The 42,804-nt window shown below is 63.6% G+C and carries 37 protein-coding genes; 17 read left to right on the plus strand and 20 right to left on the minus strand.

Features of this window, described 5'->3' with window-relative positions; genetic code table 11:
* Window positions 1-110 precede the first annotated feature (110 nt).
* The 3 genes from ACP5E6_RS04755 to ACP5E6_RS04765 all read left to right on the plus strand — a co-directional run bounded on the left by ACP5E6_RS04755 (window position 111) and on the right by ACP5E6_RS04765 (window position 1,374).
* A complete protein-coding gene (locus ACP5E6_RS04755) occupies window positions 111-341 on the plus strand; it encodes an antitoxin MazE family protein (RefSeq protein WP_427952334.1) in 231 nt (76 codons plus the stop codon).
* Window positions 334-681 carry a type II toxin-antitoxin system PemK/MazF family toxin gene (locus tag ACP5E6_RS04760; protein WP_427952336.1) on the plus strand — a complete coding sequence of 116 codons (348 nt, stop codon included), beginning with the start codon at window positions 334-336 and terminating at the stop codon, window positions 679-681. The genes ACP5E6_RS04755 and ACP5E6_RS04760 overlap by 8 nt, the downstream gene beginning before the upstream one ends.
* A gap of 81 nt (window positions 682-762) precedes the next feature.
* Window positions 763-1,374, plus strand: coding sequence for a hypothetical protein (locus tag ACP5E6_RS04765; protein ID WP_427952338.1), 612 nt, complete (start codon window positions 763-765; stop codon window positions 1,372-1,374).
* A 21-nt stretch (window positions 1,375-1,395) separates the two neighbouring features.
* On the opposite strand, the gene ACP5E6_RS04770 is transcribed toward ACP5E6_RS04765, so the two are convergent.
* Genes ACP5E6_RS04770 through ACP5E6_RS04785 form a run of 4 tightly spaced genes read right to left on the minus strand, consistent with a single transcriptional unit; the run spans window position 1,396 to window position 4,212 of the window.
* Window positions 1,396-1,848: a 23S rRNA (pseudouridine(1915)-N(3))-methyltransferase RlmH gene (locus ACP5E6_RS04770; protein ID WP_427952340.1), complete on the minus strand. Its 453-nt coding sequence runs from the start codon at window positions 1,846-1,848 to the stop codon at window positions 1,396-1,398.
* The gene (rsfS, locus tag ACP5E6_RS04775) at window positions 1,848-2,306 is read right to left on the minus strand and encodes a ribosome silencing factor (protein ID WP_427952342.1); all 459 of its coding nucleotides are present in this window, start codon (window positions 2,304-2,306) and stop codon (window positions 1,848-1,850) included. Before rsfS ends, ACP5E6_RS04770 begins: the two co-directional genes overlap by 1 nt.
* A gap of 59 nt (window positions 2,307-2,365) precedes the next feature.
* Window positions 2,366-2,965, minus strand: a complete 600-nt coding sequence (locus ACP5E6_RS04780; protein ID WP_427952401.1) for a nicotinate-nucleotide adenylyltransferase — start codon at window positions 2,963-2,965, stop codon at window positions 2,366-2,368.
* Window positions 2,962-4,212 carry a glutamate-5-semialdehyde dehydrogenase gene (locus tag ACP5E6_RS04785; protein WP_427952344.1) on the minus strand — a complete coding sequence of 417 codons (1,251 nt, stop codon included), beginning with the start codon at window positions 4,210-4,212 and terminating at the stop codon, window positions 2,962-2,964. The genes ACP5E6_RS04780 and ACP5E6_RS04785 overlap by 4 nt, the downstream gene beginning before the upstream one ends.
* A 98-nt stretch (window positions 4,213-4,310) precedes the next feature.
* On the opposite strand from ACP5E6_RS04785, the gene ACP5E6_RS04790 reads away from it, so the two are divergent.
* Both ACP5E6_RS04790 and ACP5E6_RS04795 read left to right on the plus strand, forming a co-directional pair.
* Window positions 4,311-5,288 carry a bifunctional GNAT family N-acetyltransferase/(deoxy)nucleoside triphosphate pyrophosphohydrolase gene (locus ACP5E6_RS04790; RefSeq protein ID WP_427952346.1) on the plus strand — a complete coding sequence of 326 codons (978 nt, stop codon included), beginning with the start codon at window positions 4,311-4,313 and terminating at the stop codon, window positions 5,286-5,288.
* A gap of 7 nt (window positions 5,289-5,295) precedes the next feature.
* Window positions 5,296-6,063, plus strand: coding sequence for a competence/damage-inducible protein A (locus tag ACP5E6_RS04795; protein WP_427952348.1), 768 nt, complete (start codon window positions 5,296-5,298; stop codon window positions 6,061-6,063).
* Window positions 6,064-6,165: 102 nt separating this feature from the next.
* Here the strand turns inward: ACP5E6_RS04795 and ACP5E6_RS04800 are convergent, their stop codons facing one another.
* Together ACP5E6_RS04800 and ACP5E6_RS04805 are read right to left on the minus strand one after the other, a co-directional pair.
* Window positions 6,166-7,353 (minus strand): pyridoxal phosphate-dependent aminotransferase, encoded by a 1,188-nt coding sequence (locus ACP5E6_RS04800; RefSeq protein WP_427952350.1) that lies wholly within the window; start codon window positions 7,351-7,353, stop codon window positions 6,166-6,168.
* Window positions 7,354-7,360: 7 nt separating this feature from the next.
* On the minus strand, window positions 7,361-8,731 hold the full coding sequence (locus ACP5E6_RS04805; RefSeq protein ID WP_427952352.1) for a gamma-glutamyltransferase: 1,371 nt from the start codon (window positions 8,729-8,731) through the stop codon (window positions 7,361-7,363).
* 355 nt (window positions 8,732-9,086) lie between these two features.
* Between ACP5E6_RS04805 and zapE the strand changes: the two genes are divergently transcribed.
* The 6 genes from zapE (at window position 9,087) to lpdA (ending at window position 18,359) form a co-directional block, all read left to right on the plus strand.
* Window positions 9,087-10,241, plus strand: a complete 1,155-nt coding sequence (gene zapE, locus ACP5E6_RS04810) for a cell division protein ZapE (RefSeq protein ID WP_427952354.1) — start codon at window positions 9,087-9,089, stop codon at window positions 10,239-10,241.
* Between the two features lie 127 nt (window positions 10,242-10,368).
* Window positions 10,369-11,565 carry an ADP-forming succinate--CoA ligase subunit beta gene (gene sucC, locus ACP5E6_RS04815; RefSeq protein ID WP_427952356.1) on the plus strand — a complete coding sequence of 399 codons (1,197 nt, stop codon included), beginning with the start codon at window positions 10,369-10,371 and terminating at the stop codon, window positions 11,563-11,565.
* Window positions 11,565-12,440: a succinate--CoA ligase subunit alpha gene (gene sucD, locus ACP5E6_RS04820; protein WP_427952358.1), complete on the plus strand. Its 876-nt coding sequence runs from the start codon at window positions 11,565-11,567 to the stop codon at window positions 12,438-12,440. The genes sucC and sucD overlap by 1 nt, the downstream gene beginning before the upstream one ends.
* 167 nt (window positions 12,441-12,607) lie before the next feature.
* Complete coding sequence (locus ACP5E6_RS04825; RefSeq protein ID WP_427952360.1) at window positions 12,608-15,469, plus strand: 2-oxoglutarate dehydrogenase E1 component; 2,862 nt, start codon at window positions 12,608-12,610, stop codon at window positions 15,467-15,469.
* Between the two features lie 25 nt (window positions 15,470-15,494).
* On the plus strand, window positions 15,495-16,703 hold the full coding sequence (gene odhB, locus ACP5E6_RS04830; RefSeq protein ID WP_427952362.1) for a 2-oxoglutarate dehydrogenase complex dihydrolipoyllysine-residue succinyltransferase: 1,209 nt from the start codon (window positions 15,495-15,497) through the stop codon (window positions 16,701-16,703).
* A gap of 264 nt (window positions 16,704-16,967) precedes the next feature.
* Window positions 16,968-18,359, plus strand: a complete 1,392-nt coding sequence (gene lpdA, locus ACP5E6_RS04835) for a dihydrolipoyl dehydrogenase (protein ID WP_427952364.1) — start codon at window positions 16,968-16,970, stop codon at window positions 18,357-18,359.
* Window positions 18,360-18,482: 123 nt separating this feature from the next.
* Here the strand turns inward: lpdA and ACP5E6_RS04840 are convergent, their stop codons facing one another.
* From ACP5E6_RS04840 to ACP5E6_RS04855, 4 genes are read right to left on the minus strand one after another with little or no spacing between them, the layout of a single operon-like run.
* A complete protein-coding gene (locus ACP5E6_RS04840; protein WP_427952366.1) occupies window positions 18,483-19,514 on the minus strand; it encodes a glycosyltransferase family 4 protein in 1,032 nt (343 codons plus the stop codon).
* Between the two features lie 57 nt (window positions 19,515-19,571).
* Complete coding sequence (locus ACP5E6_RS04845; protein WP_427952368.1) at window positions 19,572-19,982, minus strand: hypothetical protein; 411 nt, start codon at window positions 19,980-19,982, stop codon at window positions 19,572-19,574.
* A complete protein-coding gene (locus ACP5E6_RS04850) occupies window positions 19,979-20,335 on the minus strand; it encodes a rod-binding protein (protein ID WP_427952370.1) in 357 nt (118 codons plus the stop codon). Before ACP5E6_RS04850 ends, ACP5E6_RS04845 begins: the two co-directional genes overlap by 4 nt.
* Window positions 20,332-21,465: a flagellar basal body P-ring protein FlgI gene (locus tag ACP5E6_RS04855; RefSeq protein WP_427952403.1), complete on the minus strand. Its 1,134-nt coding sequence runs from the start codon at window positions 21,463-21,465 to the stop codon at window positions 20,332-20,334. Before ACP5E6_RS04855 ends, ACP5E6_RS04850 begins: the two co-directional genes overlap by 4 nt.
* 160 nt (window positions 21,466-21,625) lie before the next feature.
* Between ACP5E6_RS04855 and ACP5E6_RS04860 the strand changes: the two genes are divergently transcribed.
* Entirely contained in the window at window positions 21,626-22,018 is a 393-nt protein-coding gene (locus ACP5E6_RS04860; protein WP_427952372.1) for a flagellar assembly protein FliX, read from the plus strand.
* 123 nt (window positions 22,019-22,141) lie between these two features.
* Window positions 22,142-22,555, plus strand: coding sequence for an RNA polymerase-binding protein DksA (dksA, locus tag ACP5E6_RS04865; RefSeq protein ID WP_427952405.1), 414 nt, complete (start codon window positions 22,142-22,144; stop codon window positions 22,553-22,555).
* Between the two features lie 66 nt (window positions 22,556-22,621).
* Here the strand turns inward: dksA and ACP5E6_RS04870 are convergent, their stop codons facing one another.
* The gene (locus ACP5E6_RS04870; RefSeq protein ID WP_427952374.1) at window positions 22,622-24,256 is read right to left on the minus strand and encodes an electron transfer flavoprotein-ubiquinone oxidoreductase; all 1,635 of its coding nucleotides are present in this window, start codon (window positions 24,254-24,256) and stop codon (window positions 22,622-22,624) included.
* A gap of 114 nt (window positions 24,257-24,370) precedes the next feature.
* Here ACP5E6_RS04870 and ACP5E6_RS04875 point away from each other — a divergent pair, with 114 nt between their 5' ends.
* From ACP5E6_RS04875 to ACP5E6_RS04885, 3 genes are all read left to right on the plus strand, one after another.
* On the plus strand, window positions 24,371-25,189 hold the full coding sequence (locus tag ACP5E6_RS04875; protein WP_427952376.1) for a uracil-DNA glycosylase: 819 nt from the start codon (window positions 24,371-24,373) through the stop codon (window positions 25,187-25,189).
* Window positions 25,190-25,302: 113 nt separating this feature from the next.
* Window positions 25,303-27,126, plus strand: a complete 1,824-nt coding sequence (locus ACP5E6_RS04880; protein WP_427952378.1) for a lytic transglycosylase domain-containing protein — start codon at window positions 25,303-25,305, stop codon at window positions 27,124-27,126.
* Between the two features lie 66 nt (window positions 27,127-27,192).
* Window positions 27,193-28,896 (plus strand): tetratricopeptide repeat protein, encoded by a 1,704-nt coding sequence (locus ACP5E6_RS04885; RefSeq protein WP_427952380.1) that lies wholly within the window; start codon window positions 27,193-27,195, stop codon window positions 28,894-28,896.
* 107 nt (window positions 28,897-29,003) lie between these two features.
* Here ACP5E6_RS04885 and ACP5E6_RS04890 read toward each other — a convergent pair whose 3' ends face one another.
* The 3 genes from ACP5E6_RS04890 to fumC form a co-directional block, all read right to left on the minus strand.
* The gene (locus ACP5E6_RS04890; protein WP_427952381.1) at window positions 29,004-30,197 is read right to left on the minus strand and encodes a hypothetical protein; all 1,194 of its coding nucleotides are present in this window, start codon (window positions 30,195-30,197) and stop codon (window positions 29,004-29,006) included.
* A 63-nt stretch (window positions 30,198-30,260) separates the two neighbouring features.
* Window positions 30,261-31,064: a DODA-type extradiol aromatic ring-opening family dioxygenase gene (locus tag ACP5E6_RS04895; protein WP_427952383.1), complete on the minus strand. Its 804-nt coding sequence runs from the start codon at window positions 31,062-31,064 to the stop codon at window positions 30,261-30,263.
* 57 nt (window positions 31,065-31,121) lie between these two features.
* Window positions 31,122-32,564 carry a class II fumarate hydratase gene (gene fumC, locus ACP5E6_RS04900; protein ID WP_427952385.1) on the minus strand — a complete coding sequence of 481 codons (1,443 nt, stop codon included), beginning with the start codon at window positions 32,562-32,564 and terminating at the stop codon, window positions 31,122-31,124.
* Between the two features lie 98 nt (window positions 32,565-32,662).
* Here fumC and ACP5E6_RS04905 point away from each other — a divergent pair, with 98 nt between their 5' ends.
* Window positions 32,663-32,944 carry a DUF427 domain-containing protein gene (locus ACP5E6_RS04905; RefSeq protein ID WP_427952387.1) on the plus strand — a complete coding sequence of 94 codons (282 nt, stop codon included), beginning with the start codon at window positions 32,663-32,665 and terminating at the stop codon, window positions 32,942-32,944.
* 239 nt (window positions 32,945-33,183) lie between these two features.
* On the opposite strand, the gene ACP5E6_RS04910 is transcribed toward ACP5E6_RS04905, so the two are convergent.
* The 6 genes from ACP5E6_RS04910 to ACP5E6_RS04935 all read right to left on the minus strand — a co-directional run bounded on the left by ACP5E6_RS04910 (window position 33,184) and on the right by ACP5E6_RS04935 (window position 42,736).
* A complete protein-coding gene (locus ACP5E6_RS04910; protein ID WP_427952389.1) occupies window positions 33,184-35,022 on the minus strand; it encodes a methyl-accepting chemotaxis protein in 1,839 nt (612 codons plus the stop codon).
* A 73-nt stretch (window positions 35,023-35,095) separates the two neighbouring features.
* On the minus strand, window positions 35,096-36,415 hold the full coding sequence (locus tag ACP5E6_RS04915; RefSeq protein ID WP_427952391.1) for an AAA-associated domain-containing protein: 1,320 nt from the start codon (window positions 36,413-36,415) through the stop codon (window positions 35,096-35,098).
* A 9-nt stretch (window positions 36,416-36,424) separates the two neighbouring features.
* On the minus strand, window positions 36,425-38,158 hold the full coding sequence (locus ACP5E6_RS04920) for an ABC transporter permease (RefSeq protein ID WP_427952393.1): 1,734 nt from the start codon (window positions 38,156-38,158) through the stop codon (window positions 36,425-36,427).
* Window positions 38,159-38,338: 180 nt separating this feature from the next.
* Window positions 38,339-40,075, minus strand: a complete 1,737-nt coding sequence (locus tag ACP5E6_RS04925) for an ABC transporter ATP-binding protein (protein ID WP_427952395.1) — start codon at window positions 40,073-40,075, stop codon at window positions 38,339-38,341.
* Between the two features lie 8 nt (window positions 40,076-40,083).
* Complete coding sequence (locus tag ACP5E6_RS04930) at window positions 40,084-41,568, minus strand: MFS transporter (protein WP_427952397.1); 1,485 nt, start codon at window positions 41,566-41,568, stop codon at window positions 40,084-40,086.
* 22 nt (window positions 41,569-41,590) lie between these two features.
* Window positions 41,591-42,736 (minus strand): DUF2125 domain-containing protein, encoded by a 1,146-nt coding sequence (locus ACP5E6_RS04935; RefSeq protein ID WP_427952399.1) that lies wholly within the window; start codon window positions 42,734-42,736, stop codon window positions 41,591-41,593.
* Window positions 42,737-42,804 lie beyond the last annotated feature (68 nt).

Consider the following 42,804-nt stretch of genomic DNA (forward strand, 5'->3'; position numbering starts at 1 on the left):
CCCGCAATCCCCCGCCCATATCGCCTCACCGCCATCCCCACCCCTCGCCAACGAACTGGACAAATCCCGCCTTTCCAGGCAAAGTTACATGTAACCATACGGATGTCCCCATGAGCGCACCCCCCCCCGGCAAGAGATCAGCGTCGTCGCGTGACAAAGTCCGCGCCCACCGTGAAAATCTGCGCGCCCAGGGCCTCCGCCCGGTGCAGATCTGGGTGCCGGACATGCGAACCCCATCCTTCCGCGCCGCCGCCCATCGCCAGACCCTCGCAATTGCCCAAAGCGCCGCCGCCGCCGAGGATCAGGCGTTTATCGACGCCGTCACCACCCCCCTTGAGTAATCCCGGCATCGCCCCCCTGCGCGGCGAAATCTGGACCGTCTCAGGCGGCGGCGATTATACCGGCAAACCCCGCCCCGCCGTCATCGTTCAGGCGTCAGCCTTCGACGCCACAACCTCGATCACCATCTGCGCCTTCACCACCGACCCCACCGAAGCCCCCTTGTTCCGCCTCGCCATCGAACCCGATTCCACCAACCACCTCCGCACCACCAGCCGCCTGATGGTCGATAAAATCACCACCATCCCCAAAACCAAACTCGGCACCCGCCAGGGCACGCTCGCCCCCGCCGACCTCACCCGCCTCAACCGCGCCATCACGGTCTTCCTCGGCCTCGCTTGAATAAAGCAAAACAAACGAATAAAACAAAAATACTAACAATTTCGCTTGCCCACCCGCCGCCCGCCATGCTCATATCCCCCCATGTACCAAGGACCCCGGCCCCCCATCATCCTGAGCGACCGTATCGCCTTCCTGATCATGATGTTCCGCAAGCAATTCTGCGAGCAGGGTGTCGCCGCGCGTGTCTCCGACCCCCTCCTTCACTTCATGGTCAACTACCTCAGCCGCACCTGCGCCCGGCTCCTGAAAATCATCGCCTCCCCACCCAAAATCCGCCCGCCGCGCCCACGCCCCAACCGGCCGGACCGCGTGCGCAAACCAAACCCCATCCCAGGCGGCTTCAACTGGCTCCGCCGCCTCATCCCCAACAACCACATCCTGAACGGCCACGCCGTCGCCTTCCAGCAATTGCTGAACGAGGCGGACATGCGCGAACTCATCGAAGCCAACCCCACCACCGGCCGCCTCCTGCGCCCGCTCTGCCGCATGTTCGGCATCAAACCCCCCGCCGGACTCCAGCGCCCGCCACGCCCGAAGCGCCCCAAACGCCCAACCAGGCCGCGCCGGCCCAAACCGGCAAAACCCCCCGAAACCCCGCCCGATTTCCCCGCCCTGCACCGCCCCGCCCCGGTTCTGGGCGCGGGCAACCACTACCTCGTCTTCCCGCGCGATTTCTGGCGCTCCTCGGGCTGACCCACGCCAAACCCCCCAAGCTTACCCAGGTCGGCCCGCCCTATGATAGGGGTGACCGGCAATAATGCTCTGCGCCCGGTACAATTGCTCCGCCAACACCACCCGCGCCAGCATATGCGGCAAGGTCAGTTTTCCGAGCGAAACCACCACCCCCGCCCGCGCCAGCACCGAACCATCCAACCCCTCCGCCCCGCCGATCACGAACACCAGCCCCCGCCCGTGCGCGCGCCATCCCTCGAACAGCCGGGCCAGCCCCACACTATCCGGCATCACCCCGCCCTGATCGAGTGCGACGACAAAATCCGACCCCGCAATTTTCCCTAATATCGCAACCGCTTCCCGCCGCTTGATCTCAACCGCCGACCCCACCCCATCGGCCAGCGCCACCAGCTCAAGCCCGGTCCGCTGCGCATAGCGCAAAAACAACGCCTGCTCAGGCCCGGCGCTCGCCCGCCCGACCGCAATCAGCCGCATTAAACCTCAGGCGTATCCAGCACCGGCTCATCCAGATCAGGCCCCCACATCTTCTCGAGCGCATACATCGCCCGCGCCTCGGCCTTGAATAAATGCACCACAATATCCCCGGCATCCACCAACACCCAGTCCGACCCGGAAGCCCCCTCGGTCTGCACCCGCTTGATCCCCAGCTCCCCGAGCTTCTCGATCAAATGAGTCGCCATCGCCGCGATCTGCCGATCCGCCAACCCCGTCGCAATCACCATCCGATCGGCAAAACTCGCCCGCCCGGCCAAATCCAGCGCCACCACATCCTCGGCCTTGTCATCCTCCAGACTGGTGACAATCGCGCGCTGCATCCGCTCCAGCAAATCCAGCGACCCCTCGGCCGATTTGCGCACACGCCCCTTCGGCCCCGCCACCACCGCCTTCTTGCGCGGCGAGCCAGGCACCTTCGGCACAATCTCGACCGGCACCGGCGCCTTCCGCTTGCGCGGCACAGCAGGGGGGGTCGTACTACGGCTCGGCGGACGGGTTATGATCTCTCTCCTGATGACAATGCGCGCAACGCAGTGGCTGATAGCGGATTTTCACGCACTGGCAACCATGCCCATCCCAACCCCCCCACCAAACCCCGCGGCCGCACCCGCCCATGCCGCATCACACAAGCCGCCCGCCCCGCCAGCGCCGCCCGCGTCTCCCCCGGTCGCGGCAACACCGCCACCGGCACCGCGCGAACAATCTCCCGCCACCGATCCCACAACGGCAACTGCGCCAGATTATCCGCCCCCATCAACCAGACAAACCGCACCCGCGGAAACCGCCGCCGCAACCCGGCCACCGTATCCGCCGTAAACCGCGTCCCCAACGACCGCTCAATCGCCGTCGCCACAATCCGCCGCCCATCCGCAATCCCCTGCGCCGATGCCAGCCTCGCCTCCAACGGCGCCATCGCCATCCCCACCTTCAACGGATTCCCCGGCGACACCAGCAGCCACACCTGGTCCAACCCCAACCGCCGCATCGCCGATCGCGCCACATGCAAATGCCCCGCATGCGCCGGATTGAAACTCCCCCCCAGCAACCCGACCCGCAGCCGCCGCCGATCACCAAACCGCGGAACCGGATCGCTCAGGGCCGCACCTGCCCCGTTCCCACCACATGATACCGGAACACCGTCAGCTGCGCCGGCCCCACCGGACCCCGCGCATGAAACCGCCCGGTCGCAATCCCGATCTCCGCCCCGAACCCGAACTCCCCCCCGTCACAAAACTGCGTCGAGGCATTCCACATCCCCACCGCACTATCGATCCCCGCCAGAAACCGCGCGGCAACCTCAGCATTCTCCGTCACGATCGCATCGGTATGCGACGATCCATGACGCGCGATATGCGCCAAAGCCCCGTCCAGCCCATCGACCACCGCCACCGACAAGATCGCATCCAGCCATTCGGTATCGAACGCCGCCGCCGCCATCGGCACGATCGCGCCCGCCCGCGCATCCCCCCGGCATTCACACCCCAAAGCCGCCAGATCAGCCACCAGCACCGGCAACCACGCCGGCGCCACCGAGGCATCGATCAGCAACGTCTCGGTCGCCCCGCAAACCCCCGGCCGCCGCATCTTCGCGTTCGCCAGCACCGCCCGAGCCATCCCGAAATCGGCCTCTTCGTGGACATAGGTATGATTGAGCCCCTCGGCGTGAGCCAGCACCGGCACCCGCGCCTCGCGCTGCACCCGCTCAACGAGCGATTTGCCCCCGCGCGGAATGATCAGATCGATCAACCCTGATGCCGTGAGCATCGCCGCGACGAAAGCCCGATCGGAGGTCGGCGCAATCTGCACACAGGCCTCGGGCAGGCCGAGCTCGCGTAATCCCTCAATGATCGCCGTATGAATCGCCTGCGCCGAACGCTGACTTTCCGAACCACCCCGCAAAATCACCGCATTGCCCGATTTCAGACAAATTCCGGCAGCGTCGGCGCCGACATTGGGCCGGCTTTCGTAAATCATGCCGATCACGCCGATCGGCTGTGGTATCCGGCGGATGACAAGACCGTTCGGTCGGGTCCATTCCGCGAGGATGCCGGCCAGCGGGTCGGGCAGGGCGGCGATCATTTCCAATCCGCCAGCCATCGCCTCGATGCGGGCATCGTTGAGCAGCAATCGATCGCGGAAGGCGGCGGTGCCGGTGTACGCCTCAACATCCCGCGCATTGGCGGCGAGAATCGCCGCGGCATGGCGGCGAATCGCCGCGGCCGCGGCGCGGAGGGCTGCGTCGCGCTGGGTGGCCGAGGACTGGGCCAGGATGCGGCCGGCCGCGCGCGCGCCGACCGCAGCACTGCATAGCCAGGAGTCCATGATTTCTGCCGGTGCGTCCATGAACAAGATTTGCGCCGAGGCGGGGTGCAAATCAACCGCTCTTTCGGTGCGGCGATGGAGCGGCTATCCACAGAGCTGAATTGATCGTCAGGAGTCCCGTGCCCGATAGTGCCATCAGTGAACCGCGCGTTGTCACCGGGCTGCGGCCGATCGAGGTGGAGGATGCCGCGCGACTGCATCAATTGATCAATGATTGGGAAATCTGCCGTTTGTTGCCGGAGGCGCCGTTTCCCTATCCGGCGGCACTCGCGCGGGACTGGATCGCCGCGGCGATTGCGGACCGGAATGCGGGGATCGCCTACCAGTTCGCGATCACCGATGAGGCGGGATCAATGATCGGATGCGCGGGGCTGCGACTCGACAAGGCGGGCAGGACGGCGTCGCTTGGGTATTGGGTGGCGCGGCGGGTCTGGGGCCGGGGGCATGGGCGTCAGGCGGTAATGCTGATGCTGCGCTGGGGTTTCGCCGATCTCGCGATCGATCGGGTGGTCGCGACCGTGGCCGATGATAACGCGGCATCGCTCGCGGTGCTGCGGCGGGCGGGATTTGCCGAGACGGGAACGGGATTCGAGAAATTCATCAGCCGGCCGGGGCTGCGTCAGGCGGTACGGCATTTCACGATCACGCGGGAGGGGCTGGCATTGCGCGAACCGGGAACGACGGTGACCGAGGGGCCCAGGCCGCTGCTGCTCGTGGCGGCGTGTGCGCTGATCGATGCGCGGGGGCGAATTCTGCTGGCGCGGCGGCCGGCGGGCCGGAAACTGGCGGGGCTGTGGGAATTTCCAGGCGGCAAGCTAGCCCCCGGCGAGACGCCGGAGGCGGCGCTGGTGCGGGAATTGGACGAGGAACTGGGGATTGCGGTGAAAATAGCGGATGTTGCGCCCTTTGCATTCGCCTCGCACGGGTATGAGAGTTTTCATCTGATGATGCCGCTGTATTTGTGCCGGCGCTGGGTTGGCGTGCCGATGCCGCGCGAGGGGCAGGCCCTGGCGTGGGTCGATCCCGCCCGGCTGGAGGAATACCCGATGCCACCGGCCGATCGGCCATTGATTCCAATGCTGCGCGATTTTTTATGAGGGTGTCATGAGCGAGAAGGCCAATCCGACCGCGGCGATCCTGATCATCGGCAATGAAATTCTGTCGGGGCGGACGCAGGATATCAATGTGAAATTCCTCGCCGAGCGCCTCGCGCTGCTCGGGCACAAGCTCGAAGAGGTGCGGGTGGTACCGGATGTGGCCGAGCGGATTGTGCGGGCGGTGAACGAATTGCGGGCGTCCTACGATAATCTGTTCACCACTGGCGGTATCGGGCCGACACATGACGATATCACGTCGGAATGTGTCGCCGCCGCGTTCGGCGTGCCGTGGGAGAAACATCAGCCGACCTGGGATGCGATGGAACGGCATCTCGGTGCCGAGAATTTCAACGCGGCGCGCCAACGGATGGCGACGCTGCCGCGCGGTGCCGTGCCAATTCCGGCCAGCGTGACGATCGCACCGGGATTTTCGATCGGAAATGTTCATGTCATGGCGGGCGTACCGCGGATCATGCAGGCGATGTTCCTGGCGCTGGAGCCTCTTTTGGGGCGGGGGCGGCCGATTTCGATGCGGGCGGTGCATGGAATGGGCGTGAAGGAGGGCAGTATCGCGGCCGGATTGGCAGCGATTCAGCAGCGGTTTCCAATGCTGGACCTGGGCAGTTATCCGTTTTATCGCGAAACCGGCGGCGGGGTGGCGATCGTGGCGAAAGGGACCGACACGGCGGCGCTGGATGCGGCGATCGCCGAGGCGGATGCGCTGATCGCGGGGCAGGGGATCGTGGCGGTTCGGGGCGAGCCTGGAGCGGCGTGACGGAGACGCCCATATTCATAAAAATACTTTAAATTCAGATTTTTATTTGAATTTCTTATAATTCCATCGCAAGTGTTCGGTGGTGGCGGCATTGATTAAGTCTCAGTCATGGGCGCTGCGCGCAGGGGCATTTGCCCGGATCTGCAACCGTGCCACGGCCTCGCGAATGTCGGCTTCCGCGGCGCAATAGGAGAATCGCACGAAATTACCACCGCGGCTGGTATCGAAATCGTAGCCGGGGGTGGCGGCGATGTGGTGGTCGTTCAGCAGGGAGCGGCAGAGATCGGTGCTGTTCTGGTTGGTGGTGCTGATGTCGGCGTAGAGGTAGAACGCGCCGTCGGCGGGGGAGAGATGGGGAAAACCGGCGTTGGGCAGGGTTTCGAGTAGAAGGGCGCGGGAGCTGGCATAGCCGGCGCGGCGCGATTGAAGCTCGGCGTGGCAGTCGAAGGCGGCGAGTGCCGCGATTTGGGAGATGTGGGGCGCGCAGATGAAGAAATTCTGCGCGAGACATTCGACCGGGCGGATCAGGTCTTCGGGCAGCACCATCCAGCCGATTCGCCATCCGGTCATCGCGAAATATTTTGAAAACGAATTGATGACGATGGCGGACGGGCTGAAGGCGGCGGCGGTGACGGCCGGTTTTCCGTAAGTGAGGCCGTGGTAGATTTCATCGCTGATCAGGCGAATGCCGTTGGCGTGACAATAGCGGGCGAGGGCGGCCAGATCGTCGGGGGACAACATCGATCCGGTCGGGTTCGCGGGGGAGGCGATCAGAAGCCCGTCGGGTGGCGGGTCGAGGGCGGCGAGCATGGCGGTGGTGGGTTGGAAACCGGTCTCGGCGGTGGCGGGGAGCAAGAGGGGCTGGATGCCGAGCGCGGTCATGATGTTGAGGTAGGGCGGATAGCAGGGGGTGGCGAGGGCGATGCGGTCACCCGGCTCGAAGGCGGCAAGGAAGGCGAGTGGGAAACCAGCCGAGGCACCGGCGGTGACCGCGATTCGGGCGGCGGGCAGGGCGAGGCCGTACCACTCGCTGTAGTGCTGCGCGATGCGGGCGCGCAGATCGGCGCGTCCGAGGGATTCGGTGTAGCCGAGCGGGTTGGTCGTGGCCATGGCGGCGGCGACGGCATGGCGCACGCCTGCCGGGGCGCCTTCACCGGGTTGGCCGACCTCCATTCGGATCACGCGCCGGTGGGACGCGGCGGGGCTGGCGGCGATCGCGTTGGCGGCGGCGATGACATCCATCACCAGAAACGGCGGCACCAGGGCGCCGGAGCCGGTTTTCAGCACCATGGTGGCGTTATTTCGAGCCGACGGCCAAGCCGAAACCGCGCGGATCGGCGGCGGCGGCGCAGGTTTTTGGCGCGCCGGGCAACAGGCCGGCGCAGGCGATGACATTGGCGCGACCGGGAGCTGGCACCGGCCGGGGCATCGGCACCGGGCTGCGGATGGCGTTGGCGAGTCCGGCGGCAACTGCCATGGCGGCGCCTTGCTGGCCCGATCCGGTGGCGATGGCGCGGAATTTGCCGTTGCTGGTCGCGAGTCCGACCGCCAGGAGCGGCTTGGCGACCGAGGCGGGCGCCACGGCGAGCAGGATGCCGGTACCCGCGGCGATGCGACCGGTGCCGAACAGATTGTTCATGGTGGTGGCGCAGCCGACCGAGCCGCCTTGGGCATCGAGCGTGGCATAGCCGGCGGAGGCGGGCAGATCGGAGAGGGGGCCACCATGGTCGGCGGCGGCGGCGGCGGCGCGGGCGCGGGCGGCGGCGAGGCTTGGGTTCTGCGGGTCGGCGGCGAGGGACTCGATGCCGGCGGCGGCGCCGATCCCTCCGGCATTCGGGGTCAGGGCGATGAGGTCTCCCAGCCGATCGATGATCAGCGGGACGGCGTAGCGCGGTTTGACGGTGCGCAGGTCGGCCATGGTGAGGCCGGCGCCGGCCTGGTTGGCGGCGGCGATGAAGCGGGCCGCGAGTTGGCCCTGAACGAGACCGAGCACGCCGCTCGATTGCAATTGGGTCAGGGTGGCCGCGAGATCGGGTTGGCGCATGATCTGGCCCGACGTGAGGAGCTGGCCGGCGGGTGTCGCGAAGACGGCGCGGGCGGTGGGGTCGGCGAGCAGGGCGTTGCCGACCACGGCGAGATCGGCGGCGAAGCTGCGCGAGACCGCGACGCCGCCGCCCGCCATGGCTTCGGCGGGGGCAAGGTCGGTTGCCAGCGGGAGGCGGCCATAGCGCGCCTGGATGGCGATCAGGCCGCGCGCCATTTGTGGCACCGCGGCGGGGCGGGCGGCTCCGGCATTGCCTTCGGGGGCGGCGCCGGGCGGAAACAGCAGGGCGGTCGGGTGGCCGGTGCCGCCGTCGGATTTCGGCAGGTCGATCAGGCAGGCGCCGCCGCCGCCGAGACCGGCGCGGGAGGGCAGGGTGACGGCGAGGGCGAAGCCGGCGGCGACCGCGGCATCGGCGGCGTTGCCGCCTTCGTTGAGGATTTGCCGTGCGGCGATCGTTGCCTGGGGCACCGGCGTGACCGCGAAGCCGACCACCGGTTTCAGCGGTGTCGGTTCACCGAGTTTAGGTTGATCGCCGCCGAACAATCCGTTCGTGACGCCGCAGCCGGTGAGCAGAAGACCGAGTGCGAGCGGAGCCGCGCGACGCAAATTGGACAAAGGTGCCATCCCTCAATGATATCAGATCGAGATCGATGGCCATAACCGCCTTCGCGGGGGCGGGCAACCGAAGCGGCGGCGGGAGGGGGACGGCCGGTGACTCAAATGTTCGCCGCGCGCCCGAGGGGACGTTTTATTTCAAGAAAGTAAGCTAAAATTAAGGGTCGGCATCCATGATGGTGCAACCGGCTTGGCCCGGGGCAGATCAATTTGGTCTGAGACGGGCCGGTTTGGTCCGGGACAGGTGGGTGATTGTGACTGATGGGTTCAGGAGCGGCGATCCGTGGTTTGGCGTTCTGGTCGACCCTGCCACGCAGCTGGGTCATGTTGCACTGCGGCATGAAACGGCGTAGCCACCCCTCTCATGCTCGATGACGTAACTGTGCCGCGCGGGCGCGACGTAATGTCGGTCTATCGCGCCCGGATCGATGCCGGTTTGATCCTGCCGGACCCGGTGCAGCGCCGGGCGGCGGAGCGTCTTCATGAATTATGGGGGCGGTTGCGTGGCTATGATCCGCAACCCAAGGCGCCGCCGAACGGGTGGTTGAGCCGGTTGCTGAACAAAAAGCGGGTCGATGAGGTGCCGGAGGATTATCCTTCGGGGCTTTATCTGGTCGGTGATGTCGGGCGCGGCAAATCGATGCTGATGGACATGTTTTATGAGGCGGCGCAGGTGCCGCGCAAGCGGCGTGTGCATTTTCACGAATTCATGCAGGAGACCCATGCGCGGTTGCATCGCTTGCGCAGCGAGGCGGTCGATGGCGATGCGCTGACGCGCCTGGCCGATTTGATCGCGGCGGATTCGGCGCTGCTGTGTTTCGATGAATTCCAGGTGCATGACATCGGGGACGCGATGATTCTGGCGCGGCTGTTCGAAGCACTGTTCGCGCGCGCGGTGGTTGTGGTCGCGACGTCGAACACGCTGCCGGATGATTTGTACCGGAACAAGCCGGGTTATGAGAGTTTTCAGCCGTTCATCGCGTTGCTCAAGCGCCATCTCGATGTGCTCGTGCTCGATGGCGGGCAGGATTATCGGCGCGAGCGGGTGCGTGGCGCGCGGAACTGGTATGTGCCGGCGGACAGCAGGGCCGAGCGGGCGCTGGATGACGTGTTCGCGCGGTTGACCGATGGGGCGACGCCCAAGGCGGAGTCGTTGATGGTGTTTGGGCGGCGATTGCCGGTGCCTTACGCCTCGAACGGGGTGGCGCGGTTCGATTTCGCGGCGCTATGCGCGGAAGCGCTGGGGTCGGGCGATTATCTGGCGTTGGCGACGCATTATGACACGGTGTTGATCGATGCGATTCCGGCGTTGTCGGCGGATAATTTCGATCAGGCGCGGCGGTTCATCACGCTGGTGGACGCGCTTTATGAGCATCGGGTGAAGCTTTATGCCTCGGCGGCGGCGGAGCCGGCGGCGCTCTATACGGCGGGTGAGGGGGTCTCGATTTTCGAGCGGACGGTCTCCCGGCTCGAGGAGATGCGCAGCGAGGCGTATTTCGCGCTGTCGCATCTGCAATGACCGACGCCGGTTGCGCGCGGCGTGAGGTTGGTCTAGGCCGCATGCCGACGGGTCCAGGACATCAGCACGTATAGTAAAGCGCGAATGTTTAGTGATGACAGGCAATTGACCACCGTACAGGAATCCCATGAATATACATGAATATCAGGCCAAGGAATTGTTGAAATCCTATGGCGTTGCGGTGCTTGACGGGCATGTTGCCTGGAGCGGCGAGGAAGCGGCAGCGGCGGCGGCGAAGCTGCCGGGACCGGTTTATGTCGTGAAATCGCAAATCCATGCCGGCGGGCGCGGGGCGGGGCATTTCAAGGACGATCCTCAGGGTAAGGGCGGGGTCAGGCTGGCGCGATCGGCCGATGAGGTGGCGGCGGCGGCCGAAGCGATGCTGGGGCATACGCTGGTGACCAAGCAGACCGGCGCGGCCGGGCGGGTGGTGCGGCGGGTGTATGTCGAGGCCGGCTGCGATATCAGGCGCGAGCTGTATTTGTCGTTGCTGGTCGACCGTTCGGTGTCGGAGGTGGTGATCATGGCTTCGACCGAGGGGGGCATGGAGATCGAGGAGGTCGCGGCCCACCATCCGGAAAAAATCATGCGGGTTGCGATCGATCCGGCAAGCGGGATCTCGGCGTTTCATGCCCGGAAACTGGCGTTTGCGCTGGGGTTGGATGCGACGCAGCAGAAATCATTCGCGACATTCGTGGCCGCGATGTACCGGGCGTTCATCGCGCTCGATTGCGCGATCGTCGAGATCAATCCGCTCGTGGTGACGGGGGCGGGCGAGATTATCGCGCTCGATGCCAAGGTGAGTTTCGACGACAATGCGCTGTACCGGCATCCCGATGTCGAAAAATTGCGCGACGAGGCCGAGGAAGATCCCAAGGAGCTTGAGGCGGCCAAGCACAGTCTGAACTATGTCGCGCTCGATGGCTCGATCGGGTGCATGGTCAACGGCGCGGGCCTCGCGATGGCGACGATGGATATCATCAAGCTCTACGGCGCCGAGCCGGCCAATTTCCTCGATGTCGGCGGCGGGGCGACCAAGGAGCGCGTGACCGCGGCGTTCAAGATCATTCTGTCGGATCCGAACGTCGAGGGTATTCTGGTCAATATTTTCGGCGGCATCATGCGCTGCGACGTGATCGCGGAAGGGGTGGTGGCGGCGGCGCGGGAAGTCTCGCTCTCGGTGCCGCTGGTGGTGCGGCTGGAAGGCACCAATGTGCAATTGGGCAAGGATATTCTGAGTAAATCGGGGCTGCCGATCATCGCGGCGGATAATCTGGCGGATGCGGCACAGAAAATTGTTGCCGCCGTGAAGGAGGCCGCATAATGGCGATTCTGGTCAATGCCGAAACCAGGGTGATTACCCAGGGGTTCACCGGCGCGCAGGGCACGTTCCACTCCGAGCAGGCGATCGCCTATGGTACCAAGGTGATGGGCGGGGTCACGCCGGGCAAGGGGGGCACGCGGCATCTGGATCTGCCGGTGTTCGACACGGTGGCCGAGGCGAAAGCGGCGACAAATGCCGATGCCAGCGCGATCTATGTGCCGCCACCGTTTGCGGCGGATGCGATTCTCGAGGCGATCGACGCGGAAATCGGTCTGATCGTCTGCATCACCGAGGGGATTCCGGTGCTCGATATGGTGCGTGTCCATCGGGCTCTGACCGGATCGAAATCGCTTCTGGTCGGGCCGAATTGTCCGGGTGTGATCACGCCGGACGCCTGCAAGATCGGCATCATGCCGGGCCATATTCACCGGCGTGGCAAGATTGGCATCGTATCGCGGTCAGGGACGCTGACCTATGAGGCGGTGGCGCAGACCACGGCGGCGGGGCTGGGACAATCAACATGTGTGGGCATTGGCGGCGATCCGGTGAAGGGGCTGGATTTCATTGACGTTTTAGACATGTTTTTGGCCGATGATGAAACCGAGGCGGTGATCATGATCGGAGAAATCGGTGGCCAGAGTGAGATCGAAGCGGCGGAATTCCTGGCACGGCATCGTGTGAAGAAGCCGGTGGTCGGGTTCATCGCCGGGGTAACGGCACCGGCAGGGCGGCGGATGGGTCATGCCGGGGCGGTGATTTCGGGCGGGCGCGATACCGCGGGCGCCAAGATCGAGGCGATGAAACTGGCGGGAATTCACGTTGCCGATAGTCCCGCGTCGCTCGGTTCGACCATGGTCAAAGCATTGCGAGCCTGAGACGGGGAAGGTGGTGGGTCTTATGCGCGCGAAGCAATCCAGAAGAGAGCGTTTGCAGTGTAATTGGTGCGGCGGCCGCCCTATGTCTGGCGCGCTAACGATGCAATGTGCGCTCGCGATTTCGTGTGCCCCATCGATGAGCCGGTTTCGGCTGAAGGATTTCTGATATGGCTGGTGTGGATATTTTGGCGACGGCGATGAACGGCGGCAACGCGATGTTCATTGCTGATCTTTACGCCAAATGGGTGGTTTCTCCCGACAGCGTCGATCCCGATTTCGCGTCGCTGTTTGCCTCGCTCGGCGATGAGGCGAAGGCGGTGCTTGGGGATGCGGCCGGTGCGTCCTGGGCGCCGCGACCGAATCAGTTTTCGGCGCAGCCCGCCGCATTGGGCGCGCTCCCGCCGGTGGCGGCGCCGGTGCCGGTTTCACGCCAGGCGACGCTCGATTCGGTCAAGGCGCTGATGTTTATTCGCGCCTATCGGGTACGCGGGCATCTTGAAGCCGATCTTGATCCGCTCGGGTTGAAAAAATCCGGCCATCATCCCGAACTCGACCCCGCCAACTATGGCTTCACCGAGTCTGATATGGACCGGCCGATTTTCATCGATATGGTGCTGGGTCGTGAAACCGCGACGATGCGCGAGATCATCGCGATCCTGCGTGAGAGTTACTGCGGCAAGATCGCGATCGAGTTCATGCATATCCAGGATCCTGAGCAGAAATCCTGGTTGCAGCGGCGGATCGAAGGCGCGCCCTGGCGCCATGCGATGACGCGCGACGAAAAGCACAAGGTGCTCGAGCAACTGACCGAGGCCGAGGGGTTCGAAACCTTTTGTCAACGCCGTTATGTCGGGACCAAGCGGTTTGGTCTGGAAGGGGCGGAAAGCACGATTCCGGCGCTGCACAGGATTATCGAAACCGCCGCGCGCGATGGTGTGGCGGAAATCGTGATCGGGATGCCGCACCGCGGCCGGCTCAACACGCTGGTCAATATTGTCAAGAAGCCGTTCACCGCGTTGTTTTCCGAATTCGGCGGCGAGAGTTTCAAGCCGGATGCGGTGCAGGGCTCGGGCGATGTGAAATATCATCTGGGGACATCGACCGATGTTGTGATCGATGGCCGGCAGGTTCATCTGTCGTTGCAGCCTAACCCCTCGCATCTCGAGGCGGTTGATCCGGTTGTGGTGGGCAAGGTGCGGGCACGACAGGATATGTCGGGCGACAGCCGAAACCGCCGTTCAGTAATGGGCGTTCTCATGCACGGCGATGCCGCGTTCGCCGGACAGGGGCTGGTGTATGAAACCCTCGCGATGAGCCAGTTGATCGGTTATCGCACCGGGGGGACGATCCATATCGTCGTGAACAACCAGATCGGCTTCACCACGGTGCCGGCCCATGCCTATTCGGGGCTGTATTGCACGGACGTGGCGAAATCGGTGCAGTCGCCGATTTTGCACGTCAATGGCGATGACCCTGAGGCGGTGGTGTTCGTGGCGCAATTGGCGACCGAATTCCGTCAGAAATTCGCGGTCGATGTGGTGATCGACCTGGTGTGCTACCGTCGGCATGGCCATAACGAGACCGACGAACCGGCCTTCACCCAGCCGTTGATGTATCATGCGATCCGCGCGCTCAAGACCACGCGCACGCTTTATGCCGAACGTCTGGCGGCGGAGGGGGCCGTCTCGACCGCTGAATCCGATAAGATGCATCAGGATTTCGTGGCGACACTCGAGGAGGCGTACCGGGCGGCGAGTGGTTACAAGCCGAATAAGGCGGATTGGCTGGAAGGTTATTGGGCGGGGATGAATGCCTCGCGCGATGAAGAGGGCGAGACCGAGGAGCCGACCGCGATCTCACTGGAAAATCTGCGCAAGATCGGTAAAGCGCTCTCGACGGCGCCGGATAATTTCGATCTCAATCCGAAAATTGCCCGCCAGATGGACGCCAAGCGCGAAGCGATCGAGACCGGCGTCGGGATCGACTGGGCGACCGGCGAGGCGCTCGGTTTCGGATCGTTGCTGATGGAGGGGCATCGGGTGCGGCTGTCAGGCGAGGATTGCCAGCGCGGCACCTTCAGCCAGCGTCACGCGGTTCTGGTCGATCAGATCAATCAGAACGAATATGTGCCGCTGAACAATATCGGCGATGATCAGGCCCAGATCGAGATTTTCAACTCACTGCTCTCCGAGGCCGGGGTGCTGGGGTTCGAGTATGGCTATTCGCTCGCCGACCCGCACACGCTGGTGTTGTGGGAAGGCCAGTTCGGCGATTTCGTCAATGGCGCGCAAGTCATCATCGATCAGTTCATCGCGGCGGGCGAGAGCAAGTGGCTGCGCATGTCCGGGCTGACCCTGCTGTTGCCCCATGGTTATGAGGGACAGGGGCCGGAGCATTCATCGGCGCGGCCGGAGCGGTTCCTGCAGCTCTGCGCTGAAAACAACATGGCGGTGTGTAACATCACGACCCCGGCAAATTATTTCCATGCGCTGCGCCGGCAGATCAAGCGCAACTTCCGCAAGCCTCTCATCATCATGACGCCGAAATCGCTGCTGCGGCATAAGCTTGCGGTTTCAACACTCGACGAGATGAGCAATGGTTCGTCGTTCCGAACGGTGATCCCGGAAATCGACGCGCTGGGACCGGCCGAACAGGTCAAGCGCGTGGTTTTGTGCTCAGGCAAGGTCTATTACGATCTTCTCGCGGAACGGCGTGACCGGGGGATTTCCAATGTGGCGATCGTGCGGTTGGAGCAATTCTACCCATTTCCGAAGAAGGCGCTGAAATCAGCGATCGAGATCTACGGCAACGCCGAGGTGATCTGGTGTCAGGAGGAGCCCGAGAATATGGGGGGATGGCATTTTCTCGATCGGCGGATCGAGCAGGTGCTCGGCTGTCTGGGCAACGAGATGAAGGCGCGGCGGCCGGTTTATGTCGGTCGCAAGGCGGCGGCGAGTCCGGCGACCGGATTGGCCAAAACGCACGCTGCCGAACAGGCGACTTTGGTCAAGGCGGCACTCGGCGTTTGAGACGCCGATACGGGGGGCAACGACGATGACAATCGAAATCAAGGTACCGGCTCTGGGCGAGAGCGTGACGTCGGCGACGGTGGCGCGCTGGTTGCGCAAACCTGGCGCGTGGGTGGAGCGGGATGAGGCGGTCGTTGAACTCGAAACCGACAAGGTGACGGTGGAAGTCAATGCACCGGCGGCAGGGGTGATCGCCGCGATTGCGGCGGATGAAGGGGCCGAGGTCGAGGTTGGTGCGCTGCTCGGCACCATCGCGGCGGGCGATGCGCCGGTGAAACCCGCGGTTAACCCGGTTGCGGGCGTGCATCCGGCACCAGAGCCGTCGGGGCCGGTCGCGCGCGGGGATCATCCGCCACTGCCGGCGGCACAAAAGATGATGACCGAAACCGCGACGCAGGCGGCACAGATCGGTGCTGGTTCGGGTAAGGATGGGCGGATCACCAAAGGCGACGTGATCGCTTTTCTGGCAACGCCAGCGTCGGCACCCACCCCGGCCGCGACGCCGGCCGCGAAGGCGCCACGAAGTGACGATGCTCGCGAAGAGCGGGTGAAAATGACCCGTTTGCGCCGCACCATCGCGGCGCGGCTGAAGGAAGCGCAAAATAACGCAGCCATGCTGACCACGTTCAACGAGGTCGATATGAGTGCCGTCATGGCGCTGCGCGCTGAATACAAGGATGTGTTCGAGAAGAAGCACAAGGGTGTGCGGCTCGGCTTCATGAGTTTTTTCGTCAAGGCCTGCGTTGCGGCGCTGCGCGAGTATCCGACGGTTAATGCCGAGATCGATGGCGATGAGATCGTCTATAAGAATTTCGTGAACATGGGCATCGCGGTGAGCAGCCCGAACGGTTTGGTCGTGCCCGTGCTGCGCGATGCCGACCGGATGAGTTTTCCGGAAATCGAGGCGGCGATCAGCAATTTCGGCAAGCGTGCCCGCGATGGCGCGCTGAAGCTTGAAGACCTCACGGGTGGCTCGTTCTCGATCACCAACGGCGGCGTATTCGGCTCGCTGATGTCGACACCGATCCTGAATCCGCCGCAATCGGCGATCATGGGCATGCACAAGATCCAGGATCGGCCGATGGCGATCGCCGGCAAGGTCGAAATCCGGCCGATGATGTATCTTGCGGTGTCGTATGATCACCGGATCATTGATGGGCGCGAGGCTGTTTCGTTCCTTGTCCGCGTCAAGGAGAGTATCGAAGACCCACGCCGGCTTATGCTGGAGATCTAGAGCGTTATGCTTTCAGCTTAACGCTCTAGCTCTATATTTTTTCGAGCGATTTCATGCGATTATGTTGCCGCTGCCGCGTCAACTTAATCGCATATCGCTCTAGCAGACCCGCTGCCTCCTCACCGCAGGATGCAAGCGGAACGTATCTGACCTCGTGTGCCGTGCCTGGGTAACCGCTACTATTCAGGCACGGTCCGTCTTGCGACTGATTTTCTGGTTCTTTTTTCAGAGAAGAACCGCTTCCTTCTCAAAAGCGGAGTTCCCATGCCCAGCAATTTCGATCTCATCGTCATCGGCGCAGGTCCCGGCGGCTATGTCTGCGCCATTCGTGCCGCGCAACTCGGCATGACGGTCGCTTGTATCGAGAAACGCGCGACCCTGGGCGGCACATGCTTGAACGTTGGGTGCATTCCGTCCAAGGCGTTGCTGCAATCATCCGAAAATTACCATGCGCTGCTGCATGGTTTTGCGCAGCATGGCGTGATGGCCAAGGAGGTTGGGTTCGATCTGCCGAAAATGATGGGTCATAAGGACGAGGTGGTCGGCGCCAATACGAAGGGCGTCGAATTTCTGTTCAAAAAGAACAAGATCACTTGGCTGAAGGGGGCGGCGACGTTCAAGGCGGCGGACACCGTCTCGGTGGCGGGGCAGAATTACACCGCGCGTCATATCGTGATCGCAACCGGCAGCGAGAGTGTGCCGCTCCCCGGCGTCGAGATCGATGAAACCACCATCGTCACATCGACCGGCGCGATCGCTCTTGCCAGCGTGCCGAAGCATCTTGTGGTGATTGGCGGCGGCTATATCGGTCTCGAACTCGGCAGTGTCTGGCGGCGTCTGGGTTCCGAGGTGACGGTGGTGGAATTTCTTGATCGGCTGGTGCCGACGATGGATGGCGAGATCGCCGCCGCATTCCAGAAGACGCTTGCCAAAATCGGTATCAAATTCAAACTCGGTACCAAGGTGACCGGCGCGGCGCGCATCGATGCCGGAATTGCCTTGACGCTGGAACCGGCCAAGGGTGGCACGGCAGAACGGCTGGATGCCGATGTCGTGCTGGTTGCGATCGGCCGTCGCGCACATACCGAGGGCTTGGGGCTTGATGCCGTCGGGGTTGCCACCGATGAGCGTGGCCGTGTGGTGACCGATGGGCATTTTGCGACCAATGTTGCCGGGATTTATGCGATCGGAGACGTAATTGCCGGGCCGATGCTGGCGCACAAGGCTGAGGAGGAGGGAATCGCCCTGGCGGAGTTGCTGGCGGGCCAGGCTGGGCATGTCAACTACGGCGCGATTCCCGGGGTCGTCTATACGTGGCCGGAAGTCGCCGCGGTGGGCAAGACGGAGGAGGAGTTGAAGGCTGAGGGCGTCGCCTACAAAATCGGGAAATTTCCGTTCATGGCCAACGGCCGTGCGCGCGCGATGGGCGATACCGAGGGGTTCGTCAAAATCCTGTCAGACCGGACGACCGATAGGCTGCTTGGCGCCCATATTATCGGGCCGGATGCCGGAACCCTCATTGCCGAATTGGTGATGGCGATCGAATTCGGCGCCTCGGCCGAAGATGTCGCGCGCACCAGCCACGCGCACCCGACCCTGAACGAAGCGGTGAAAGAGGCCGCCCTTGCGGTCGATGGCAGGGCGATTCACATCTGATATCGTTAGAGCGATATGCGATTAAGTTGACGCGACAGCGGCAACATAATCGCATGAAATCGCTCGAAAAAATATAGATCTAGAGCGTTACGCTGAAAGCATCACGCTCTAGCGTCCGGCGAATCAGGCCGGCCCGTCTGAATGGCGGAGCAAAGTTTGCAATACGGCGGCTTGATCGGGCCATTGCGGCAGGATGCGTGCGTGAGTCCAGGCGATTTCCCCCATTTCGGCGCGAAGAGCCGGGCTGAAGATCAGGCGCCGCATGGCTTTGCCAAGTTGCGCGACGTCATCGACCGGGGCGACGACGCCGGCGCCGGATGGCACGAGGCTGCCGGCGGCGCCGCCGGCGGTGATCGCGACCGGCAGGCCACGCGCCAAGGCTTCGGCGATCGCCATGCCGAATCCTTCGAATCGCGTGGCAAGAGCGAACATGTCGGCGCGTGCCCAGAGCGTCTCAAGGGCTAAGCCTGCGACAGCTTCGTAGCGTTCGACATGGCTTTGCAGCCCGAGTTGGGCGATCAGCTCATCGAGCGTGGCGGCGTAGGCCGGGTCGCGCGATTCGCCGGCGAGGATCAAATGCCAGTCGAGATCGGTGAGGGTTGCCAACGCCTTGATCAGGATATCGTGACCCTTGCGATAGGTCAGAGTGCCAAGGCTCAGAATGGTGCAAGGGCCACCGCAGGGCGCGGTTGGATCGATCACGAGGCGTGGTTGATGGTCGGTGCCGGGGGTCAGCACATTCAATCGGTGACGGGGAACGCCGAATTCGGCACTCAGTCGCTCGGCGATCGGTTCGCTGGCCGCGATGACCCTAACGAACCCCGGCAGGACCATTGTCTCCAAGGTTTTGAGTGCGCGCCGGCGTGGTTCCGGTGTGCCGGGTTCCAGCGCGGTCGGATGGTGGATCAGAGCGACGGCACCGCGCGCCTGCAACGCCGCGATGGCGGGTGCTGCCGCTTCGAAAGCGGCCCCCTCGATAATGATCGATGAGGCGTCATTGAACCGATCGGCGAATTCCGGAGTGACTGTGCCAGTGAGTGCCACGACCTCCGCCGTGCCACCCAGATCACGCCAAGCGGCAAGCAGGCGACGGTGGTAGAACGAGGCACCGGAGACGCTTTCGAACGGGGCGGTCGTGATCAGGATGAGGCGCATGACCGGTGGCTTGCCACAGGGAGCCGGTAGTGACCAGAGATTGATGCGGTTTGGCTATTATGCGCGCAGTGTCAGCGCTATTGGCAACGGTGGCCGGTGCGCATTGTCGGTGCCGTATTGCGCAGGATAACAGGAATCGTCGTCTTCCGGTTCAAGGGCGCGGACGATCGTCGCGATGACACGCTGCTGGGTATCGATCGATCGCTGCAACAGGACGCGATTTTGACTGACCGCGTCGTCAAGACGACGCTGGATGGTGGGCAGCCCGGCGCGCGTGCGGGTGGCGGGGTCGCTGGCCGTGGCGACGAGGGATTCCATCCTCGTGATCGCCGCGCGTTTCGCATCCGCGAGTTTGCCGCTGGTGCTGAAATCAGCGTTGAGCAACGCCGCGTTTTCCTGTTCGAGCACGATTGTAAGGGTTTTGACCGCTTCGAGCAGGGCTGATGCGTCATGCGACGGGTTGTTCATTTTGTGGCTCCACTTGGGACGGTGAGATGCGGGGACGATCCGGCGGCGGGTTTTGCCGTTTCGGCATCCAGTGCGCTTTCGATCATGGGCGTGAGACCGAGGCCCCCGCGGGCTTCCATCGATTTGGCGATGGCATCGATCAGGAAGGGCTGGAACTGACGGGCGGCGGACCCGCCGCCGAACGGTGCGTCGGCCTTGCCCATTGTGGCGAAGATCGGTTTGAGAAGCTGGGAGATCGCCATGGCTTCGAATTTCTGGGCAGCGGCGGCGCGGGCGTTGGGTGACGCCAGGATGGTCTGTGGCGGCTGGGAAATGCTCGGCACGGTCGATGATGATCCAAACGGAGCGATCATTGCACGATCAACTGTGCTTGCAATGCCCCGGCCGCCTTGATCGCCTGGAGAATGCTGATCATATCATGCGGGGCGACGCCGAGCGAGTTCAGCCCGGTGACGAGTTGTTGCAGACTGACGCCGCCTCTCACGATGGCCATTTTTTTACCTTTGCCCTTGTTGACTGAAATGGTTGTTTGCGCGGTCGAGACCGTGGTGCCGTTCGAGAGCGGTCCCGGCTGACTGACGACTGGTGTGTTGGTGACCTGAACCGTCAGGTTACCCTGAGCAATGGCAACGGTGCTGATCCGCACATTGGCACCCATCACGATGGTTCCGGTCGCTTCGTCGACCACGACCGTGGCAGGCGAGGACGGTTCGACCCGCAATTCCTCGATATTGGCGAGGTCCTGCACGACGTTGCGCCCTTTCAGATCGAGGGTGATGGTGCGTGGATCGTCCATCGTGGCGATGCCGGGGCCGAGATCGTCGTTGATCGCGGTGGCAATCCGTTGTGCGGTGGTGAAATCGGGGTTGCGCAATTCGAGTTTTGGCGTGGTTTCGGAGGCGAGGTTGAAATTGACCGATCGCTCGACGATCGCACCGTTGGTGATGCGGCCCACTGTGGGCACACCCTGGGTGAAGGTTGAGTTGGCGCCACTGGCCTTGATCGCACCGGTGACGAGCGATCCCTGCGCCACGGCGTAAACCTGACCGTCGGCGCCGAGGAGGGGGGTGACCAGAAGGGTGCCGCCGGTGAGATCCTTGGCATCGCCCAAGGCCGAGACTGTTACGTCGATCTGTTCGCCGCTGTGGGAAAACGCCGGTAGATTGGCGGTGACCATGACGGCGGCGATGTCCTTGGTTTGTAGGCTGGCGGCCTGATCCTCGGTATTGACACCCAGACGTTCGAGCATGCCGATCAGGGATTGGCGCGTAAACAGGGCATTGTTGAGCGAGTCGCCGGTGCCATTGAGGCCGACGACCAGGCCATAGCCGATCAGTTGATTATCGCGAATGCCCTGGATGTCCGTGATGTCCTTGATTCGGACCTCCGCCGAAGCCGGTTGGGGCAGGGCACCGAGAAGGATAACCGCGGCCAGGGCGAGGCTGAACAGCCTGGGGATCAGGCCTGACCACGAACGCTGCAATGAAAGTTTTGTGCTCACGAAACCGGTTATCGCAGTAAAAAGTTAATACTTTACAGCTATTGGTGATTTTATCGGCGGGAGCGGACAGCATGTCCGTGATCAATCCCGGCATGGCGGGGCGGTTGCGCACAGAACCGAGCTATTGATGCGAGGAGTGGATATGACGCGTATTTCAGGTCTGGGGCAGGGTTTGCCGGTGCGATCCAGCGGGACGGCGGTCAAGGCAGGATCGGGCGGCTTCGTGATTCGATCGGCCGCAACGGTGTCAGCGCCATCGGTCGCCGCCGTGACGCCGGCGGGGTTGATTGCATTGCAGGAAGACGATTCGCCCTATGTCCGCGATCGTGCCGCGCGGCGCGGCGGGGAGGTGGTGCTCGGTGCGCTCGGTCGGCTGCAGGCGGCATCGCTCGATGACGACAGCGGCGATGCTCTCGCGGTTTTGAACGCGGCGGTCGGACAGATGACCGAACCGGCGGACCCGATTCTGCGCGGCATCATTGGAGCGATCAGATTGCGCGCGCGGGTCGAGCTGGCGCGGCGCGAGCGAATGTGACGGCGCGGTGAAATGGCGTCACACGGCACTTGGCGTTGATCGGGGGGGAAGCTATAAGCCGGCCTGCGCGCGGCCGCAGGCGATCCCCGGTGGTCCGACCCGTTGGAGACACTGACAATCATGCTGATCACACTCGCTCCCGATTACGTACCGAGTGACGATGAAGACTTCATGAATCCCATGCAGGTCGAGTATTTCCGCCAGCGTTTGCTGCGGTGGCGAAACGATCTGCTGATGGAAGCCAACGGCACGCTGGTGAGCCTGTCGCAGGGCGGGATACTGGAGCCGGACATCACCGATCGCGCCAGTGTTGAGACCGACCGTGCGCTGGAACTGCGTACGCGAGACCGGGCGCGTAAATTGATTGGTAAAATCGATCAAGCCTTGGCGCGGATCGAGGCCGGTACCTATGGTTTCTGTGAAGAGACCGGTGAGCCGATCGGGTTGAAACGTCTGATGGCCAGGCCGATCGCGACGCTGTCGATCGAGGCGCAGGAGCGCCATGAACGCCAGGAGCGAATCCAGCGCGACGATTGATATTCACCCTCGCACGGTTCCAATCGGCCCGGCCGTGCCGGGGAGGCAGGGTTTTAGGGTTTCGCCCTACATCCCGCCCGGGTAGTTGGGGCCGCCGCCACCTTCGGGCGTGACCCAGTTGATATTCTGGGTCGGGTCCTTGATATCGCATGTTTTGCAATGGACGCAGTTTTGCGCATTGATCTGTAATTTTGGCGCGCCTTGTTCGGCGCCGATGATCTCGTAAACGCCGGCCGGGCAGTATCGGGTTTCCGGGCTGCGATAAATATCCCAGTTCACGGTGATGGCCACCGCCGGATCGTGCAGGGTCAGGTGAACGGGCTGGTTCTCAACATGATTTGTGTTCGAAACGAATACAGAGCTGAGCCGGTCGAAGGTGAGGGTGCCATCCGGTTTGGGGTAGGCGATCGCCGTCGCTTGGGCGGCGGGTTTCAGCGTCGTGTTATCCGCGCGGTTATGCAGGGTCCAGGGTGATTTGCCGCGTGCGAGATAGGTTTCGAAGGCCGCGTTCATCAGCCCGCCCCACATGCCGAATTTCGCGAAGCCGGGGCGGATGTTGCGGACCGATTGCAGCTCCGGCCACAGCCAGCTGGCCCGGATTTTGGCCGGGAAGCTTTCGAGCGTAGCAGGGCGTTGACCCGCCAAAGCCTCAGCGATGGCCTCAGCCGCCAGCATGCCGGATTTCATCGCGGTGTGGGTGCCTTTGATTTTCGGCACGTTGAGAAACCCGGCCTCGCAGCCAACCAGAACGCCTCCGGGGAATGCCAGTTTCGGGATCGACTGAAAGCCGCCCTCGTTCAATGCGCGCGCGCCGTAGGCAATGCGTTTGGCGCCCTCAAAGAACGGGCGGATCGTTCTGTGGGTTTTGAACCGCTGCATTTCCTCGAAAGGCGAGAAGAACGGATTTTGGTAGTCGAGGCCGATGACGAAACCGTAGGCCATCAGATTGCCGCCCAGATGGTAGAGAAACGATCCGCCATAGGTTCGCGCATCGAGTGGCCAGCCGATGCTGTGCATCACCAGACCGGGGTGATGATGGGCGGCGGGAACCTCCCATAGCTCCTTGATTCCAATGCCATAGGATTGCGGGTCGATCCCCGCGCGCAGGTCGTATTGCTGCATCAGCTGCTTTCCGAGACTGCCACGGCAGCCTTCGGCGAAGATCGTGTAGGTCGCGCGCAAGGCCATGCCGCGCTGGAACTGGTCGGTGGGCGCGCCGTCCTTGCCGATTCCCATGTCACCGGTTGCGATACCGACCACCCGATCCGCCTCGATCAGCACTTCGGCGGCGGCGAAACCGGGATAGATTTCCACCCCCAGCTGCTCGGCCGTGGCACCGAGAAACCGCACGATGTTGCCGAGACTGACTACGTAATTGCCGTGGTTGTTCATCTGTGGCGGGGTTGGCAGCGCGAAGCTCGCGGTTTTGGTCAGAAACAGAAACCGGTCATCGCCGGCGGGGACCGAGCCGTCGATCGCGGCGATGTCGGCGTCTGGCAGCAATTCGGTCATCGCGCGCGGTTCGAGCACGCAGCCGGACAGAATATGCGCGCCGACCTCGCTACCTTTTTCGACGACGCAAACGCTGATGTCCGGATTGAGTTGCTTCAGCCGGATCGCGGCGGACAGTCCCGCCGGGCCGGCGCCGACCACAACGACATCGAACTCCATCGCCTCTCGCGCGACATCGGGCCCTGACATGCGATTCCCTCCGGTTACGGTTCTGATCCCCTGGGTTTGACGTATAGGGAAATGTCCGGCGTTGCGCAAAGCGCGCGCCCTTGCGCTTTGCGGCGCGCTGCGGGCAGATACCGCATGCAATCCGAAGGCGACCCCTCTCGCGCGGCGTTGATCTCGTTTCTGTCCCTTCAGCGCGACTGGGGGGCGGACGAGGCATTGTTCGACGATGCGCAGGATCGCACCAAACCGGCGATCGTGCCCTCAGCACGTGCGGCGGTGAAATCGACCAGGGCGACAATTCTGCCGCTGCCGCCGGTATCGCCGGTTCTCGAAGCCACGACGCTGGCCGCGTTGCGCGCCGCGCTCGAGCGGTTCGACCATTGTGCGCTGAAACGCACGGCGACCCAGCTGGTCTTTGCCGATGGCAGCGAAACCGCGCGGATCATGCTGGTCGGTGAGGCTCCAGGCGCGGAGGAGGACCGGGCCGGGTTGCCGTTCGTTGGACCTGCCGGGCAGTTGCTCGACCGCATGCTGGCGAGCATTGGACTTGATCGCAGCGCGGTCCGCATCGTCAACGTCGTGCCGTGGCGGCCACCGGGAAACCGGGCGCCATCGGATACCGAGATCGCTCAATGCCTGCCCTTTCTGCACCGTCATATCGCGCTCGTCCGGCCGCAACGTCTCCTGTTGCTTGGTGCGATTGCGGTGCGAGCACTGGTCGGCGGCAAGGAGGGCATCACGCGGGTACGCGGTACCTGGAAAACCATTGAAATCCCGGGGCTTGATACGCCGGTGCGCGCGTTGCCGACCTATCATCCGGCGTATTTGTTGCGTCAGCCGGCGGCGAAGCGAGCGGCTTGGTCGGATTTGCTGACATTGCGGCAAGACTGTGTCGAAGTCGGCATTATGCACGATGCTGCCATGCGGAATACGCAGCCTATCACGAAAAGTTGATATCAGCTTCGCAACGTAACCCCCTCAAATCGGGATATTTGTTTAAATAAATAGAACTTGTCTTTTTTTAAGGGGTTGCCGACCGGGCGGCAAGCCGTGTAGCGCCTTAGCTCATGCGAGGAGCCGTTAAACAGCTCTCCCGCCTAAGTGTCGCCAGGGCGTGTATCGTCACCGCGGCACTGCTCGCCATCGTCGCCCCCGCATGGGCGGCACCGGTCGGGCAAAGGGGGTCTTCAACCACTGGACAGGACGGGTCGTCACGACCTGAAAACGTCGCTTACGCCATCCCACGCTCGGCACCGCTCAACGGTGCCGAGACCATGCTGGCGCAACCGCTGACACCGAGTGACGCCGCGATCTACCAGCGGGTATTCGAAGACCAGCATGCGGGGCGGATGGCGGCGGCGGACCGGCTTCTGGGACGGGTGGAAAATCCGTTGCTGAAGGGGCAGGTGCTCGCCCAGCGTTATCTTGGTCCCTATCATCATTCGACCCCTGCCGAGCTTGAGGCGTGGCTCGCCGATTACAATGGCCAACCGCAAACGAGGCGAATTCGCACCTTGCTCGAGCAACGCCTGCCGCGCGGCGCGGTGGCTCCGGTGGCTGCCGTGTCCTACCTGCCCGAGCCGATCATGACGGCGTCTGGTGCGGCCCCCGCGGCACCTCGCGGGGTAATCGTGCCGCGCTATCTCTCCAATCGGGTCGAAAATCTGACCCGCGCTGGTCATCCCGACCGGGCGATCGACCTGATCGGGCGCGACGATCGAATCTCGACCGCCGCCGGCGCCGCGCTACGCGGTGACGTGGCGCGACATTTGTTCATCGATGCCCGATACAAACAGGCGTTCGCCGTCGCCAGTCAGGCCGCGCATGAGGGGGACGAAAGGGTCTGGCGCCCCGATTTCATCGCGGGTCTGGCGGCCTGGCAGCTCCATGATATCGCCGAGTCGTTGCCGTTTTTCGTCGCTGCCGCCAACGCAACCCATACCAGCGCCGGCCAGCGCGCCGCCGGTGCGTTCTGGGCGGCGCGGGCATCGTTGCGGCTGCACCACCCGGAGGCCTATCTGCACTGGCTCGACCAGGCGGCCGCCGCGCCGGATAGTTTCTATGGCTTGCTCGCCGGTCGCTTGCTCGGCCACGGGCTGAGCGGCACCGGCCTCGCGGCGAGCCTGTCGGAGGCCGATATCGAATCGGTTGCGGCGCATAAGGATGGTGCCCTGGCGTTCGCCCTGATCCAGGTCGGCCGGATGGCCGATGCGGCGCGGGCGCTGCGCGCGTTATGGCCCGATATCCAGCACCACCCCGATTTTGGCCGTGCGGTGATGCGGGTAGCGGCGCGGGCCGGGCTGGTCGATGTTGCCGTCGCCCTCGACCAGACCCTGCCGGGTAACGCGATCGCGGGGGCCAGACTGCCCTTGCCGGCGTTGCACCCCGCGGGAGGCTTCAATGTCGATCCGTCATTGGTCTATGCGCTGGCGCGCACCGAATCGGGTTTCAATGCCAATGCGGTATCGCCGGTCGGTGCTCGCGGATTGATGCAGCTGATGCCCCAGACCGCCTCCGCCATGGCGCGGCGCGGCGGTATCGCCGGTAATTTCGGCGATCCGTCGGTCAATCTGGCGTTGGGCCAGAATTATCTGCGTTATCTGGGTCATCAACCGGGGGTCGAGCGCAACCTGCTCGACATTTTAGCAAGTTATAACGCGGGGCCGGTTGCGGCTGCGGCATGGGCGCATTCGATCCATGACGATGGTGACCCGCTGATCTTCCTGGAGTCGATCCCGGTTGCGCAGACGCGCCGGTTCGTGCGTCAGGTTCTGGCCGATAGCTGGCTCTACGCCGAGGAAATCGGCACGACACCGGCCAGTCTCGATGCCATGGCCGAGGGGCGGTTCCCGCGATTGTCGCCCTATGGCACCGCTCTGGCCGACCGCTGATACCCGAAGCGACTTTCGAACCCTCATCATAACGAATTCTTAACCGGACGCTGATAAACTGCGGCAATGGATCAGATTGTCGCCGATTGTTCGCCCGATATGACCGTCAGTGCGGCTGAACAGCATTATCAGGCGGGTCTTGCCGCCTATCGCGCCGGTCGCTTCAATGCGGCGCTGGACCATTTCTCGGCGGTGATCGCGATCCTGCCTGGATTTTACGGCGCTTTGGTCAATCGCGCGCTGACCTACTGGTCGCTCGGCGCCTTGCATGATGCGGAGCTTGACGCCGCCGCTGCATGCGAGGCCAAGGTCGAGTCCGCCGAGGTGTGGATGATTGCGGGCGCACTCAAGTTGGAGCGCGGCGACGGGACGGCGGCGGTCGATGCCTATCACTGCGCCGCGACCCTGCGGCCCGATCTCGCTGGCGCCCAGGCCGGCCTCGCCGCCGCCTATCTTGCGCTGGGACAGTATCATGACGCACAGGACGCCGCGGTGCTCGCCCTGGCAATGAACCCGACGTTGAATCATGCCAAATTCACCCTGGGTTCGGTCCGTTCCGCGCTGGGCGACCTGCCGGGCGCGATCGCTCTGTTTGACCAGATCCTGGCAGCCGAACCCGATCATGCGGGTGCCCTGCTCAATCGTGGCAATGCGCGGATCAATCTCGACCAGATTGAAGCCGGTGAGCGCGATCTCCGCGCCGCGGTCGCGTGCGACCCCGCGCTGAAGGAGGCGTGGACCAGCCTGGCCGTGACCCGGACGATCTGCGGTGATCTCGCAACGGCGATCGAAGCCGCTGATCGTGCGATCGAACTCGACCCCGATTATGCGGTCGCCCATTGGAACCGGGGTGTCTCTGCCCTGCTTGGCGGTGACTTTACCGCGGGTTTCGCCGCCTATGAATGGCGCAAACGCCATCCAATCTACGGTAGGCAGTTCGACCGACTGCCCGCACCGTCCTGGACGGGCGAAGACCTGGCGGGCAAGCATTTGTTGGTGCGCGCGGAACAGGGGTTGGGCGATACCATCATGTTTGCGCGATTTTTGCCGATGCTGGCGCAACAGGCGGCACGACTCACGCTTGCCTGCCATCCGACCCTGTTTCCCCTGTTCACCGACATGGGCATCGGGTTGTGCGGGTTGGACGATGCGGCGCCCGCCCATGTCGATCTCGCGATCGACCAGATGAGCTTGCCGCATGTGCTCGGGCTGACCGCTGAAACCATTCCCGGCGCTGGCGGTTATCTCATGCCACCACGCCGCGTCCCCCGGCCGGCCGTGCCGCGCAAACCCGGCCAGCGGTTGATCGGCCTGACCTGGGCAGGCAATCCAGGCCATAACAACGACCGGCGACGCTCCTTGCCACCTTGTATTCTGGCCCCGATACTGGCCTTGCCCGATACTGGTTTCGTCGCCCTCCAACTCGGCGCGCGACGGGACGAGTATGATATTCCGAGCCTCGCGCCGATCATTGGCGATTTTGGAACCAGCGCGGATTGCCTGGCCGAGTTGGACGCTCTCGTGACCGTCGACACCTCAATCGCGCATCTCGCGGGTGCGATGGGTGTGGAATGTCATATCCTGCTCTCCGCCTCCTGCGACTGGCGCTGGCTGCTCGGCCGCACCACCACACCTTGGTATAACAGCGTCACCCTGCACCGGCAGTCGCGCCTCGGTGACTGGTCCGCCCCCATCGCCTCGGTCATCGCCGCGTTGCAGGGCGCCGCGCTGCCTTCACCTCGTTCCGCAGTGGTCATGCCACCGGTGTAATCGGACATCAGTCCGAAATCGAACCGGCGCCCATTGCGGCAACTTAATCGCATGAAATCGCTCGAAAAAAACATAGTGCTGGAGCGTTACGCTGAAAGCATAATACTCTAGCCGATCGAGGAGGGGGGGGCGTCGAACAATCGGTTCACCAACTGATCGGTATAGCGGCGCCGTATCCGTTGGACCTTTTGCAGGTGATGCAGAACCACTTCGGTTTTCGAGATTGTCTTGGCGGCGGTATCGATGCCGTCCAGCCAATCGGCAGGTACCGACGCGCCATGCACCCTGGGCGCCAACGCTCGCCCGGTTGCGATCGCGCATTGGGTTTCGAACGAGAAGACTTGTTCGAGCGTAATCGACGATTCCGGCCGCGACATGGTTTCCGCGGTCAGTCCCTGATTCGCCAGACCGTTTTCATCGCAGAGACGACGATTACCGGTAGCGAACACCGCGACAAAGCGGTTTTGCGTCGGCCCACCCGTCGTCGGTCGTTCCACCTGTTGTGCGACGTGGAGAATACGCGCCTTTTCGATCGGGGTGGGTCGCATCCCGCGGCGATTTCGGTAGAACCAGTAAACCGCGCTACTGAGGCTCTCGCGCCGGTTGACCACTTCCTGGCCGATCGGTGACTGCAGCGCATCGCCCAATCCGAGCAGATCGCCGAAATCGGCGACGATGCCGGCAGATCCGAGCGTTTGATAATTGCGCAACAGGATTTGTTGCCCGGGATTGTCGCGTGTCAGATTGTCGACGACCCGATCATAATGAAAATGATTGATCGATTCTTCCTGACAATACGTGCCGGTTTGCAGGATCATGGCGGTATGCCGGGCATACTCCAAACCTTCGCCATGTTTGAGCATTTCAAAAAACAGGGATTCACAATAGGCGATCTGGTTGCGCAGATACAGGATGAAAACGACCTCGCGACCGGTATCGCGCGCGAGATTGCGCAGCGGGTTCAGTGCATCAGGCTGCCCGAGCAGACTTTCGAAGAACTCGCTGGAGAGAATGACATCACCGCTAAAACCGTCGATTTCCTGGGCGAGATCAGCGATGTTGCCCCGTCCATGGTCGAAGCGCCGGCTGCGCAGCAATTGCCAGGCGATGTTATGATGGCCGGCGCCTGCGGGGTCGATCGTCGATCTGGCGGCGTTCGCGGTGGTTCCAGCATAGGGCACCAGAACACCCATCGCGCGCAGGCGAGCAGCACTGAACAGAAGCGCCGCCTGCAACGACGTGCTGCCGGTTTTATGGAAGCCGCAATGGATATAGAATTTCGAACCGTCCGATCGCGCCATCCGCCATCACCCTGACTCCAACCGGGTTATAGACTACGATGCTATCACAGGTTGTGAAAGAGTTTATTGCGATGCAGGGTAAAATTCATAGGCATCCATCCGCAAAATCGCATGTTCGGTCGAGTGGTGCACGCGCCGCGCCATAACCCCGGCATCGCCAGTGTCGGCCGCGCCGATCGCGGTGAACAGCGGTAGCAGATGTTCCTCGGTCGGGTGTTCGTCACACGCATGGGGGGCGCGGGCACGGTAGTCGGCGAGGGCGGACCAATCGCTCGCCATGATCGATTCATCCATCCAGGCGCTGAAGGCGGTGACGTCCGGACTTTCCGGTGCATCGACCGCCTGGCCGCGGAACCGGCGCAAATCGTGAGTGAAACTACCAGACCCCAGGATGAGCACCCCTTCATTGCGCAAAGGAGCCAGCGCGCGACCGACCGCCAGCGCATATGACGCGCCGCGATGCGACTGCACCGAAAGCTGGAGCACTGGAATATCCGCCGCCGGGTAGGCCAGCAGCAAAGGCACCCAGGCACCGTGATCAAGGCCGCGTGTGGTATCGATCCCGGTTGGGAATCCGGCCGACGTCAGGAGATCAGCGACGCGTCGCGCAAGGGGGGGATCGCCGGGAGCGGGGTATTGCAACGCGAACAAAGCGCGTGGAAATCCGCCAAAATCATGGATCGTTTCATTGCGTGAAACCGCATTGACCATCGGGGTGACAGTCTCCCAATGCGCGGACACCACAAGAATCGCACGAGGTCGTTCCAGGGTAGAGCCCAGTTCAACCAGGAAATCCCGCGCCGGGGTCCGGGTGATCGCGAGCATTGGCGACCCGTGGCTGATAAACAGGCTGGGCAGAGCGGTCATGATCAAATTCCTTCGATATCGATATAATCATGTTGGGACGCCACCGCCATGACCACGTCATGCACCCGCAAGGCCGCTGCCCACTAGTTTTGCAGGGTCGACGATGCGGTCGAACGTGGCGCCATCGATGCCACCATAGGTGATGGCCGCTTCGCGCAGGCTTATGGCTTCCGCCGCCGCTCGATGCGCCACCTCGGCGGCCCGATCGTAACCGATCGCCGGGGTGAGCGCCGTCACGAGCATCAGCGACTGCCCGATCTGTTCGGCGATCCGGGCGCGGTTCAGCGTGGTGCCTGCCACTGAGAACTGGTTGAGGGTGCCGCAGGCATCGGCCAGATTGCGGCATGAGCGGAGAATGTTGTTGATGATGATCGGCCGCATCGCATTCAGTTCGAAATTACCCTGGCTACCGGCAAATGCCACGGCATTATCATCGCCGATCACCTGAATGCAGACCATCACCATCGCTTCGCATTGGGTTGGGTTGACCTTGCCCGGCATGATCGAGGAGCCTGGCTCGTTCTCGGGCAATACCAATTCACCGATGCCGCAGCGTGGACCGGAAGCAAGCCAGCGCATATCGTTGGCGATCTTCATCAGGGCCATCGCCAAACCCCGGATTGCGGCCATCGTCGCGACCAGTGCGTCGAGCGACCCTTGGGCCGCGAATTTATTGGGTGCGGTCACAAAGGGCTTGCCGGTAAGGGCTGCGATGCGGGCGGCGATCGCGACGCTGAAGCCAGGCCATGCGGTAAGTCCGGTGCCGACCGCGGTACCTCCGGCGGCGAGTTCATACAATCCGGAACGGGAGGCTTCGATCCGCGCCAGCGCATCGCGCAATTGATGCGCATAGCCCGACCATTCCTGACCGACCGTCAATGGCACGGCATCCTGCAGATGCGTCCGTCCGGTTTTGGGGATATTCATCCACGCGGCCGATTTCGCCTCGATTGCTGTGGTCAATGCCATCGCCTGCGGCAGAAGCTGGGCATCCAGCGCGTCGAGCGCGGCGATATGCATCGCGGTCGGAAACGTATCGTTCGAGGATTGAGCGAGGTTGAGGTCATCGTTCGGATGCACCGGCGCCTTGGTGCCGATCGCGCCGCCGAGCAGTTGACTCGCCCGATTCGCCAGCACCTCATTGATATTCATGTTGGATTGCGTGCCCGATCCGGTCTGATAGACGAAGAGGGGAAAATGTGTGTCGAACGATCCGCCGATGGCCTCATCCGCGGCTTGGGCGATTGCGGCCGCCTTCCATGCGGGCAGATGCCCTGCCGCCGCGTTCACCTCCGCCGCAGCCTTCTTGACCACAGCATAGGCGCGATACACCGCGATCGGCATGCGGTCCGATCCGATCGAAAAATGCTTGAGGCTGCGTTGCGTCTGCGCGCCCCAATACCGATCCGCCGGAACCTCGATATCTCCCATCGAATCGCTTTCAGTTCGGAAGCCTGTGGCATTGATCCCGATCGGGACGTCGCGCAGGGTAGGGGGCATCACATTCTCCTCGGTCAAAATCCTACTTGGCCAGGCGTCAGCCGCCCTTAAACCCCGCGCGTCGTCACCCATATCGGTGAGGGGAACAGGAGAGAGGCATGGTCAGAGCCATCTGGAATGAATCAGTGATTGCAGAGTCAGATGATACCCTCCTCCTCGAGGGAAACCATTATTTTCCACTCGAGGATGTTCGTTCGGAGGCCCTGCGTCCCAGCACCACGACATCGCGCTGTCCCTGGAAGGGGACGGCAAATTATTATTCGATCGAAATCGACGGCAAGATCAATCGCGATGCGGCATGGTACTATGAAGATCCCTTGCCGGCCGCCGCCAAGATCAAGGGCCGCGTCGCCTTCTGGAAAGGTGTGAAGGTGCAGTGATCGTTGCGCATGACCTCACCATTCGGGGACGTGACCCGCAATATGTTGAACATAATTTGAAGCTGCGGCGGGCCTGAGCCGGCTTTTTTCGGGTTCGTGCGCCTTAGAGCGTTATGCTTTCAGCCTAACGCTCTGTCTCTATGTTTTTTCGAGCGATTTCATGCGATTATTTTGCCGCTACCGCGTCAACCTAATCGCATATCGCTCTAGGCTGGAATTATTCGCCGTCGCGGTCGTCGTTAACCGGCCCGCCGAAGCGGCGAACGTGCGCGATCGGGCGAAGGTGCGCCGCCGCCGACCAGTTTGAATCGCGTGATCAGGGCTGACAGCTGGTCGGCATCTTGCGAGAGACCGTGGGCCGCGGCGGTCGATTGTTCAACCATGGCGGCATTCTGCTGGGTGACCTGGTCCATCTGATTAACCGCCGTGTTGATTTCCGCCAGACCGGTTGATTGTTCCTGGGCGGAGGAGGCGATATCCGATACGACTCGATTGATTTCAGCGACCTGCTCAACGATCCGGTTGAGCGCCTTGCCGGCATCCGCGACCAGTTCCACCCCGGTTGTCACCTGGCCACCGGACAGGCGAATCAGAGCGGTGATCTCCTTCGCGGCATCGGCCGAGCGCTGGGCAAGAGCGCGTACCTCGGAGGCAACCACGGCAAATCCCCGCCCGGCATCGCCCGCGCGTGCCGCTTCGACGCCGGCATTGAGGGCGAGCAGATTGGTCTGGAAGGCGATCTCATCGATCACGCCGGTAATCTTGCCGATCTCGCTGGAGGATTGGGCGATGCCGCCCATCGCTTCGACCGCGCGGGCAACGACATCGCCCGATCGTTCGGCATCCGTGCGAGCGGCCTGCACCACGTCGCGCGCATGGTTGGCTCCTTCAGCGGTCTTGCGCACCGTTGCGGTCACCTGATCGAGCGCAGCCGCGGTCTGTTCAAGACTGGCCGCCTGATGCTCGGTGCGGCGTGACAGATCGTCCGAGGCGCTGGCGATCTCGCTGGCGCCGGAGCGGATGGCGTCGGTATTGACGGCCACGTTGCTCACGGTCGTGTGCAACTGGCTGATCGCCGCGTTGAAATCGTGCCGCAATGTCTCGTAATCGGCGGCGAACGGATGCTCGATCCGTTGAATCAGGTCGCCCGCGGCGAGTTTACTGAGACCGGCGGCGAGTTCATCGACCACTTGGGCCAAATGGGCCGTGGTTTCCGCTTTTGCCGCTTCCGCGCGGACACGCTCCGCCTCGGCGGCGCCCCGTGCCGCGGCGGCCTCGCCTTCCAGTCTGCGAGACTCGATCCCGGCCGTCTTGAACGCATCGATTGCGGTTGCGAGAACCCCGATCTCATCGTGGCGCGTGGTTCCCTCGACGCGAATACTGAAGTCACCCTCGACGAGGTGGCGTGTCTGTGCCGCGAGGCCACGCAAGGGACGGGCGATCGTGCGGGACAGCCAGAATGCCACGCCGAAAATCAAGAGCAGAATCGGGACGGCAAAACCCGCGAATGCCCAAAAAGCGCTGACAAAATCACGCTGTACGTCGTCGAGGTAAACGCCGGTGCCGATCACCCAGTGCCATGGGGCGAAATACTGCACCATCGCCACTTTCGGCTGCGGTGTCGCCGAACCCGGCTTCGGAAACCGATAGTAGGTTGGCTGGTGATCGCCCGCGATCGCGCGTTGGGCCATCACCCGGTTCGGGTAGGTTCCGTCAGCGTTGCGCAGATCCCATGTATCCTGTCCGACCAGTTTCGGGTCCGGTGGAAAGATCACCCGCACGGCCTTGCTGGTATTCACGAACACATAGCCGTCCTTGCCATAGCTCATGGTGCCGATGATCCGGGCCGCCTTGGCCTGCGCTTGTGCCTCGGTCAGTTGTCCACTCTGTTCCTGCCGGTAGATCGACGCCGCCACCGAGCGCGCCATTTGCGTGATCGTGTCGATTTTCGCGATCCGGTCCTCAATCATGGTTTGGTACAGCAGATGCAGCGCAAAAGCGCACAGGCAGAAAAAGCCGACCACGCTGATCGCCGCCGTCAGATAGAGTTTCGTGGCAACGTCGCGTTTCAATCTCACGTGAGGGCGTCCTTGCGAGTCGGTTGTGCTGCGCCTCTGTTTAGCGCGCAGATGTAAACAACCGGCTAAGACATCACGCGGCCTCGATATCCTCGAGGCTGAATTGCTGCGTCTCCTCGTCATATGAATACAGCTCCGCATACCGCCCCCAGGAGATCGCTGTCCGCAACGTCTCCTCGGCGCGTTCGGGCGACATATGATCCTCCAGCTCGTCGCGAAACCGCACCGCTGAGGCCCGGTGATTCCAGCGCTCGTCGATCACCGAGCGGATCTCCGCCACCAGCTTGACATGGGTGCGCGCCGCTTCGGCGAAAATCCGTTTGCGCTCTTCGGTATCGGCATGCACGAATCGCAGCCCCTGCTCGGTCAGCCGGATATCGCCCTCTTCCAACTCCGCGAACCGCAGCAGCTGCAATGTCTCGCCCAGCGGCAGCAGCTCATCGGCCTCATACTGCAACACCGCCGCCAGCGCCGGCAGATCCGCCCGCCCGTGATACGGCTCCGCCGCCAGCGTCTCCATCAGGCCCGACATCAGATTGGTCCCGATCGGATGCAGCGGTGTGGCAAATCCGGTCGCCGGCGCCGCCGCCGCCGCCTTCAAATCCGCCGGCGTCTTCCGCCGCGTCATCACCGCGTAAATATCATCGACCATCTGCCGGAACGCCGGGTCCAACCGGTTACGCGGATGCTTGAACGGCACCGCCATCTCATGCGCCACCCGCCCCGGATCGGATGAAAACACCAGGATCCGGTCGCACATCAGCACCGCCTCCTCAATATTATGCGTCACCATCAGGATCGATTTCACCGGCAGCTTCCCCTCCGACCACAAATCGATCAGATCGGTCCGCAACGTCTCCGCGGTCAGCACGTCCAGCGCCGAAAACGGCTCATCCATCAACAGCAGGTCGGGATGCGTCACCAGCGCCCGCGCCAGCCCCACCCGCTGGCGCATCCCACCCGACAATTCCTTGGGATAGGCCCCGTCATACCCGCCGAGCCCGATCAGATCGATCGCCTCCTCCGAGCGCTGCTCGCGCTCGCGCCGCGCCACCCCCTGCGCCTCCAGCCCCAGTTCGACGTTCTCCTGCACGCTCAGCCACGGAAACAGCGCGAAGCTCTGAAATACCATCGCCACGCCCCGCACCGGCCCCACCACCGGGCGCCCCTGCCACGTCACCTCGCCCTTGGTCGGCCGCAGCAGCCCCGCGATGATCCGCAGCAGCGTCGATTTCCCCGAGCCCGACCGCCCGAGCAACCCGACGATCTCGCCCTCACGCAAACTCACATTCACATCGTCGAGCACGATCACATCGCTGTTCGCGTCTTTCGGATAGGCCTGCTGGCAATGCTTCACCTCGACCAGCATCGCCGTCGTTACCTGCTGATCCATGAAAACCTCCTATCCAAGGTTGGTGCGCCGGCTGGCATATGCATAGAGCGGGCGCCAGATCAGCCGGTTGAACGTCAGAACGAAGGCCGACATCACCGCGACCCCGAGCACGATCTTGCTGGTATTTCCCGACGTCGTCGCGAGCGCGATATACGCACCCAGCCCCTTGGCCACCAGCGTCGTCTTGCCCCATGAGGCCACTTCCGCCACGATCGAGGCATTCCACGCCGCCCCCGTCGCGGTCAGCGCGCCGGTCACGAAATATGGCAGAATCCCCGGAATGATCAGCCGCTTCCACCACAGCCAGCCGCGCAGCCCGAAACTCGCCGCCACTTCCTTCAAATCACCCGGCAGCGCCGAAGCCCCCGCCACCACGTTGAACAGAATATACCACTGCGTCCCCAACACCATCAGCGGCGTCAGCCAGATATTCGGCAGCAGCTTGAATGCAACGATCCCCGCCACCACCACCGGAAACAGCAAATTCGCCGGAAACGCCGCCAGAAACTGCGCCACCGGCTGCACCATCTTGGTCGCTTTCGGCCGCAGCCCGACCCACACCCCCACCGGCACCCAGATCACGCAGGAAATCACCAGCGCCGCGATCACCCGCGCCAGGGTACAGAATGCATCGATCACGCAGGTCCACAGATCATGCCATTGCAGATGCGCCGCACAGAACGACACCACCTGCCACAGCGCATACAAGGCCGCCGCCACCACGATCGCATAAAACACCGCATCGCCCAGCTTCGATGAGGCGTTGCGCGACGTCACGGTGTTGAATTTCCGCTCGGCCCGCCCCAGCCGCAACCGCCCGACCGCCGCGAACCGCTCGCTCACCCAGGCGGCCGCATCCGCCACCAGATAGGTTCGCCGGAGCACTTTGAGCATCCACGGCTCGGAATCCGCCACCGTCTGCACCGTCTCGAACCGGAATTTGGCGGACCACGCGACCAGCGGCCGGAACAGCAATTGATCGTAGAGCAAGATCACCACCAGCATCGCCAGCACGGCATAGAAAATCGCCAGCAGATCACTCTTGCCTAGCGCCACCGCCACATACGAGCCGATCCCCGGCAGGGTGAACGTCGTATTCCCCACCGTGATCGCCTCGGAGGCGACCACGAAGAACCATCCGCCCGACATTGACAGCATGGTGTTCCACACCAGCCCCGGCATCGCGAACGGCACATCCAGCCGCCAGAACCGCTGCCACGGCGACAGGCCGAAACTCCGGCACGCCTCATCGAGGTCGGTCGGCTCCGTCGTCAGCGACTGATAGAAGCTGAACGCCATGTTCCATGCCTGGCTGGTGAAAATCGCGAACACCGCCGCCAGCTCCGCCCCCAGCTCCTGCCCCGGAAACAGATGCAGGAAAAACAGCACGGTAAACGAGAGAAATCCCAGAATGGGCACCGATTGCAGAATATCCAGAATCGGAATGATCACGATCGCCGCCCGCCGGCTTTTCGCCGCCCAGGTCGCCACGGTGAAGGTAAAGATCAGCGAGGCGAGCAGAGCCGCGAACATCCGCAGAGTCGTCCGCAGCGCATACCCCGGCAGATACGCCGGATCGAGATGGATCGCCGTCGCCTGCGCGCGGCTCAACGGCGCCAGGGTTCCCTGCGCCACATCGACCACGCCGATCAGAGCCGCCAGGACGAGCAGGATTGCCGCGACATCCCAGAGATTAGGCAGGCGACGACCATGGATGAGGGCGGGTGGGGCGACTGTCGTCATGAGCCTATCTGGGAAAAAAATTGACGATGAACCGGCGCCAGACCGCTCAGCCCGACGCTCTCGCCATACCGGCTCCGACCTTCCGTGTCATCCACAGATTGATTGCGTTTCGATGACGGTTGCCGCCAGTCGGCCCGGTTCTCACCGTTGCATGATCAGCCGATCGGATCAGCCGCTCGCTCACGTCAGGGCCTGGGCGCGGACCAGGCGCGCGAACGCGCCGCCTTCGGCAAGCAGATCCTCATGCGTGCCGCATTCCACTACGCCGCCATCGGCCATCACGACGATCTGATCGGCGTCGCGCACGGTGGCGAGGCGGTGGGCGACGATGATGGTGGTGCGGCCCTGCCGCAGGCGGGCCAGCGCCGCCTGCACGGCGGCTTCACTTTCGGCGTCGAGCGCGCTGGTGGCTTCATCGAGCAACAGGATACGCGGGTCCCGCAGCAGGGCGCGCGCCAGGGCCACCCGTTGGCGCTGCCCGCCCGACAGGCGCTGCCCATTGACGCCGACTCGCGTGGCGAAGCCTTCCGGCAGATCCGCGATGAACCGCGCCGCCGCCGCCGCCGCCGCCGCCTCGATCTCATCCATCGTGGCGCCCGGCCGGCCCATGCCGATATTGGCGGCAACCGTGTCGTCGAACAGCAGCGAATCCTGGCCGACATAGGCGATCGCCGCGCGCAGACTGGCCAGAGCGACCTGATCGATCGATACGCCATCAATCAGGATCGTGCCGCGATCAAGTTCATAGAGCCGCGGGATCAAGGCCAGCGCGGTCGATTTGCCGGCGCCGGAGGTTCCCACCAGCGCAAGCGTGCGGCCGGGTTCGGCGATGAACGACAGATCCCGCAACCCGGGCCGGCCATCCGGATAGGCGAAACCGACATGGCGGAACTCGAGCCTTCCAGGCCCGGGCGGCAACGGGCCGGCGCCGGGCAGTTCGGGGACCGCATCGGGCTCATCGATCACCCGATAGACCCGATCGAGCCCGGCCATACCCTCCTGCACCGCCGCGTTCATCGTGCCCAGCGCGCGCAGCGGCCGCGAGGCGATCAGCAGGGCGGCGATGAAGCCGGTGAAATTGCCGATCCCCGAAGCGCCGGCGGCATGGCGCCAGCCGGCGAAGCCGATCACCAGCGCGATCGCGAGGCCACCGAGCACTTCAAGCATCGGGTCAAGCGCGGCCCGGCCCCGGATCATCCGCATCAGGGCGCGATACAGATGCTCGAACGCACGATCGGCCCGCGCGCGCTCCTGCGCTTCCAGCCCGTAGGCGCGCACGGTGCGCGCCTGGGCGAAGCTCTCGTTCAGCAGTGCCGCGGTTTCACCCATCTGCTCCTGCATCCCGCCCGAAGCGCGGCGGATGCGCCGGCCGATCCGCTGGATCGGCAGTCCGGCCAGCGGGTAAAGCACCGCCGCGATCAGGCTGAGCGACCAGTCGATCCAGATCATGGTGGCGATCAGCCCGACCAGCGTGAACGCATCCGCCACGCCGTTGACCGAACGGTTCATCGCCTCGCGGATCACGGTGGCATCGGTGGTGAAGCGCGCCGCCAGCGCCGCCGGCGGCTCACGCTCCACCCTGGCCAGCTCCGCGTTGGTCAGGTGGGCGAACATCGATTCCTGAAGGCGCCTGATGGTGCCGAGCACCACCTGCTGGGTCAGCAATGTCTGTGCGTATTGCGCCAGCGCCTTGATGATGGTCACGGTGAACACGATCACCGGCACCTGGTACAATATGCGCGGGTCGCGCTTGGCGAACATGGTGAACGCCCGATCGATCAGCGCCGGATACAGCGCCGTGGTGCCGGACATGATCAGAGTGGCCACGATAATGAGCGCGACCCGGCCGCGATAATGGCTGACGTGGTCGCGCCATAACCGGCGCGCCAGCGCGATGCTTCCCTGAGGTTCGATCATCGCGACACCTACTGGCGCGGCGCCGATGGGGCGTCAATCGCCGGTGTGGCATCGCCGGAATGGGGCGCGTCGGCATGATGCCCGCTGACATCCTCGCCCGCCTCGGTGCCCAGGCGCGCGCTGATCGGCACCGAGATCAGCCCGATCGCGCTGACGATGATGAACGCCCAGGAATAATCCGCATCCGTGGGGATCGCATGGCCGGTGATCGCGGTGGCGAGCTCCAGCGATCCCGCCGCGATCGAGATGCCCAGCGTGATCGTGATCTGCTGGAAGGTGGCATAGAAGCTGGTCGCGGCACTCATCCGGTTGCGCGGCACGTCGGCATAGGCGAGAGTGTTGAACGCGGTGAATTGCAGCGAGCGGAACACCCCGCCGACCAGCAACACGGCATCGAGCGCCACGACCGGCCAGGACGGCCGGAACGCGGCGCAGGCGGCGGTGAACAGCACCGAGAGCAGCCCGAAGCCGATCATCGACAGGCGAAACCCGAATCGTCGCAGCGTCGGTTGCGCCAGCGGCTTCATCGCCAGCGCCCCGATCGCCGCGGCGAAGGTGATCGTGCCGCTTTTCGCCGCCGATTCGCCGAAGCCGAGTTGCAGCATCAAGGGCAGCAGAAACGGCATCGCCCCCGCCAGCACGCGAAAAAAACTGCCCGCGATGGTGGAATTGGCGAAAGTGTCGATCTTCATCAGCGACAGGTCGAGCACCGGATGCTCATGGCGCCTGGCGTGGCGCCAGTACGCGAGCGCGGATGACCCGCCGATCGCGAAACAACCCAGGCTCCAGGGCAGCGGAATGATGCCGCGCCCGATGGTTTCGACGCCCGCCATGATCAGCGCCATCGCAAGCCCGCTCAGGACCAGACCGACGATGTCGAGCCGCCCGGCCTGCCCGGTATCCTTCACGTCGCGGATGAACAGGCTGACCGCGATGATCCCGATCACGCCGATCGGCACGTTGATATCGAACGTCCAGCGCCATGACACATAGGTGACGATGAACCCGCCCAGCGGCGGGCCGATGATCGGGCCGATCAGCGCGGGCATGGTCAGCCACGAGGTCGCCGCCAGCATGTCGCGCCGGCGCACCGATTTCATCAGCAGCAACCGCCCGACCGGCACCATCATCGAGCCGCCGATGCCTTGCAGGATGCGCGCCGTGATCAGCTCGGCCAGGCTGTGCGACAGGCCGCATAAAATCGAGCCGAGGGTGAACACCAGAATGGCGAGGCGAAACACCGTGCGGCTGCCGAACCGATCGGCCACCCAGCCCGAGGCCGGAATGAACACCGCCAGCGCGAGCAGATAGGAGGTGAGGGCGAGGCTCATATGCAGCGGATCGGCGTGAAAACTCCGCGCCATCGCGGGCAGCGCGGTCGCGACGATCGTGCTGTCCAGATTCTGCATGAACAGCGCGCTCGCCACGATCACCGCGGTCAGGCGCATCTGCCGCGTGGTCAGGGCGGCACGTTCGTCAAGATCATCGATCATGCGGGATCGGTCCGGCGCGGGTTCAGGGCGTCGCGGCGGCGGGCCACACGATTTTCGGCACCAGCGCCGCCTTCTTGCCGTCGGCGGTGAGCACACCGCCGGCCAGCGCGAAATCGATGGTCAGGCGCTGCGTCCCGCCCGGTGTTTTCGACATATAGGGCGCGGTCTCGGTGGTCAGCGTGCTGATCAGATCGATGGTGGCGGGATAGGCATTGGCGATGTCGCCGAGGAACGCGCCGATCCCGTCGGCGACCAGTACCGCCTTGCCCTCCGGCTGATCGGTTTTGTCGAAACCGAAATGGCCATGATCATGCGCGTTGAGCGGACCGAGGCCGAGGGCGATCGTAAAGCGACCATGCCCGCCGGCCTGCGCCCAGGTGTGGATCATCGGCCCGAGTTTCCGCCACGCTTGCAGCCCCGCCGCCTGATTGCCGGCCAGCCCATCGGGATGCGGCACCAGCATCGACTGCGCGACCGAGGGCAACGGTGGCCCCGACAGATCGGCATCGAGGCGCAGCGAGGCGAGTTTACCCTGGAACGGCAGATGGCCGAGGCTGACGAAAATCGGCGACAGCGCAAGCCCGCTCAGCGCCTCATGCATGGTGAGCGCGGTGGCGGACGGGCCGGCCTCAGGATTGCGGGTAAAGCCGGCGCTGAACCGATCGACGCTGATCAGCGTGAAATTGGTATCGGCGCTGTCGATCCGCAGGCCGGTGACGCGCAATATCCCCGAACGCAGCGGATCGCGCGCGTGATGGAGCAGCGCGTTGGGGTCGAACGCATAATGATCCTGAATGCTGGCGAACTGGATGGTGAAGCTCGGCCCCTGCGGCATCGCCACGTGCCAGGCGAGCGGCAGATCGACATCGAGGGTGAACGGCGTGACCGGGCGAACCGTGAGCGTGACGCCGGGCAGCGTGATCGTCGGTGTCGGCAATCCCTGATCAGGCGGGGTGAGTGCCAGGTCGGTGACCGCAACGGTCGCGGCCAGCGGCGAACTGCCGCGGGTGATGGCCCCGTGGCTGACGGTCCAGCCGGAGCGGCGCAGCGCCTGCTCCTGCGCGCGAAATGCCACGGCCATCCGCCCCTGCACATACCACCAGGCGCCGAGATAGGCGACCGCCAGCACGATCAGCAACAGAACCAGAAACCGCACGATACCGCGCATGAAGCATCCTTTCGGGACAGGCCGCTCCCCCGACCATAGCCATCAGCGCGGCGGTTGGCCAATCGGCG

This window comes from Acidiphilium sp., from assembly GCF_049977125.1.
GTDB lineage: Bacteria > Pseudomonadota > Alphaproteobacteria > Acetobacterales > Acetobacteraceae > Acidiphilium.

Coding starts and splice junctions, on each gene's coding strand:
- ACP5E6_RS04755 (WP_427952334.1), top strand. CDS start 111: ATGAGCGCACCCCCCCCCGGCAAGAGATCAGCGTCGTCGCGTGACAAA.
- ACP5E6_RS04765 (WP_427952338.1), top strand. CDS start 763: ATGTACCAAGGACCCCGGCCCCCCATCATCCTGAGCGACCGTATCGCC.
- ACP5E6_RS04770 (WP_427952340.1), bottom strand. CDS start 1,848: ATGCGGCTGATTGCGGTCGGGCGGGCGAGCGCCGGGCCTGAGCAGGCG.
- ACP5E6_RS04785 (WP_427952344.1), bottom strand. CDS start 4,212: ATGGACGCACCGGCAGAAATCATGGACTCCTGGCTATGCAGTGCTGCG.
- ACP5E6_RS04795 (WP_427952348.1), top strand. CDS start 5,296: ATGAGCGAGAAGGCCAATCCGACCGCGGCGATCCTGATCATCGGCAAT.
- ACP5E6_RS04800 (WP_427952350.1), bottom strand. CDS start 7,353: ATGGTGCTGAAAACCGGCTCCGGCGCCCTGGTGCCGCCGTTTCTGGTG.
- ACP5E6_RS04805 (WP_427952352.1), bottom strand. CDS start 8,731: ATGGCACCTTTGTCCAATTTGCGTCGCGCGGCTCCGCTCGCACTCGGT.
- zapE (WP_427952354.1), top strand. CDS start 9,087: ATGCTCGATGACGTAACTGTGCCGCGCGGGCGCGACGTAATGTCGGTC.
- sucC (WP_427952356.1), top strand. CDS start 10,369: ATGAATATACATGAATATCAGGCCAAGGAATTGTTGAAATCCTATGGC.
- sucD (WP_427952358.1), top strand. CDS start 11,565: ATGGCGATTCTGGTCAATGCCGAAACCAGGGTGATTACCCAGGGGTTC.
- ACP5E6_RS04825 (WP_427952360.1), top strand. CDS start 12,608: ATGGCTGGTGTGGATATTTTGGCGACGGCGATGAACGGCGGCAACGCG.
- odhB (WP_427952362.1), top strand. CDS start 15,495: ATGACAATCGAAATCAAGGTACCGGCTCTGGGCGAGAGCGTGACGTCG.
- lpdA (WP_427952364.1), top strand. CDS start 16,968: ATGCCCAGCAATTTCGATCTCATCGTCATCGGCGCAGGTCCCGGCGGC.
- ACP5E6_RS04840 (WP_427952366.1), bottom strand. CDS start 19,514: ATGCGCCTCATCCTGATCACGACCGCCCCGTTCGAAAGCGTCTCCGGT.
- ACP5E6_RS04845 (WP_427952368.1), bottom strand. CDS start 19,982: ATGAACAACCCGTCGCATGACGCATCAGCCCTGCTCGAAGCGGTCAAA.
- ACP5E6_RS04850 (WP_427952370.1), bottom strand. CDS start 20,335: ATGATCGCTCCGTTTGGATCATCATCGACCGTGCCGAGCATTTCCCAG.
- ACP5E6_RS04860 (WP_427952372.1), top strand. CDS start 21,626: ATGACGCGTATTTCAGGTCTGGGGCAGGGTTTGCCGGTGCGATCCAGC.
- ACP5E6_RS04870 (WP_427952374.1), bottom strand. CDS start 24,256: ATGTCAGGGCCCGATGTCGCGCGAGAGGCGATGGAGTTCGATGTCGTT.
- ACP5E6_RS04875 (WP_427952376.1), top strand. CDS start 24,371: ATGCAATCCGAAGGCGACCCCTCTCGCGCGGCGTTGATCTCGTTTCTG.
- ACP5E6_RS04880 (WP_427952378.1), top strand. CDS start 25,303: ATGCGAGGAGCCGTTAAACAGCTCTCCCGCCTAAGTGTCGCCAGGGCG.
- ACP5E6_RS04885 (WP_427952380.1), top strand. CDS start 27,193: ATGGATCAGATTGTCGCCGATTGTTCGCCCGATATGACCGTCAGTGCG.
- ACP5E6_RS04890 (WP_427952381.1), bottom strand. CDS start 30,197: ATGGCGCGATCGGACGGTTCGAAATTCTATATCCATTGCGGCTTCCAT.
- ACP5E6_RS04895 (WP_427952383.1), bottom strand. CDS start 31,064: ATGACCGCTCTGCCCAGCCTGTTTATCAGCCACGGGTCGCCAATGCTC.
- fumC (WP_427952385.1), bottom strand. CDS start 32,564: ATGCCCCCTACCCTGCGCGACGTCCCGATCGGGATCAATGCCACAGGC.
- ACP5E6_RS04905 (WP_427952387.1), top strand. CDS start 32,663: ATGGTCAGAGCCATCTGGAATGAATCAGTGATTGCAGAGTCAGATGAT.
- ACP5E6_RS04915 (WP_427952391.1), bottom strand. CDS start 36,415: ATGGATCAGCAGGTAACGACGGCGATGCTGGTCGAGGTGAAGCATTGC.
- ACP5E6_RS04920 (WP_427952393.1), bottom strand. CDS start 38,158: ATGACGACAGTCGCCCCACCCGCCCTCATCCATGGTCGTCGCCTGCCT.
- ACP5E6_RS04925 (WP_427952395.1), bottom strand. CDS start 40,075: ATGATCGAACCTCAGGGAAGCATCGCGCTGGCGCGCCGGTTATGGCGC.
- ACP5E6_RS04930 (WP_427952397.1), bottom strand. CDS start 41,568: ATGATCGATGATCTTGACGAACGTGCCGCCCTGACCACGCGGCAGATG.
- ACP5E6_RS04935 (WP_427952399.1), bottom strand. CDS start 42,736: ATGCGCGGTATCGTGCGGTTTCTGGTTCTGTTGCTGATCGTGCTGGCG.